Consider the following 57,671-nt stretch of genomic DNA (forward strand, 5'->3'; position numbering starts at 1 on the left):
CCGGCGGACGTACCCGCGGCCGTCGAGGCCGGGGCCGAGGGTGTCGGTCTGTTCCGTACCGAGTTCCTGTTCCTTGACGACAGCAAGAACGCTCCGTCGGAGGAGAAGCAGGTCGAGGCCTACCGGCAGGTCCTCGAGGCGTTTCCCGAGGGCCGTGTCGTGGTGCGGGTACTGGATGCCGGTGCCGACAAACCGCTCGACTTCCTCACTCCGGGCGATGAGCCCAACCCCGCTCTGGGCGTGCGTGGTCTGCGGACACTGCTCGACCATCCGGAGGTGCTGCGCACTCAGCTGACCGCGCTGGCCAAGGCCGCCGAAGGGCTGCCGGTCTACCTGGAAGTCATGGCGCCGATGGTGGCGGACCGCGCCGACGCCAAGGCGTTCGCCGACGCGTGCCGTGAGGCGGGGCTGCGGGCGAAGTTCGGCGCGATGGTGGAGATTCCGTCGGCCGCGTTGCGGGCGCGCTCGATACTGCAGGAGGTCGAGTTCCTGTCGCTGGGGACCAACGACCTCGCGCAGTACACCTTCGCCGCGGACCGTCAGGTGGGTGCGGTGTCCCGTCTGCAGGATCCGTGGCAACCCGCGCTGCTCGACCTGGTCGCGCTGTCCGCCGAGGCTGCCACGGCCGAGGGCAAGAGCTGTGGTGTCTGTGGCGAGGCCGCGTCCGACCCGCTGCTCGCGTGCGTGCTGACCGGCCTGGGTGTCACCTCGCTTTCCATGGGGGCGGCTTCGATTCCCTACGTCCGGGCGACCCTGGCGAAGTTCACCCTGGCACAGTGTGAGCGGGCCGCGGCTGCCGCGCGGGCCGCGGACAGTGCCGAGGAGGCGCGCGACGCCGCTCAGGCCGTACTGTCCGGCGAGTAGCCGGTTCGAAGCGGCTGTCCGCTGTCCCGGAGGGGGCGCCCCACTTGTGAGTGGGGCGCCCCCTCCGGCGTTCAGTGGTGGTGTCCCAATTGTGGTCCGGTGTCTCCGAGGTCGGGGGGTACGCAGTAGTCGACGTCCGATTCAGGTGAGATGAGGTCGCCGGATTCGATGTCGGTGCAGTAGGCGTCGAAGACCTCTCCGGCGGTGAGGGGTTCGAGGCCCTCGCCTCGCAGGCGCCAGCCGTAGATGCGGTCCGGGGTGCCGGGGACGCTTGTGCGCATGACGAGGCCGCCGGGGCTGTGGGTGGCGAGGCCCAGGGCCAGGACCGTGGTGAATTCGAGGGCTTCTGCCTCGTCGAGTTGGGTGTCGCCGTCGGTGTCCTCGTCGGCGTGGAGCACGGACAGGAGGGTCTCCGGGGTGCCCGTGACGCTGCAGACAAGGTGATGGTTGCCCGGGAGGGCGGTGTCCAGGACGCGGACGAGCAGGTGCGAGGCGCGCACGAAGGCCGCGCGGCCGACGTCCTCACCACAGGAGGCACACGCGCCGAGGCGGGCCAGCAGGGTACTCGCGTACTCCCAGGTGGCCTGCCGTACGGCTTCGTCCACGAGGGCCGGCACCAGGTCGGTCAGCGACTGTCCGTCGTACGGGATGGTCGGGCCTGTGGTGGCGAGTTCCGCGGTGAAGCGTGTGCGGCTCGACGGGAAGTCGGGGTCCAGGCCCGTGTCCGCGCAGAAGTCGGCGTACTCCTGCGGGTCGAAGAGTGCGACGGTGGTGTGGCTGCCTTGTGCGGCGCGGATCCGGAGGAGGTCTTCGACCTGTCGGAGATAGGTCGTGTGGTCGTCGAAGGTGAAGGTGCGGTAACGCCGCATCGCCCGGAAGTCGTGCTCGTCTGTGAGCAGGCCGATGGTGCCGGCGATTTCGCGGCGCAGGACTCGCCGCATGGTCTGGTGGTCGGTGTGCGCCATGTTTCCCCCTGTGCACGGTCGATCAATGCTCACTCACAGTAACGGGCGGCACTGACAACGGGGCTTGGGCAAGGCGGTCCCGGACGAGTCTGCGTTGGATCAGGCAGGTCACGGCGATGGTGGTACCGAAGGCCGTCCAGCCGATCGGGCCTGTGACGATGGCAGCGGTGACGGCGAGTGGCCCGATGCTGCGCTGGGCGGACTGGGCAAGGCCGTGGACGCCGAGGTAGGAGCCCAGGGAGGTGTCGGGCGCGAGGGCGACGGAGAGTTCCCAGGACACGGTGGCGTGCAGCATCTCAGCCATCGTGAAGGCGGCGGCCGCGGCGGTGAGGAGCAACGTGGCCGTGAGGGGGCCACCGGTGGCCGAGAGCGCCATGGTGACGCCGCCCAGAGCGACGGCGGCGGAGTGCGGGACGAGCAGGTTGCGTGCGGCTGCCGTGGTGGTGCCGAAGCGGGCGAGGGGGACCTGCAGGGCCACCACCATCACGTTGTTGAGGACGAGCAGCAGGGGTGCGAGACCGTGCGGTGCGTTGCTCGCGTGGGCGATCCACAGGGGCAGCCCGACCTTGAAGACGGCGTCGTCCAGGAAGAGGACGGTTTCGGTGGCGACGTAGGCGAGGTAGGTGCGGTCGCGCCAGGGGCTTGTCGGCGCGGCCGGGGGTTCGGGGTTCTTCGACCCGGCGACGGTGCGGGACGAGGACGTGGGTTCGCCGCAGCGGAGGGTGAGGAGCGCGGTGGCGACGAAGGACAGGGCGTCGCCGACCAGGAGCCATTGGTATGCGGCCGTGCTGTCGAGGGTGAGCGCGGCTGCGGCGGCGAGGCCGCCCAGGGCCCAGCCGGCGTTGGCGACGGTTCGTTGGAGGGCCTGGTAGCGGACGCGTTCGGGTCCGGCGGCCCGGGTTGCGTAGAGCTTGGTGAGGACGTTCGCGGCCCGGTCGCCGAGGCTGCCGACTGCCGAGTAGACGAGGAGCAGGACGTAGTTGTCCGTGGTGATCAGGGCGACGGAGGCCAGCGCGCGCAGGAGTTGGAGCGCGGGCAGGACACGGGTGAGCGGCAGACGGTCGGCGATGCTGCCTCCGATCGGTGCGCCGGCGATTCCGACGGCCCCGGCGACGGCGACGAGGGTGCCGACCTCGGCGAGGGAGAGGCCGGAGACGTAGGTGAAGTAGAGGACGGACACGGATGCCCACAGACCGCTGCCGACGCGGTCGACGAAGGCCACCCCGAGCATTTTGCGTCCGTCACGCCCACCGGGTAACCCTCTCGACCATGTGGTTGCGCGACGTATCGGATGCACTGCTCCCCCTTGCTTCCAGTTATGTACTGATACATACTTGGTAACGTGGCAATACAATATGGGATCAGTGGTACGACAGCCAAGGGGATTGCCGCCTCGGTGGAACGGGGCGTAGCAGAAGGGGCGTTGGGGCCGGGCGCCGCGCTGCCGTCGGTGCGGCGGCTCGCGGACGAACTCGCGGTGAGTCCGGGGACGGTCGCCACGGCCTACAAGGAACTGCGACAGCGCGGAATCGTCGTCACGCGCGGGCGCGGTGGAACAGTGGTGGCGCCCGCTCCGGCAGTGGCGTCGCGACGGCCGCCCAAAGTCCCGGACGGGCTGCGGGACTTGGCCGGCGGGCATCCCGATCCTCGGCTGCTGCCCAGCCTGGTGCCGCCCTCCCGCCTGTCCCCCGGGGCCCGGTCGCATCGTTCGACCCCACGACTGGCGCGGCTGGAGGACGCCGTGCGCGACTGGTTGCGGCCCGACGGCGTGCCTGTGGAACAAGTGACGTTCGCGCACGGAGCCCTGGATCTGATCGGACGGCTACTGTCCGTGGAGCTGCGGCCCGGCGACGGCGTGGCCATGGAGGATCCCGGATATCACCATCTGCTGGATCTGGTCACGGCTCTGGGGCTGCGTGTCGTTCCGGTGGCCGTCGATGACGAGGGCGTGCGCCCCGACGCGGTACGGAAAGCACTGCACGCGGGTGTGCGCGCCCTGGTGTGCAGTCCGCGGGCGCAGAACCCGTACGGCGGCCGCTTCTCCACCGCGCGCCGCGACGAACTCGTCGCCCTGCTGAGGGACCAGCCCGATGTGCTGGTCGTGGAGAACGACCACGCGTCCGCCGTGGCCCAGGCGCCCTTGCGGACCATGGCCGGCCACGGTCTGACGCGCTGGGTGCATGTGCGGACGGTCAGCAAGTTCCTGGGCACCGACCTGAGGTGGGCGGCGGCGGCCTGCGACGCGACCACGCTGGCCCGGCACGACGGACGGTTGCTGCTCACCTCTGGCTGGGTCAGTCATCTGCTCCAGGAGACCGTGCTCGGGCTGATGACGGACGAGGGCACGCGCGCGTTGTCGGCGCGCGCCGAGGAGCAGTACGGGGTACGACGCAGCGCTCTCCTTCGGGAGCTCCGAGAACGTGGCATCGAGGCGCACGGGGCGAGTGGGATCAACCTGTGGGTGCCCGTGCGGGACGAGTCCGCGGTGGTGAACGGGCTGCGGTCGCACGGCTGGTGGGTCGCGGCGGGCGCCCGGTTCCGGATGGCGGCCGGCCCGGGCGTGCGGATCTCCGTGGCGGATCTCGAACCGGTCGACGCGGCTCGGCTGGCCTCGCACTTCGCCGTGGTGCTCGGCGAGTCCGAGGCCACCTATGGCGGTTGACCGCCCCTGAAGTAGCGGTCAGGCGCGCTTGCGGGCCAGGTCCTCGTAGAAGTGCAGCAGGTCGAGGTTGTCGACGGAGCCCGGGTTGACCGCCTTCTCCAAGGAGGTGCCTTGAAGGAGGCGCTTCACCGGAACCTCGATGCGCTTCCCGGTGAGGGTGTGCGGAACCCCGGGCACCTCGATGACCTCGTCGGGGACGTGGCGGGGCGACAGTTGTTCGCGGATGGTCCGCTTGATGCGGTTCAGGAGTGCCTCGTCGAGGACGGCACCGGGGGCGAGGTGCACGAAGAGGGGCATCCAGTAGCCGCCGTCGGGCTGTTCGATGCCGATGACGAGGGATTCCCTGATCTCCGGGAGGCGTTCGACCGCCTCGTAGATGTCGGCTGAACCCATGCGCACGCCCTGGCGGTTGAGCGTCGAGTCGGAGCGGCCGTGGATGACGACCGAGCCGCGCGAGGTGACGGTGATCCAGTCGCCGTGGCGCCACACGCCGGGATAGGTGTCGAAGTAGCTCTCCTGGTAGCGGCTTCCGTCGGGGTCGTTCCAGAAGCGGACCGGCATCGACGGCATGGGGTTGGTGACCACGAGCTCGCCGACCTCGTCGACGAGGGGGTTGCCGCTCGGGTCCCAGGACTGGAGGTCCGTGCCCAGGCCGGGCGCCTGGAGTTCGCCGATGTGGACCGGGAGGGTCGGTACGGCTCCCGCGAAGCAGGAGCACACGTCGGTGCCGCCGCTGACGGACGCGATCCACAGATCGGCGCCGCTCTCTGCGAACTCGTCGTGCAGCCAGCGGAACCCGTCGGGCGGCAGGGGCGAGCCGGTGGTGGCGACGCACTTCACCCGGGAGAGGTCATGGTCGCGGCCGGGGTGCACGTCGGCCTTGCGGCACGCCATGACGTAGGCGGCGGAGGTGCCGAAGAGGGTGGTTTCGGTGCGTTCGGCGATCCGCCACTGGGCGCCGGTGTCAGGGTATCCGGGGCTGCCGTCGTAGAGGACGATCGTCGTGCCCGTCAGGAGGCCGGAGACGAGGAAGTTCCACATCATCCAGCCGGTGGACGTGTACCAGAAGAAGCGGTCCTTGGATCCGAGGTCACAGTGCAGGCCGAGTTGTTTGAGGTGCTCGACGAGGATGCCCCCCTGGGACTGGACGATGGCCTTGGGCAGGCCGGTCGTGCCCGAGGAGTAGAGCACCCACAGAGGGTGGTCGAAGGGCACCTGCTCGAAGACGGGCTCCGTGTCGGCGCTCGTCAGGGCCGACCACTCCAGGGCGCCCTCGGGGGCCTCGGTGCCCAGCAGGGGGATGTGGACGACCGCACGCAGGGTGGGCAGTTCGCGGCACAGTTCGGCGACCGTGTCGCGGCGGTCGTGCTCCTTGCCGCCGTAGCGATAACCGTCGACGGTGAACAGGACGACCGGTTCCACCTGCTGGAAGCGGTCCAGAACGCTTCGGGCGCCGAAGTCCGGGGCGCAGGACGTCCAGACGCCGCCCACGGCGGCGGTGGCGAGCAGGGCGACGACGGCCTGGGGAATGTTCGGCAGGTAGCCGCTGACGCGGTCTCCGGGACCTACGCCGAGGGCGCGCAGCTCGGCTGCCAGGGATCCGACCTGACGGCGCAGCTCGGACCAGCTCACGGGAGTGAGCTCGTGGGTCTCGTCGACATACAGGAGGGCGGGTTCGTCCGTGCGGGTGGCGCTCGCGCGCAAGGCGTGCTCGGCGTAGTTCAGAGTCGATCCGGGGAACCACTGGGCACCGGGCATCGAACGGTCACCGAGCACGCGCGCGTAGGGGGTCGAGAACCGCACGTCGAACCACTCCGCGACGGCTTTCCAGAACGTGTCCAGTGCGTCGACGGACCAGCGGTGCAGCGCGTGATAGCCGCCCTCGGCAGGGGCTCCGTGGTGGTGCGCGGCCCAGGACTGGAACCTGGTGATCTGTGCCTGGGCGATGCGTTCCGGATCAGGCTGCCAGAGCGGCTGGGGGTTCTCGGTCGGCATGGGGCGGCTCCCGGACTCTGCGCGTCGTGTGCGTCCTCCGCGCACGGCTGGGGTGTGCGCGCGACGCGGCTGATACGGACGATGCCATGTGATCGACTCGTACACCAGGGCGTGTCCCACATAGTCCGTGTCGTGAAGATGTGGTCCCGGCACGGGTGAACGGAAGTTGAACGACACCCACATGAGGACCGGTCAATGGCAGGCTGAGCAGCATGGACGGTCGTGACCTGGTGCGCTCGGTGAAGATCGGTTCGGCGGGGGCGGCCCAGAGGGTGCGTACCGTACGGGCCGCGTGGCGCAGGAGACGTGCCGATGCCGCCGGGTTGCCACGGCGGGGGGCCGAGCGGGCGCGGGTGCCCGGGCCCGTGCGGGAGGTGGAGCCGGGGCCCGGGGGCGGTGTCGTCCGGTTCAGCCGCTCCGAGCTGCGGATCACCGTGGCTGTGAACGGTGCCGTGTTCTGGGGCTGGGACGGGGCCGCTCCGGAGCCGTCGTACGCGCTCGCCGGTCGTAGCCCGGAGCCCGACCCCCGGGCGGTGCTCGAGCCGGACAAGGACGGCGGCTGGCGGGTGGTGGCCGAGCGGGTGACGGTCGTCGTCTCACGGCACGGCGCGATCGAGGTCCTCACGCCCGGCGGGGTGCTGCTGCGCAGGGATCTGCCGCCGCGCTGGTGGGAGCCGGTGGGGGGTGGCACAGCACGTTGGATGCAACGCTCCGAGGTGGCCGCCGACGCGCGGTTCTTCGGGCTCGGCGGACGGGCTTCGGGCCCTCGGCTGCGTGACGGGACGTACCGGCTGTGGAACACCGACCCCGGACGGCCCTTCGGCCCCGGCGACGATCCGCTGTACGTCACGATGCCGGTGCAGTTGGTGGTCGCGGACGCGGCCACCCATCTGGTGTTCCACGACACCTCCTGGGACGGCACGGTGACCCTGCGGGAGGGCGAGGAGGGCGCCGGGTCGGGCCACGACCGCGAGGGCACGTCCGAGCTGCGGATGGACGGCGGTCCGCTCCGCTGCTGGGTCATGGTGGGCACTCCCGCGCGCGTGCTGCTCGCCTGGGCCTCGCTCACCGGGGCGCCCGCCCTGCCGCCCGCCTGGGCGCTCGGCCACCATCACGCCCGGTGGGGCTTCGGCGGCGAGCAGGAAGTACGGCGGATCGTCTCGGGCTACCTGGAGCGCGATCTTCCGCTCGACGCGGTCCATCTGGACATCGACCACTACGACGCCCACCAGGTGTTCACGGTCGACACCGAGCGCTTCCCGAAGCTGCCTCAGCTCGCCGAGGACCTGCTGCGGGACGGGATCCGCCTGGTGTCGATCGTCGATCCCGCGGTAAAGGCCGAACCGGGCAACGACGTGTTCGACAGCGGGACGGCCGAGGACGTGTTCGTACGGGACGCGTCGGGACAGCTCGTGCGCGGAGTCGCCTGGCCCGGGGAGGTCGCTTACCCGGACTTCACCCACGCGCGGGTGCGGCAGTGGTGGGGCCGCCTCTACGAAGAGCGCGTCAGTCAGGGATTCTCGGGGTTCTGGCACGCCGTGAACGAACCGACCTCGTTCACGGCGTTCGGGGAGTCGACCCTGCCCCGTTCGGCCCGGCACGCGCTGGAGGGAAGGGGCGGGGACCATCGTGAGGCGCACAACGTGTACGCCCTCTGCATGGCCCAGGCCGCCTATGAGGCACTGTCCGGTCTGACTCCCCAGGAGCGCCCTTTCGTCTTCTCACGCTCCGGCTGGGCGGGCATGCAGCGCTACGGCGGTACGTGGTCCGGTGATGTCGCCACGGGTTGGCCCGGGCTGCGTGCCTCGCTGTCGCTGATCCTGGGCCTCGGGCTGTGCGGGGTGCCGTACTCGGGGCCGGACGTGGGCGGCTTCGACGGGAGCCCGTCGCCCGAGCTCTATCTGCGGTGGTTCCAGCTGGGCTCGTATCTGCCGCTGTTCCGTACGCACGCGAGTCTGCGAGCCGGACGCCGGGAGCCCTGGGAGTTCGGTGCCGAGGTGCTGGAGCACGCGCGCGTGGCGCTCGTCGAACGCCGGCGGCTGCTGCCGTACTTCGTGACCCTGGCCCATCTGGCCCGCCGTACGGGGGCGCCCTATGTGCGGCCGCTGTGGTGGGCGGCACCCGAGGACCGCGCGCTGCGCGACTGCGAGGACGCGTTCCTGCTGGGTGACTGCCTGCTGGTGGCGCCGGTGCTGGATCCAGGGACGGACCGGCGGGCGGTGCAGCTCCCCCGAGGCCGCTGGTACGACACGGCCACGGAGCAGGTTCACGAAGGACCAGGACAGGTCCTCGTGGACTCGCCCCTGGCACGCGTTCCGGTGCTCGCGCGCGCGGGCGCCGTCATTCCGGTGCGCGGGGAGGACGGCCGGCAGGAACTGGAGGTCTGGGCGCCCGCCCACGGACGGACCGGGGGCGGGCTGATCGTGCAGGACGTGGGCGACGGCCGGCCCGAGCCGGAGATCGAGCGCTACCTCGCCCGCTGGGAGGACGGCCGGGTGGTCGTCGAGCGGGAGGGCGAGGACGGCCCGAGCGAGTCGCCTCACCCGGTCCGGATACGAGGGCTCGGGGCGAGCTGACGTCAGACGTACCGGCCTTCGAACCATGCCCGTACGGCCAGGGTGTGCAGGGGGAAAGCGAGCTCCTCCGGCCTGCGCAGGAGCTGCCAGCCCTCCGTCTCGTCGGTGGCCGCGGAGGGCGGGAGACCTTCGACAGGGCGCTCCGGCAGGACCCCGAACAGCAGGAGGTGGCCGTCGGGTGAGCTCACCGCGTCGACGAGCCGTATGTCACGGCTCGCCGCCTCGATGCCGGTTTCTTCCTTGAGCTCACGGACCAGGGCCTGCCGCCAGTCCTCGCGGTGGTCGACGTAACCACCGGGCAACGCGACGCCTCCGCGCGCGGGGGCCACTGTTCGGGTGATGACCACGAGGGCGGCGCCCTGTGTGTCGTAGACGGGCTGGAGGGCCACCGCCACGGGGAGTGGATTGCGGTACGCCACGGTGTGGCAGGCCGGGCAGGTGCGGGGCCAGCCGGAGACGCCCTCGCCGTAGGGAGTTCCACAGCTCGAACAGTGGGATCCGGGCGCGGAGTTGGGGGTGAAGCGCTGAGTTTCGGACACGCGGCGGACTGTATCCGATCATCGGAAGGTCGTCTTCCGGGGGCGGCTCAGTCACCGCTGGTCAGCGACTTCTCGGACACCGGGAAGTCGAAGTAGGTGTCGGGATAGGACTCGGGCTTGAAGGTGTAGTGCCACCACTCCTCGGCGAGGTTGACGAAGCCGCGGTCCTCGAGGGCGCTCTTCAGGAGCAGCCGGTTGGCTCGCTGTTCACCCTCGACGCGAGGGTCGAGGGTGTGGGAGAGCGTGTCGAAGCAGTCGAATCCGGTGCCCATGTCGACGGAGTTGTCCGGGAAACGCTCACTCTTGGGCGCGTAGCAGGGGACCAGGGACTCTCCGGGCAGATACGGCCTGGTTGGTTCGGCAGGGAGCTTCACCAGCGTGAGGTCCATGGTCGAGCCGCGGCTGTGGCCGGATTTCTCGGCGATGTAACCGTCCTCGAACAGACGGGTCTTGTCGACGTCCGGGTAGAACTCGCCCTTCATCGACTGGTCGTCGAGGTCCTCGGCCCAGCGGACGAAGTGGTCCACGGCGCGCTGTGGGCGGTAGCAGTCGTAGACCTTGAGGGTGTAGCCCTTGCGCAGGAGCTCGCTCTGCGCCTTGTGGAGCGCTTCCGCGGCGGGCCGGGTGAGGATGCACAGAGGCTGCCGGTAGCCGTCGATGCGCTCGCCGACGAAGTTGTGCGGGGTGAGGTAGCGCATCTCCTGGATGATCGTCGGGTCCACCGTCCTCAGGGCCACGAAGTCCGCCGGCGCCTTCGGTTCGGTGCTCGCGTGAGCGTGAGCGTGAGCGTGAGCGGGGGCGGAGACGGCGGTGACGGTCAGCAAGGTGGCGAACGTGGTGACGAGACCGCGAAATGCGTTGGAGAGTCGTGTCATGTCTCCTGCATTTATCAGGAACGTGTTCCGTCGGGGAAGCGATCGGATGCAGTTCTCCTCGAAGATCCCCTCGAAGAGCCCTCAAAGGCGCCCGGTCGTCGGGGCTGCCCGTGGAGCGGTGCCCGTGGCACACTTCTGACGATCCGTCAGACTCTTTGCCGAGGAGGGGCCTTGCCGCGCACACCGACGCCCGTGGTCGCCGGGTGGTTCACCGGCGACGGAGATGACTTCCGGCTCCTCGGCACCCGCTGCCGCGCCTGTTCATCGGTGTTCTTCCCTCGCGAGGACGCCCATTGCCGTAATCCCGGGTGCCTCGGCGGCGACCTGGAGGAAGTGCCCCTGTCGCGGCGCGGGCGGGTCTGGTCGTACACGGACGCGCGCTACCGGCCTCCGTCACCCTATGTGACCGACCCGGAACTTCCGTGGGAGCCGTACGCGTTGATCGCTGTGGAGCTGGAGGCAGAGCGGATGGTGGTGCTGGGACAGGCGGTTCCCGGAGTCGCCGTCACCGATCTGGCGGTGGGCATGGAGGTGGAGGTCGTGCCCGGTGTGCTCCATGAGGACGCGGAGACGATCTGGACGACATGGCAGTGGCGGCCGACGGGGGTGACGGCATGACGCGGGAGGTGGCGGTGCTCGGCGCGGGCATGCATCCGTGGGGCAAGTGGGGGCGCGCATTCGTCGAGTACGGCGTCGTGGCCGCCCGCGCGGCGCTCGTCGACGCCGGACTGGACTGGCGGGAGGTCGGCTCGATCGTCGGCGCGGACACGGTGCGCGGCGGCTATCCGGGTTATGTCGCCGGGGCGACCTTCGCGAAGGCACTGGGCTGGCAGGGGGCTCGGGTCTCAAGCGTGTACGCGGCGTGCGCGTCGGGGGCCCAGGCCATCAACACCGCACGCGCGCAGATCCTTTCGGGTCTCACGGACGTGGTACTCGTGGTCGGGGCGGACGCCGCCCCCAAGGGCTTCTTCCGGCCGGCGGGCGGGGACCGACCCGACGACCCGGACTGGCTGCGCTTCCGGGCGCTGGGGGCCACCAATCCGACGTACTTCGGACTGTACGCGCGTCGTCGAATGGCCCTGCACGGGGACACCACGGAGGACTTCGCGCAGGTCAAGGTGAAGAACGCGGCCCTGGGCGCGCTGAATCCGTACGCCCGCTACCGCAAGCGGGTCAGCGCCGAGGAGGTCGCCGCCTCCGCCGTGGTCGCCGATCCGCTGCGGCTGCTCGACATCTGCGCGACCTCGGACGGAGGGGCGGCCGTGGTGCTGTCGAGCATGGAGTTCGCGCGTCGGCAGGGAGTGTCGGAGCCGGTGCGGATCCGGGCCGTCTCCACGGTGACGCCGCGCTACCCCACCACCGTGCTGGATCTGCCGGACATCGCGACGGACTCCGCGGTCGCGGTCGCGCCCACCACGGAGACGTTCCGGGCGTCCATCGCGCGGTCGGCCTACGAGGAGGCCGGCGTCGGGCCCGAGGATCTCTCTCTCGCGGAGGTGTACGACCTGTGCACCGCCCTGGAGTTGCAGTGGTACGAGGACCTGGGGCTGTGCGGGGAGGGCGAGGGCGTGAAGTTGCTGCGAGAAGGCGCGACGGCCCTCGGCGGGCGCATACCCGTCAACACGAGCGGGGGACTCGCCTCCTTCGGAGAGGCCGTCCCGGCTCAGGCCATCGCTCAGGTCTGCGAACTGACCTGGCAGTTGCGGGGAGTTGCGGGCGACCGGCAGGTCGAGGGCGCGCGCGTGGGGATCACGGCGAACCAGGGGCTGTTCGGGCACGGGTCGGCGGTGGTCGCGGTGCGCTGACGGGTGAGGGCCGACTGAGCGTCGGCTGGAGGGCGCCTTGTCGGGCCGCCTGGTAGGAGTACGGCCCGCGCCGACGTCACGTCGTGACGGTCTGGCGGTGCTGCGCCGTGTAGGCCATCGCGTGCCGGACGACACCGATGAGGACTTCCTTGACGGACTCCCGTTCACGGGCGTCGCACAGCAGCACCGGTACGTCCTCGTCGAGGTCGAGGGCCTGGCGGACGTCGTCCTGCGGGTAACGGACGGATCCGTCGAAGCAGTTGACGCCGACGACGAAGGGTATGGAACGCCGTTCGAAGTAGTCGACGGCGGCGAAGCAGTCCTCCAGGCGGCGGGTGTCGGCGAGCACGACAGCGCCGAGTGCGCCCTCCGACAACTCGTCCCACATGAACCAGAACCGCTCCTGCCCGGGAGTTCCGAACAGGTACAGCACCAGGTCCTCGCGGAGCGTGATGCGGCCGAAGTCCATCGCCACGGTGGTGGTGTGCTTGCTTTCCACCCCGCTGATGTCGTCGACCGGGCGTCCGGCCTCGGTGAGGTACTCCTCGGTGTGCAACGGCCTGATCTCGCTGACCGCTCCGACGAGAGTCGTCTTGCCCACGCCGAAGCCTCCGGCCACCAGGATCTTGAACGTGGCGGGCTCGACCGGGGGCTTGCCTCGCTCAGAACGCCCGAAGATCATCGGTCTCTTCTCCTGCTTGATGGGGGTGGGAGGACGGCGGGCCGCCGTCCGGCGCCGCCGCTGCCGTAGCGGACCGCGAACTCGCCGAACGGGAGGGGCAGTCGCCACTCCGACCTCTGGGACTGCGAGTCGCGAGTCGGTCATAGGGGGCTGGAGGACAGGCGCTGTGGGCCGACCTGCCGCGGATGGTCGTCGACGATCGGTCAGATCATATCGAAAGGGCCGGTTCGAGGGCCCACCCGGACCGGTGGATTCCGCTTGGCGGGCCCGTCCCGGACCGGTTCCGCCCCGCCCTGCACACGATCTCCCCGACCGCCGTCCGTGAGCGCCTCACGGCGCTCACCGAACCGGCCCTTTCGGGACGGGGAGCACGGTCACAACGCCCTGAGGCCGTTGATCACATCGCGCAGGATGCTCTCGTCCGGCAGTTCCGCCGGCGGCACGGGCCGGTTCACGTGGACGAACTCCGCGTCCACCAGGTCCCCTATGAGAACCCGTATCACTCCGATGGGCAGGTTGAGTTCGGCGGACAGTTCGGCGACCGACTGCGGGGCGTCACGGCACAGGTCGACGATGTCCACGTGCTCCGGGGAGAGCGTGTGGTCGCCTTCCGGGTCGTCCGCGTGGCTTTCCGTGACGACCACCGCGATGACGTCGAGGCGGTGCTGGGCCGCACTGGTGGTGCGGCCCCGCGTCATGGCGTACGGACGGACCACCGGTCCGGCCTCGTCGTCGAACCAGTGACTACTTCCCTGACCGTCTGTGCTCATGCAATCCCACTACCCGCCCTGAGGCAGATCGGTGCGCGGAGCGGCACTCAGATGCGCGCCGACCCGCTTCACCAGGAGCGTCATCTCGTATGCGACCAGACCCACGTCCGAGTCGGCGTCCGAGAGCACGGCCAGACAGCTGCCGTCGCCGGCGGCTGTGACGAACAGGAAGGCGTCGTCCAGTTCCACGACCGTCTGGCGGACGCTGCCCGCCTCGAAGTGGCGGCCCACGCCCTTGGCGAGGCTGTGGAATCCGGAAGCGACGGCGGCCAGATGCTCGCTGTCCTCTCGGGTCAGGTCGGCGGAGAGCCCGATCGGCAGCCCGTCGCCGGACAGCACGAGGGCCTTGCGGATGCTCGCGACGCGGTCCACCAGGTCGTCCAGGAGCCAGTTGAGCTCGCCGGACTTCTCGAATGCGGTGTGGCCGGTCGGCTTCGGTGCGGTCATCGACCGTCCCCCTTAGTCGTTCGTTGTGGTGCTGCGCCGCTCTGGGTGTCGTCACCCGCGGCGTTCTCCTCACGGCCGCGCTGCCAGCCACGCTGGAGCGAGGCCATGCGGCTGCGTACCTCGTCGGCGTCCCGTTCGTCGAGCCCGGGCCCGTTGTCGTTGCGCGGCTCGGGTCCCTTCTTCAGCTGCGGAGCCAGGTTGGCCTGCCGTACGCGGCGGGGCAGAGGGGCCGCGCCGGAGGGAGCGTCGGGCCCGGGCGCCGGGCCCTGCCTCGCGATACCCGAGCCGGAACCGGAGCCGACTCCCGCCGGGCCGGAGCCGGGCCCTTGCCTGGCGGGTCCGGAGCCGGGTTCCCGTGTCGTTGCGCGGCCGCCGGGGTCGCGGGAGGGATCGCTCGGTGCGCCCAGGCTGCTCGGGCCGCTCGACGCGATCTCGGCACGGCGGGTGCGCCTGGGAAGCGCGTGCGCCTCGGGTGACTCCCCGCGCTCTCGGCTCGGCGACGCCGGGGATGTGGAGGCCTCGGTGCGCTGTTCGTCGAGGCGGTCGGCGACACCGGTCGCGCGGCGTTGCTGGCCTGCTCCGCGACGGCGGGCAGGCAGCGGCGGCGCCTGCGAGCGCGACCTGCTCGGGTCCGGCGGGGCCACCTCGTCCACCTCATCGCGGCGCGACCGCTGCTCTGGAACCGGCCGTCCGTGCGAGCTGACCAGCTTGGGGGCCCCTCGGCGGGGCAGCGGGACCGGAGCGTTCGCGTCGTCCGTGTCGGCCGCTCGCGTACCGCCGATGCCGGGGGTCTCATGCGGTTTCTCGTGTTCCTCGCCCTGGCGGCCCATCGTGACGTCGTCCGTGCGGGTGGTGGAACGGCGTGGGCGGAACAGCCCGCCGCGTTCGCTGTCCTCGTCGTCGAGAGCACCCGGGAAGTCGTCCAGAGTGTCCAGGTCGACGGGGGCCTCCAGCTCGACCGGACCGTCCAGGACCGCGGGTGCCAACCCCGGCAACTGGGCCGGCGCCGCGGAGAGCGGGGTGCGACGGGCCACTTCCCGTTGGGCTTCCTTGGGCGGCTGGGGCCGGTCGAGGCGGAAGCCGATGCCGTTGGTGTCCGGAACGTCGTCCGTGAGCAGGGTGTCCGGGATGAAGACGACGGCTGTCGTACCGCCGTACGGCGACGGCTGCAGGGAGACCCGGACGTTCTGTCGCTGGGCGAGCCGGCTGACCACGAACAGGCCCAGCCGGTCGGTGTCGGACAGTTCGAACTCCGGTGTCTCGGCGAGCCGGAGGTTGGCGTCCAGAAGCGCGTCGGCCGCCATGCCGAGACCGCGGTCGTGAATTTCCAGGGTGAAGCCGTTGGCGACACGCTCGCCCACTACCTGAACGGCGGTGTGTGGCGGGGAGAACACCGTGGCGTTCTCCAGGAGTTCGGCGACGAGGTGCGTGAGGTCCGCCACCGCCGGGCCGGTGACGGCGACCCTGGGGAGCCGACGGACCTCGATGCGCTCGTAGTCCTCGACTTCGGCCACGGCGGCTCGGACGACGTCCATGAGCTGCACCGGCTTGCGCCACTGCCGGGAGGGGGCGGCGCCGGAGAGGATCACCAGACCCTCGGCGTGCCGGCGCATCCGGGTGGTCAGGTGGTCGAGGCGGAACAGGTCGGCGAGTTCGTCGGTGTCCTCGGTCCTGCGTTCCATGCTGTCGAGCAGGGTGAGCTGCTTGTGGAGCAGGACCTGGCTGCGGCGGGCGAGGTTCACGAAGACCTCGGCGACGCCGGCCCGGAGTTCGGCCTGTTTGACGGCCGCCTCGACAGCCGCACGCTGCAGGGTGTTGAGAGCCTGGCCGACCTCGCCTATCTCGTTCTTGTCGTATTCCAGCCGCGGGACCTCGGTCTCCACGTCCACCTCTTCGCCCGCGGAGAGACGGCGCATCACGCTGGGCAGCCGTACACCGGACGCCTCGTGGGCCTCCAGGCGCAGTTGCCGCAGGTCGCGGATGAGGGTGCGGCCGACGCGCACGGACAGCACGAGCGAGGCGAGCAGGGCGACCAGGCCGAGAGCGCCGGCGACGGACGCCTTGACGATGACGCCGATGGCGTCCGGGCGGACCCGGTCCTGATAGCGGTCGCCCGCCTCGTCGTCGAGGGTGGTCAGGTCGTCGAGCACACTGCCGGCGGCTACGTCCCAGTTCTTGGCGGTGACGGCACGAGCGGTTCCGGGGTCGGAGGAGATGACCGCCTGCTCGGCCGACCGCAAGGGGGCGGAGTTCGCGTTCTTCCAGAAGCTCTCGTAGCGCTCACGCTCCGCCGGGGGCAGCACCGGCAGGCTGATGTCGTACAACAGGGTGCGCTGGGCGACGAGGTCGGAGACGTCCCGGATCTCCTCGCGGGAGAGTTTCCCGACCACCAGGGAGGAACCGAGCAAAGCGTCCTCACGGGACAGCAGTTCGCGGGCGCGGGTGACGTTCACCAGGGCGCGGGCCTGCTTGTCCAGCTCCACGCTGTCAACGCCGTCGAGCGAGGCCAGAAGGGCGTAGCAGGGATCGACGAGTCGGTTGTACAGGTCGAGGGCCTGGGACCGGGTCACGGTGCCCTCCTCGACGCTGCGCCTCAGCGAGTCGATGCCGTCGAAGGCGTCCAGGACGGCGGTGATGCGTTCGTCGTCGTCCGCGTCCAGGCCGTCGCGGAGGTCGGGGTCCTTCGCGTCCGCACGGAGCTTGGTGACGGCGCCGTCGGTGGCGTCCCGGGTGGTACGGAGCGCGGACAACGCGTCCGAGGCCCGGGGATCCGCGAGGTAGACGAGCGTCTGTCGGCGTTCCTGTTGCAGGACACGGACGGTGTCCTCGGTGGGGTAGCCGACCTTCTCGACGACGGACGAGACATGGAACAGCTGGGCCACTTCCCGGCCCGTGAGTACCGTGGCGAAGCCCCAGATCGCCATCAGGGACACCAGCGGCACGAGAAGCAGCGCCACGATCTTCCGGCGGATCGATTTCCCGCGAAAGCGCATGGCCTCCCCCAGCTCGACCCCCCTTTCGACAGGGGGTACACATGTGCGTCAACAAACGGCGCGAGCCTACTACCGACGCGCACTCAACTCGAAGACCGGTCCGGAGGCTGAGCTTCCGCACCTGCGGCGAGACATGGGGAGTTGTCCGCTCATTGGGGGAGATCACCCCCTGCTCTTTCCTGACGAGCGCCGGGACGGACGGAGCGGACTGCCTGGCCAGTTGGCTGGATCTTTACGTTCGGCGGGAATCTTGGAGGTGCGTTGTTCGTCCTTCTCTACGGGAGTTGGGGGCGGAATCGGCCACAGGAGCCGTGTCCCGCCACTGGGCGGCGTAAGACAGCGCAAGCCGGGCAGTCACTGGGGAGCCGGGTCTTCGGACCCGGGGCGAGCGGTCTGCCGGCGGTGGGGAGTGACATGTTGATGGGCACGGCGGAGCGGCACGAGGCGCCGTCGGAGGGCGGGGCGGATGCGGATGACGTGGCGGCACATCTGACGGCACGACAGGCCCTCGATGCGCCGGATCACGACATTCCGAAGGCCGGCCCCGGGCCAAGAGACGGACGTGGGGCCAGAACGGCCTCGGAGGGCGGTCCGGCGACGCGGGAGAGCGCGGCCAGGACGAATGGCGACGCCGCATCCCGGCCGAGTGGTGTGGCCGAAGAGCAGCCGTACTACCGGCCCTTGTGGGTCGAGGAGCCGGCGCGGCGTCGCCGGTTGCCCGATCCCGTGCGGACGTCGGCGGTCCGGGCGGTACTGATCATCGCGGTGACGCTGGTACAGGCGATGGTGGCCTTCCTGTGCACCATGGCGGGTTCCTGGCTGGCCTTTCCGATGGTGCTGAGCGGTGTGGCCAGCACCGTGCTGGCCACCTGGGGCGCGCTCGACGTCTGGGTGACCCGGCAGGTGTGGAACCAGCGCAACGGAGTGGTGTCCACACCCAGCAGCACCGCGCGCGCCCTGCGACGCGAACGGCGCAAGGCCCGCCGCCAGGCGCGGGCCACCGAGCGGACCCAGGAGCGGATACGCCGGCGCGAGGGCACCGGGCAGGTGGCGCACCCGTAGGAGCCCTGCGGGCCCCATGGAACCCGCTGGCCCCACGCGAGGACGAGGCACCGCCTGCCGAGCCGTTCGCCGAACCGCCCGCCGCGGCGCCGATGGCACCTGCGCGGGACCACCTGGCCCGGCCGATCCACTGTCGGCCCGGTGGTTCTCAGGATGCGGCCGACCGCACCCGGCCCTCCTCCCGGGCGAGTTCGCGCCGCGCCCTCATGAAGGGGCGCGGTCGGTCCACGGAGAGCACCGCGGTCGTACGGCCGTCCCGCTCGTACAGGGCGACGAATCCGCCGTCGGCCGGTGCTCCGTCGGCCAGTTCACCCTCGGCGATGCGGACGGTGTCGCCGTCCTGTCGACGGCCGGCGAACTGGATGCGCGCGCCGTACTGGTCCGACCAGAAATAGGGCAGCGACCGCACGGTGTCCAGCGTGCGCCCGGCGAGCAGGTTGGCCACAGCGACGCGGGGCTGCTCGGTCGCGGAGGTCCAGTGTTCGGCCCGGGTACCGCCGACGCGGGCGACATCGCCGACGGCGACCACCTGCGGCAGTGCCGTCACGCAGCCGTCGTCGCAGAGCACGCCGTCGTGGAGGGCGAGTGTCGAGCCCGCCAGCCAGCCGGTGTTGGGGGTGGCTCCGATGCCGACGATCACCACGTCGGCGGGCAGAGTCCGACCGTCGGTGAGTTCGACGCCGGTGACCGAGACGGGCCCGCACAGGCCGGTCACCCCGGTGCCCGTGACCAGGTCCACCCCGCCGCGCTGGTGCAGCGCGGCGCACACGGAGGCCATCTCGGCGCCGAGTTGCGGCACGAGCGGGAGGGGTGCGGACTCGACCACGGTCACGGTGTGGCCGAGGGCCGCGCAGGAGGAGGCGGTTTCGGCACCGATGAAGCCACCGCCGATGACAACGACCTGGCGCGGGCCGTCAGCGAGTTCGTCGCGCAGTGCGCGGGCGTCGTCGAGGGTGCGCAGGGTGTGGACGCCGCCGAGGCTGTCGCCCGGGAGGCGGCGTGCCGAGGCTCCGGTGGCGATGACGACGCCGTCGGTGGACACGGTGCGGCCGTCGTCGAGCAGGAGGGTGCGACCGCGGACGTCGAGTCCTCGGGCTCGGGTACCGAGGAGCCACTCGGCGTCGAGTTCGGTGGTCTCCTCGTCGTCCGCGAGCAGGAGCCGGGCCTCGTCGGCGCGGCCGGTGAGGAAGTCCTTGGAGAGGGGAGGCCGGTCGTAGGGGCGATGGGGCTCGTCGCCGACGATCACCAGTCGCCCGTCGAAGCCCTGGGCGCGCAGTTCCCGGGCCGCGTACAGGCCGGCGAGGGAGGCGCCGACGACGGTCAGGGTCCTCATGCGGTACGGCTCCTGTCACTCGGCGGCGGGTGCGGGGCCGTGGTGCAGAAGGGGGTGGTTCCAGGGGGCGTACGCCACTGGGGCCCGGTGCTCATGCGGGTACTCATGCGGCGGTCCCCTCCTCCGCGGTGAGGTGGACGTGGACGACGTCGTCGTCGATGGTGACGCGGTGGGTGCGTACGGGCCGCCGGGCCGGCAGGCAGGTCGGTCGGCCCGTACGGAGATCGAATGAAGCCGCGTGCAGCGGGCATTCGACCAGACAGCCCTCCAGCCAGCCCTCGGAGAGTGAGGCGTCCTGGTGGGTGCAGGTGTCGTCGATGGCGTACAGCTCGCCGTCGTCGGTGCGGAACACGGCGATGGGCGGTGACGTCCCGATGCGGACGGACTCGCCCTCGGGGAGGTCTTCGAGGCGGCAGACGGGTATCACGGGCCCCCCTCTCGGTCCGGGACACTCGGTCCGGACTGTGTGGTCCAGGCGGGAACAGGGACTCGGACCGGCGTCGGTCCTGAGTTCTCGGCGTGCCGGGGCAGCACTGGTCCAGCACGCCGGAATCGGAAGGTGCCGGACCCGCGTCGGTCCGGACTGTCCGGCCCCTTCCGGGCGCCGGACGCTTCGGTAACATGATGTTCCACATGACGCACAAGAGAGCGCCATGCGCAACAGAATCCGGGCGGGGCGACCGTCCCGTCAAGGGTTTCCCGCAGATGCGGCCCGAACTGGGCCCACAGGTGGTGAGAGTTCAGCCATGACCCGCACGCAGAAGCAGTCCGACGGTAGCGAGGAGAAGGCCGCGAACCCGGAGAAGAACGGCAGAGGGTCGGCCAGCGCCGTCCAGTCCGTGGACCGCGCCGTGAGCGTGCTGGAGATCCTCGCCCGGCACGGCGAGGTGGGGGTCACCGAGATCGCCGACGAGCTGGACGTCCACAAGTCGACCGCGTTCCGGCTGCTCGGCGTCCTGGAGAACCGCGGCCTGGTGGCTCAGGCCAAGGACCGCGGCAAGTACTACCTGGGGGCCGGTGTACTGCGCCTGGCGGGGGCGGCGGCAGTGCGGCTGGACGTCTCCCAGGAGGGAGTCCCGGTGTGTCGGGAACTCGCCGACGAGCTGGGCGAGACCGTGAACATCGGGGTCCTCGACGACGACGCGGCGGTCAACATCATGCAGGCGCGCGGCACGGCATCCGTGACCGCGCAGAACTGGCTGGGCCGGCGCACCCCGCTGCACGCCACCTCCAGCGGCAAGGTGCTGCTGGCGCACCTGCCGCCCACCCTGCGCGAGGGCCTGCTCGCGCGCTCCCTGCCGCGCTTCACGGAACGGACCATCACCGGCGCTTCCGTGCTGCGGGGCGAACTGGAGGCGGTGGTGGAGCAGGGCTACGCGGTCACCATCGAGGAGTTGGAGCTGGGCCTCGCCGCCGCGGCGGCACCGATCCGCGCGCACGACGGCAAGGTGATCGCCGCCATCAGCGTGTCGGGGCCGGTCTACCGGATGAGCAGCGACCGGCTGCCGGAGCTGGCCAAGCGCACGGTGGCAGCCGGGGCGGAACTGTCGCGCCGGATGGGATACGGCTTCTGACGCGGACCCCGCGCGCCGCCGAGGGCGCTCTCCGCACACGGCGCGGGCCCGGAATCCTCCGGTCCCGCGCCGTCGTGTGTCCGGCAGGTTTCGCCCCACAGGTTCCTTTTGCCAAGGGTTAACTCGCACCCCTTGACGGCCGCTCGATAGCGTTCCCACTATGTTCCTCATCGCGCAACCCATCGTGCATTGCGCAACAGCAGAGGAGCTGGGTCGTGCCACATGAGGTCCGTGCCGTAGTCGCTGTGAAGAGGGGCTCACCCGTCGAGGTGCAGACGATCGTCGTGCCGGACCCCGGCCCCGGAGAGGTACTCGTCGCCGTGCAGGCCTGCGGGGTCTGCCACACGGACCTGCACTACCGCGAGGGCGCGATCACGGACGACTTCCCGTTCCTGCTCGGTCATGAGGCGGCCGGCACGATCGAGGCGGTCGGCGCGGGGGTCACCGACCTCGCACCCGGCGACTACGTGGTGCTGGCATGGCGCGCGCCCTGCGGCTCCTGCCGTTCCTGTCGCCGGGGCCGCCCCTGGTACTGCTTCGACTCCCGCAACGCCACGCAGCCGATGACGCTGCTGGACGGCACCCCGCTCAGCAACGCCCTGGGCATCGGCGCCTTCGCCGAGAAGACCCTGGTCGCGGCGGGCCAGGCCGTCAAGATCGACCCGGCCGCCCGTCCGGAGGCCGCGGGTCTCATCGGCTGTGGCGTGATGGCGGGTTACGGGGCGGCGGTCAACACCGGCCAGGTGGGCCGCGGCGACTCGGTCGCCGTCATCGGCTGCGGCGGCGTCGGCAACGCGGCCATCGCGGGCGCCTGCCTCAACGGTGCCATGAAGGTCATCGCCGTCGACATCGACGACAAGAAGCTCGACCAGGCGGAGAAGTTCGGCGCGACGCACACCGTCAACTCCCGTGGCACGGACCCGATCGAGGCGGTACGGGCGCTGACCGACGGCTTCGGCGTCGACATCGCGATCGACGCCGTGGGCCGCCCGGAGACCTTCACGCAGGCCTTCTACATGCGCGACCACGCGGGTCTCCTGGTCCAGGTCGGCGTGCCGTCCCCCGAGATGAAGGTCGAACTCCCGCTGATCGACGTGTTCTCGCGCGGCGGCGCCATCAAGTCGTCGTGGTACGGCGACTGTCTGCCGAGCCGCGACTTCCCGTTCCTCATCGACCAGTACCTCTACGGCCTCCTGGATCTGAACGCGTTCGTCACCGAGACCATCGCGCTCGACCAGGTGGAACAGGCCTTCGCCAAGATGCACCGCGGCGAGGTGCTGCGCTCGGTGGTGGTCCTTTGAATCCTCCCCCAGCTGAAGCAGGGGGATTCCTGGCTCACGCAGCCTGCGGGTCAGCGACCCAACAGGTCTTCCACGATCAACACCAGCCGGGTTGAAACCAGCCCGGTTTGATACGGCGAAGCTTGGAGGTGCATGTGCTGTCTTGGCTCTCGATCAACACGGCGTGCGCGCTTGGTTCTCGCAACACACGGCATGCAGTTTACCCGATCACGTGGACGGTATTTCGCCCTTGGGGCGAAATCCCACTTCCTGCCCTGCTCCGCCGGACCGATTCCTCCCCGGCCTGAAGGCCGAGGCATCTTCGGAGGAACCCGGTGAACAAGGTGGACAACGGCCAGCGCCCCGTCACCACACCCAGCGTCCCGGATCACACGGCGACGCCGATCGACCCACCGCACGCTTCCCGCAGGCAGTTGCCAACCCGGCAAGGAGGGGCATGTCCAGCACGCTCGAAAAGGGTTCCACGCCCGCAACGGGTTCCACGTCCGAAAACCGCCCGCACTCACCGCGCGTGGTCGTCGTCGGCGCCGGCATCGTCGGCTGCTCCCTCGCCGACGAGCTGACCGCCCGCGGCTGGACCGACGTCACCGTTCTCGAACAGGGCCCGCTGGCCACCCCGGGCGGCTCCACCTCGCACGCACCCGGCCTGGTCTTCCAGACCAGCCCGTCGAAGACGCTCGCCGAGTTCGCCAAGTACACGGTCGAGAAGTTCCTCTCGCTCGACGTGGACGGCGTGCCCTGCTTCCACCAGGTCGGCGGCCTGGAACTCGCCACCACCCCGGAGCGCCTCGCCGAACTGCACCGCAGGGCCGGTTACGCCGCGGCCTGGGGCATCGGGGGCGAGGTCGTCAGCACCGCCCGCTGCAAGGAACTCTGGCCGCTCCTGGACGAGTCGGTGGTGCTCGGCGGCCTCCACACCCCCGACGACGGGCTCGCCCGCGCGCTCCTCGCGTCCCACGCCCAGATGGAACGGGCCATCCGAAGGGGCGCCCGGTTCCTGGAGCGCCACACGGTCACCGGGATCGAGAAGGAGGACGGCCGGGTCACCGCCGTGGTCACCGACCAGGGCACCTTTCCCGCCGACCACGTCGTCTCCGCGGCCGGTTTCTGGGGCCCCGTCATCGGCCGCATGGCCGGGATCGACGTACCGCTGCAACCGCTCGCCCACCAGTACGCGAAGACCGAACCGCTGCCCGGGCAGGGCGGGGCGACGACGGAAGCCCCGAAGCCGATCCTCCGCTTCCAGGACCGCGACCTGTACTTCCGCGAGCACACCGAGGAGGAAGGCGGCGCGCTGCGCATCGGCATCGGCTCCTACGCCCACCGGCCGATGCCGGTCGACCCGTTCGCGATCCTGCCGTACGACGAGGCCCGCGCCCGGAACATGGACATGCCCTCCTCGTTCCCCTTCACGGAGGAGGACTGGGCCCCGAGTTGGGAGGACTGCCGCCGGCTGCTCCCCTCCCTTCGGGAAGCCGAGATCGAGGAGGGCTTCAACGGCGTCTTCTCCTTCACCCCGGACGGCATGCCGGTGCTCGGCGAGTCGCGTCAACTGCGCGGCTTCTGGCTGGCCGAGGCCGTGTGGGTCACCCACTCCGCCGGTGTGGCGAGGGCCGTCGCCGAGTGGATGGTCGACGGGCGGCCCTCCCTCGACCTGCACGAGTGCGACCTCACGCGATTCGAGGACGCGCAGCGTTCACCGTCGTACATCCGTGAACGCGGTTCACAGCAGTTCGTCGAGGTGTACGACGTCATCCACCCGCTCCAGCCCATGGAGCGGCCACGCCCGCTGCGCGTCAGCCCCTTCTACGCCCGTCAACAGCAACTCGGGGCCTACTTCCTGGAGGGCGGCGGCTGGGAGCGCCCGCACTGGTACGAGGCGAACGCGCCCCTCGTCGACACGCTCGACGCGCTGCCCGAACGCGACGCCTGGTCGGCGCGCCACTGGTCCCCCATCGCCGCCGCCGAGGCGAGGGCGACCCGCGAGAAGGTCGCCCTGTACGACATGACCCCCCTGCGGCGCCTGGAAGTCAGCGGCCCCGGAGCCCTCGACTTCCTGAACCGCATGACCACCAACAACCTCCGAAAGAAACCCGGCTCGGTCACCTACACCCTCCTTCTGGACGAGACCGGCGGCGTGCGCTCCGACCTCACCGTCGCCCGCCTCGCCCCCGACCGCTTCCAGGTCGGCGCGAACTCCCCCGCCGACCTGGACCGGCTCACCCGGTACGCCCCGGACGACGTCCACATCAGGGACATCACCTCCGGCACCTGCTGCGTCGGGGTCTGGGGTCCGCTGGCCCGGGACCTCGTCCAGCCGCTGACCCGCGACGACTTCTCGCACGAGGCCTTCGGCTACTTCCGCGCGAAGGAGACGTACCTGGGCCACGTCCCGGTCACGGCGATGCGCCTGTCGTACGTCGGCGAGCTCGGCTGGGAGCTGTACACCACCGCCGACCTGGGCCTGCGCCTGTGGGACACCCTGTGGGAGGCGGGTCAGGGCCTCGGCGTGGTCGCGGCCGGGCGCTCCGCCTTCAACTCCCTGCGTCTGGAGAAGGGTTACCGGGCCTGGGGCACCGACATGACCGACGAACACAACCCGTACGAGGCGGGTGTCGGTTTCGCCGTCCGCACGGACAAGGAGTTCGTGGGGCGCGAGGCACTCACCGACGCGCCCCCCACCAGGAGGCTCACCCCCCTGCTCCTGGACGACCCCGCCGCCGTGGTCCTCGGCAAGGAACCGGTGTACGCCCCCACTCTCGACTCCGCTCGAGCGGGAGGTGCCCCCATCGGCGCCCCGGCCGGCTACGTGACGAGCGCGTCGTACGGCTACACGCTCGGCCGGTGCATCGCCTACGCCTGGCTCCCGGCGGGTCTCACCACCGGCACCGGAGTGCACATCGCGTACTTCGGCGAGAAGGTTCCCGCGACGGTCGCCGAGGAGCCGCTGTTCGACCCGAAGATGACCCGCATCCGTCGCTGACGCACTTTCAGGAGGCATGCAATGTCCCCCACCTACGACGTGATCGTCATCGGTCTCGGCGGCATGGGCAGCGCCGCCGCCCATCACCTGTCCGGGCGCGGTGCCCGTGTGCTCGGTCTGGAGAAGTTCGGTCCGGTGCACAACCGCGGCTCCAGCCACGGCGGTTCGCGGATCACCCGGCAGTCGTACTTCGAGGACCCGGCGTACGTCCCGCTGCTGCTGCGCGCCTACGAGCTGTACGAGGACCTGGAGCGGGCCACCGGCCGCCAGGTAGCGATCCTTCCCGGTGGCGTGATGGTCGGACGCCCCGACTCCCGGACCGTCTCCGGCTCGCTGCTCTCCGCCCGGCAGTGGGACCTGCCGCACGAGATGCTGGACGCCAAGGAGATCCGCCGCCGCTTCCCGACCCTCACGCCCAAGGACGACGAGGTGGCCCTGTTCGAGCGGAAGGCCGGTCTGCTGCGCCCCGAGAACACGGTCGCCGCGCACCTCCAGCTCGCCACCCGGCAGGGCGCCGACCTGCACTTCGAAGAGCCGATGACCCGCTGGGAGCCGTACCGGGACGGGGTTCGTGTCCACACGGCCGAGAACACCTACACCGCCGGACAGCTGGTGATCTGCCCGGGCGCGTGGGCGCCGCGGCTGCTCACCGACCTGGGGGTGCCGTTCACGATCGAGCGGCAGGTCATGTACTGGTTCCAGCCGACCGGCGGGGTTGGGCCCTTCCTCCCCGAGAACCACCCGATCTACATCTGGGAGGACGCGGACGACGTCCAGGTCTACGGCTTCCCGTCCATCGACGGCCCTGATCTGGGCGCCAAGGTGGCCTTCTTCCGCAAGGGCAGTGAGACCACCCCGGAGACCATCGACCGGGTGGTCCACGCGGACGAGATCAAGGCGATGGCCGACCATATGGCCGGCTGCATCCCGGATCTTCCCGGCACCTTCCTCAAGGCCGCGACCTGCATGTACTCCACCACGCCCGACGAGCACTTCGTCATCGCCCGCCACCCGGCGCATCCGGAGTCGGTGACCGTGGCCTGCGGGTTCTCGGGGCACGGGTTCAAGTTCGTGCCCGTCGTCGGCGAGATCCTCGCCGACCTGGCCCTGACCGGCAGCACCGAGCATCCCATCGGCCTGTTCGACCCCGTCCGCCTCGCCGCCGCGCCCGCCTGAGGAGCACGCCCGTGACGACGACCCCCATCGCCCCCAGCCTGATCGCGACGCTGCCGGGCCACTACTACACCGAACCGGAACTCTTCCGGCAGGAGCAGGACCTCATCTTCGAGTCGATGTGGTTCTGCGCGGTCCGCAGCGCCGACCTGGCCAGACCCGGTGCCTTCCGCACCGTCCAGGTGGGCCGCGAGAACGTCATCATCACCCGCACCCGCACCGGCGACCTGCGCGCCTTCCTGAACGTCTGCCGACATCGTGGGGCCCGTCTGTGCACGGAGGAGTCGGGCGAGGCCCGCCGCAACCTTCAGTGCCCGTACCACGCGTGGACGTACGACCTCGACGGCAGGCTGATCGCGGCTCCCAACCTGACCAAGATGCCCGACGTCGACCGTGTCGCGTACGGATTGATCAAGGTGTCCCTGCGGGAATGGCTGGGCTACGCCTGGGTGTGCCTCGCCGACGAGCCGCCGTCCTTCGAGGACACGGTCGTGCACGCCGCCGTCGAACGGCTCGGCGACACCGCCGCCATCGAGCACTACGGCGCCGAGAACCTGGCGCTGGGCAAGCGCATCGTGTATGACGTGAAGGCGAACTGGAAGCTGATCGTCGAGAACTTCATGGAGTGCTACCACTGCGCGACGATCCATCCCGAGCTCACCGACGTCCTGCCAGAGTTCGCCGACGGTTACGCCGCCCAGTACTACGTGGGGCACGGCGCGGAGTTCGGCGAGGAGGTCAAGGGCTTCACGGTCGACGGGAGTGAGGGCTTCGCCAAGCTGCCGTCCGTGTCCCAGGACCAGGACCGCCGCTACTACGCGATCACGGTGAAGCCGACGGTGTTCATCAACCTCGTACCGGACCATGTGATCGTCCACCGTATGTTCCCCCTGGCCGAGGACCGCACGGTCGTCGAGTGTGACTGGCTGTACGCGCCGGAGGTGGTGGAGTCCGGGGCGGACGTGTCGAAGTCGGTGGAGCTGTTCCACCGGGTGAACGAGCAGGACTTCGAAGCCTGTGAACGGACGCAGCCGGCGATGGCGTCGCGCGCCTATCGCGGGGGTGGTGTGCTGGTCCCCACCGAGCACCACATCGGGATCTTCCACGAGTGGCTCGTGGAGAGGCTGGGAGGCGGCCATGGCGGACCTGTTCATTGACGGCGCGTGGCGAAGTGCGGTCGACGGGCGCACCCGTGAGATCCGCTGCCCCGCCGACGGCTCCCTGGTGGGAGTCGTGGACGAGGCGGGCGGCAAGGACACGGTGGCGGCGATCGACGCCGCCCGCCGGGCCTTCGACGACGGGCCGTGGCCGCGGACGTCCCCGAACGAGCGCGGTGACCTGCTGCTGCGGGTCGCCGAACTGCTCGTACGCGACAAGGCCGCGCTGGCCCGCGCGGAGTCCCTGGACACGGGGAAGCGGCTGGTCGAGAGCGAGTACGACATCGACGACATCGCGAACTGCTTCCGCTACTTCGGGCGGCTGGTGGCGAGCGAGACCGGGCGGGTCATCGACACCGGGACGGAGGGGGTCGACAGCCGGGTGGTGTACGAGCCGGTCGGCGTCTGTGCGCTGATCACGCCCTGGAACTACCCGCTCCTGCAGACGGCGTGGAAGGTCGCGCCGGCTCTCGCGGCCGGCAACACCTTCGTGCTCAAGCCGAGCGAGCTGACCCCGCACACCGCGATCCACCTCACCCGGCTGCTGGCGGAGGCCGGGCTCCCGCCGGGCGTCGCCAATCTCGTCCTGGGCGCCGGTCCTCAGGCGGGCGCCCCGCTGGCCGACCATCCTGGCGTGGACCTCGTCTCGTTCACGGGCGGGCTCCAGACCGGCCGTGGCCTGATGGCCGCCGCGGCCGGGACGGTGAAGAAGGTCGCGCTCGAACTCGGCGGCAAGAACCCCAACATCGTCTTCGCCGACGCCGACTTCGAGACGGCCGTGGACATGGCGCTTACCGCCGTCTTCCTGCACTCCGGGCAGGTCTGCTCGGCGGGGGCCCGGCTGCTGGTCGAGGACTCGCTGCACGACCGGTTCGTGGACGAGGTCGTACGCCGGGCCCGACTGATCCGCCTGGGCGGGCCGTTCGACGAACAGGCGCAGACGGGGCCGCTGATCTCGGCGGCGCACCGCTCGAAGGTCGAGGCGTATGTCGCCAAGGGCCTGGATGAGGGGGCGGTCCTGCGATGCGGTGGTGCGCGCCCGTCCGGGCCGGGCTTCGACGACGGCTTCTACTATCCGCCGACCGTGCTGGACCAGTGCACCGCAGGGATGTCGGTCGTCCAGGAGGAGTCCTTCGGGCCGGTGCTCACGGTCGAGCGCTTCACCGGCGAGGACGAGGTGGTGCGCGTCGCGAACGACACGGTCTACGGCCTCGCCGGCGCCGTCTGGACGAGCGACGAGGCCAAGGCGGCCCGGGTCGCGGGGCGGCTGCGGCTCGGCACGGTCTGGATCAACGACTACCACCCCTACGTGCCGCAGGCGGAATGGGGCGGCTTCAAGCAGTCCGGCTTCGGGCGCGAACTCGGACCGTCGGGCCTCGCCGAGTACCGGGAGACGAAGCACATCTGGCGCAACACGGCCCCCGTGCCGCAGGGCTGGTTCGCGTGACTCTCGTGTAACACCATGCACATGACCCGCGTGTACAACCCCCTCATTGATCCAGGCACCCGCAGCAGTCGCTCGTCCCCTCCCCCGGCCCACCAGGAGTCCGCGCATGACGACAACCGATCAACCATCGTCCGGGCAAAGAGACGACGCCGAACTCGCCGAGTTCGGATACAAACCCGAACTCAAGCGCACCCTCGGCAACTTCCACACCTTCGCCGCCGGGATCAGCTACATCTCGATCCTCACCGGCACCTTCCAGTTGTTCTACTTCGGCTACGGCAGCGGCGGCCCCGCCTACTGGTGGTCGTGGCCGATGGTCTTCGTCGGCCAGTTCATGGTCGCCCTGTGCTTCGCGGAACTGGCCGCCCGCTATCCCGTCGCGGGCTCCGTCTACAACTGGTCGAAGAAGATAGGCAATCCGCACCTGGGCTGGCTTGCCGGCTGGATGATGTTGATCGCGTCCATCGTGTCCATCTCGGCCGTCGCGCTGGCCTATCAGTTGACGCTTCCGCAGATCTCGTCGACCTTCCAGTTCGTGGGTGACGGCACCGGCAAGTACGACGTGGCGACCAACGCGGTCGTCCTCGCCACCGTGTTGATCCTGTTCACGACCCTGGTGAACGCCTTCGGCGTGAAGCTGATGGCCACCATCAACAGCGCCGGCGTGCTCATCGAGCTGATCGCCACCGTCGTCCTCATCGTGCTGTTCGCCGTCCACATCACGCGAGGACCGCAGGTGGTGACCGACACCGCGGGCACCGGGGCCGGGCACCAGGCGGGCTACATGAGCGCGTTCCTCGTGGCCTCGCTGGCGTCCGCGTACGTCATGTACGGCTTCGACACGGCCGCCTCGCTCGGCGAGGAGTCCCTGGACCCGTCCCGCAACGCGCCGCGCGCCATCATCCGCGCCATCGTCGCCTCGTTCGTCCTGGGCGGCCTGATCCTGCTGCTCGCGCTGATGAGCGTCTCGAGCCTGAAGGGCGACAAACTGTCCACGGACGGTCTGCAGTACATCGTCCTCGACGTGCTCGGCTCGACGGCCGGCAAGGCGATGCTGTGGTGCGTGCTGATCGCGGTCACCGTGTGCGCGCTGGCCGTCCACACGGCGGCGATCCGCCTCACGTTCGCGATGGCCCGTGACAACAACCTGCCCGGGTCCTCCAAGCTGGCCAAGGTCAGCCCGCGCTTCCAGACCCCGGTGCTCCCCGCGGTGATCATCGGCATCCTGGCCGTGGCGATCCTCGTCGTCAACATCCGCCAGCCGCAGATCTTCACCGTCGTCACCAGCATCGGCATCATCATGATCTACCTCGCCTACCTCGGTGTCACCGCGCCGATGCTGGTGGCCCGGCTGCGCGGCAAGTGGCAGCCCGCGGGCGACGGCAAGTTCTCGCTGGGCCGCTGGGGACTGCTCGTCAACATCGTCGCCGTGGTCTGGGGCACGGCCATGACGATCAACCTGATCTGGCCACGGGCCGAGGTCTACAACGCGGCCGCTCCGTTCCACTGGTACCTGCGCTGGGGTGCGGTGCTGTTCGTCGCGGTCATCATGGGCGGCGGCTTCGCCTACTACTGGTTCGTCCAGCGGCACCGCACCGGCGTGCTCGCCGAGCACCAGCTGCAAGCCACCGGCACCACGACTCCCCCCGCCGTCCCGGCCGCCGACTGAAGGAGGTCAACCACCCATGAGTACCGATGAGTTCGACTATGTGGTGGTGGGCGGCGGCACCGCGGGCAACGTGGTGGCGGCCCGCCTCTCCGAGGACCCCGCGGTCACCGTATGCGTCCTGGAAGCCGGTCCGAGCGACGTCGGCGACGACGACGTCCTCAAACTCGACCGCTGGATGGGCCTGCTGGAGTCCGGCTACGACTGGGACTACCCGGTCGAGCCACAGGCGAGCGGCAACAGCTTCATGCGGCACGCCCGGGCGAAGGTGCTGGGCGGCTGTTCGTCACACAACTCCTGCATCGCCTTCTGGGCGCCGGACGAGGACCTCGACGACTGGGCGGCCAAGGGCTGTACGGGCTGGAGCGCCGCCGACCTGTTCCCGCTGTACCGGAGGCTGGAGAACAACGACGCTCCCGGCGACCACCACGGCCGCACCGGCCCGGTGAAACTGCGCACCCTGAAGAGCGACGACCCCTGCGGCACGGCCCTCCTGGAGGCGTGCGCACAGGCCGGGATCCCGACGACCCCGTTCAACACGGGCTCGACGGTGGTCCGGGGCGCCCACTGGTTCCAGATCAACTCCGACGAGAACAACACCCGCCAGTCGTCCTCCGTGGCCTACCTCCACCCGATCCTGGGCAAGCGGCCGAACCTGGAGGTCCGGACCGGGGTGCGGGCCAGGAACCTCGTGCTCGACGGGCGGCGCTGCGTGGGCGCCGCGTACCTGGACCCGGACCTGATCCACACCCGGACGGTACGGGCCCGGCGCGAGGTGATCGTCTCGTGCGGGGCGATCGACACCCCGAAGCTGCTGATGCTGTCCGGCATCGGACCGGCCGAGCAGCTGCGGGAGGTCGGTGTGGAGGTCGTGGTCGACTCGGCCGGTGTGGGCGAGAACCTCCAGGACCACCCCGAGGGCGTGATCATGTGGGACGCCCGGCAGCCCATGACCACCACGTCGAGCCAGTGGTGGGAGGCGGGCATCTTCTACGACACCGAGGAGGGCCTGGACCGGCCCGACCTGATGTTCCACTACGGGTCGGTGCCGTTCGACATGAACACGGCACGCTGGGGCTACCCGACGTCCGAGAACGCGTTCTGCCTGACACCGAACGTGACGCGGGCGCGATCACGGGGCACCGTGCGGCTCCGTACCCGTGACTACCGGGACAAGCCCAAGGTCGACCCGCGCTACTTCACGCACGAACACGACGTGCGGGTCATGACCTACGGGCTGCGTCTCGCCCGGCGGATCGCGGAGCAGCCCGCCCTGAGCGGCTGGGCGGGCGCGGAACTGGCCCCCGGTCCGGACGTCCGGACCGACGAGGAACTGCTCGACTACATCCACAAGACCCACAACACCGTCTACCACCCGTCCTGCACGGTGAAGATGGGCGCGGACGACGACGCCTCGGCCCCGCTCGACGCTCGGTTGCGCGTCAAGGGGGTCGAGGGGCTGCGGGTGGCCGACGGGTCGGTGATGCCTGATCTCGTCAGCGTCAATCCGTGCATCACGACGATGATGATCGGCGAGAAGTGCGCCGATCTGCTGAAGGAGGACGCGTAGGCAAGCGCCCCAAGGGGCCCGGGGAACCGCGCGACCGGCGACGAACGGCCCGCGGTTCCCCACCGCCGTACCCCTACGAGGCGCTCACGCCGGGCGCTTGAACATCCGCGTCGCGGTGATCTCGCTGTGCGCGTCCTCCCCGGCGGGAGCCTCGGGCAGTCCCGGCCTGAGGTGTTCCTCCACGCTGATGTACTTCAGCCCGGCCCGCAGGTCGGCGTCGTTGCGCATCCGGATGACCAGCGGGAACTCGGCGAGCGCGGTCGTGTCGAAGAGGCCGGTGGTGTAGAGGAGCTGGACACCGAGCGCGTCCGACACGGCTCGCTGGAGCTCCAGCAGGTAGGTGGCGTTGGCGCGCCCGATCGGGTTGTCGAGAAACAGCGTGCCGGCGTGCCGGTGCTTGTCGCGCCCCCGGTCGTTCGAGCGCAGTGCGGCCATCGTGCAGTACAGGGCGATGGCGGCGGTCAGCAGCTGCCCGCCGGAGAACACGTCGCCCATCTGCCCGACGGGCACGCGCTCGGCGCGCAGGACGGCGTCCGGCTTGAGGATCTCCACCGCGACTCCCTTGGGCTGGAGCGCCGCGGCGACGCCGCGCAGCAGCAGGGACATGCCGTCGCGCCGCAGGTCGGAGTTCTTCTTGACGGCCGCGCGGGTCGCCTCGTCGATGACCTCGCCGAGCCGCTCGGTGAGGGTGGCCTGGTCGGGCTCGTCGAAGCGGATACGCAGGAACTCCTGCCCGGACCACTCGCCGAGCCCTTCCGGCAGCCGCGACAGCCGCTGAGCGGATCGGAGGGTGGCGAGTGCCGACTCCACCAGCCCCCGGAGCCGGTCCACGATCGAGTCCCGGTTCCGCTCCAGCTGAGCCAACTCGTCGGTGAGGACCCTCAGTCGGGGCGCGAAGGCGTCGGCCCACTTCTGGGCGTGCTCGGGCAGCGCGGACGCGGGCAGCTCACGGATCTGCTGTCGGGCGGGCGTGCGGACCTGCTCGTAACGGGTGGAGTTGGCATGTCGGACGAGGATGTCGCTCGCCTCGCGCACGGCGCCCTCGGCGGCGGACAGCTCGGCGGCGCAGCCGCGCAGGGACCGGCGGGCCTCGGCGGCGGACAGCCGTGCCTCCTCCAGGCTGCCCGGATACGGCTCGGGCTCCTCCTGCTCGTCCTCCGTGGTGTGTTCGCGCAACAGGTCGCGGAGCATCGCGGCGGTCTCGTCGAAGCCGCCGACGGCGTCCTCGGCGGCGCGGTGCGCGTCGAGGAGCTCGGCGTGCGCCTCCCGGGCCCGGCCCAACGCCTCGGTCCGCGAGGCCAGTTCGGCGGTGGCCGTGCGCAGCAGTGCCTGCGCGTGTTCGGCGTCGCGGGGCTGCTGTTCCCCGGGCAGTTCGGTGTGTGCGTCGCCGTCCTCGGGAGCGTGTCGTTCGGCCTCGCCTCGCAGTCGTCCGAGCTGCTCGCTCGCGCTGGACATCCGGGTCTCCAGGAGCTGCACCAGCTCGTCGGCGCGCGCCACGGCCGCCTGCCGGGAGGGTCCGTCGGAGCCGTCGGGCGACTGGAGCAGCTGTTCCGCGCGCGTGCGGACCTTGTTGCTCAGCCGGTCCAGGTCGGACCGCGCGGCGCTCTCGTCGCTCTCCGCCCGGGCCTGCTCGGTGCGCAGATCGGCACCGACGCCGACCTTCTCGTACACCTGGGAGGCGGCCCGATACGCCTCGCGGAGAGCGGGCAGGGACGCCCTGGGTTCGTCGGAGCCGCTCTCCGGTACGTCGTCGGGGGCGCCGGCGATCTCGGAGCGCTCGGCGCGCAGCGCACGGGCCGTGCGGCGGGAGTCGTCGGCGGCGCGCTGGGCACCACGCCGGTCCTCGTCGGCGGCCCGGGCACGGTCCAGACAGGTCTGGGCACGGGCTTCCGACTCGGCTGCCTCGTCGGCGAGTTCGCGCACCTTGACCTGCCAGCCGGCCCGTTCCCGCAGCCGGAAGGCGAGCCCGGCGAGCGCGTCGGCGGCCCGCCGGGCCTTCTGGGCGGTCTCCTGGCGTTCGTCGCGGACCTGCGCGGCCTCGGCGGCGGCTTCGTCGGCCTCGGTCCGCACGGTCCGCGCCTCGGCGAGTTCGGCCTCGGACTCCTGGGCGAAGACACGGGTGTCCCGGGCGGCCCGGGACAGCTCCACCAGCCGTCCCGCAGGGCAGCCGGTGCGCCAGGAGGAGAGCCGGGCCGCCAGCTCCCGGTCTTTGCCGAGCCGTGAAGCCAGGCCACGGATCTCCTCGTCCCGCTCGGTGGCCCGGGCCCGCAGCGCCTGGCGCTCCTCATCGGCGGCGTGCTCGTCGTGCATCGCCGGGTTCGGCGGTACGAGGAAGACGTCACCGGCGTCCGAGTCGGGCGCCGGGGTCGGTGCCAGCAGGGCGGCGGCCGTACCGACCGCCACGGCGGACCTCGGCAGCAGCGCGGCGTCGTTCAGCGCCCCGCGGGCACGCGCGTGCGTGGCCGGGTCGGTGATGATCACTCCGTCGACCAGCTCCGGCCGGGCGGCCAGGACGCGCGCGTGGTCGGCCGGGTCGACGGCCTGGGCCAGATAGCGCCAGCCGGGCAGGGCGGGGATGCCCTGCTCACCGAGGAATTCCACGGTCGCCAGTACGTCCGGCCCGGGCGGCAGCAGCCCGCCGTCACCGAGCGCGCCGAGGATCCGGGAGTCGTCGGCGGCTGAGGTGCGCAGCTCGAAGAGCTGCCGCTCGGCCGAGGAGACGGCGTCGTCGAGGAGTTCGCGCAGTTCGTCGGCGAACCGGTCCAGGTCCTCGGGGCTGAGACCGTCCCGGGGGCCGGTGTCCGTGTCGGTGTCGCTGTCCTGACGGGGCTGTGGAATCGCGGACGGGCGGGCGTCGCCGCCGGTCAGGCTCAGCAGTTCCGCCAGCCGCTCCTCGCGGGCCAGGGCCTCGGCGAGGCGACGTTCGGCCTCGTAGGACCGTTCCGCCGCCGTGGCCGCGTCCTCCGCGCGGGCCGCTGTCAGCTCCGCGCGGGACTCGACCGAGGCGGCCTCGCGGGCGTGCTCGGTGGCTCGGCGTGACGCCTCGCGCGCGGTGTCCCAGGCGGCGACCGCCGTCTTCTCGGCGTCGCTGGCGGCGAGGGCCGCGCGCGCCGGGTCGGCGTCGGGCGCGGTGTCGTCGAGCCAGCCCGCGCGCACCGCCTCGGCGGTCTCCTGCTCGACCTCGGTCAGGCGCTGCCGCAGATGCCCGACCTCGCTCCGGGCGCGCTGCGCCTCGGTGGCGGCGGAGGTGGCGTCCCGGTGCGCGGACTCGCCGACTTCCTGGAGGGCGGCGGACCGCTCCTCCTCCTCGTCGGCGAGGGTCTCGGCGCTCTCCGCCGCCGCGTGCAGGGCGCGCACGAGATCGACGGCGGCCTTGGTGCGGGCGGCGAGCGCGGGGGCCGCGTCCCGCTCGGCCTCCTGGATCGCGGTGGCCACCCGTGCCACCCGGTCGGCGGCGGCGCGGTGCCGCAGCACGGCTTCGGCGGCCTGCCAGGCGGAGTGCAGGGTGCGCGCGTCGGCGAGCTCACGTTTCTGTGCCGCGGCCGACTTCTCCGCGGCGGCGAGCGCCAACGAGGCGTGCCGGTAGGCGAGTTCGGCGGCGATCAGCGCACTGCGGTCCCGGGCCGCCTCGGTGTGGGTGACGGCGTACGCGGCGGCGGTGACCCGCTGGGCGAGGTCGCCCGCTCGTACCCGTTCCTGGGCGCCGCGCGCGGACAGCCGCCGCGCCAGGGTCCTCGTACGACGCTCGGCCCCGGTGTGGATGTCACGGGCGCGGGAGCGGGCCTCGGTGGCCTCGACGATCCGCCCGAGCAGGTCCACCGACCCGGCGGTGAAGTCGCGTTCGGCGATCAGTTCGGCGCGTCGCCCCAGCTTGTTGCCGAAGCCGCTGACCAGGTCGGCGAGGCCGTCGGTGTCACGGGTGTCCGTCACCGCGCGCAGCAGCAGGTCGGTGAAGTCGGAGTCCTTCTTCACCGCGAAGAGGCCGGCGGCCTCGCCCTCGTCGGCGTTCATCTCCCGCTGGTAGCGGAAGAGTTCGGGGTCGAGGCCGAGGTCCCCGAGGTGCTCGATCCAGCGGTCGTGGATCTCCTCCCAGTGCACCTCGAGATGCGGGTAGGCCTTGCCCGCCTCGGTGATGGCGTCCCGGAAGCCCTTCATGGTCCGCCGCCGCCCGTGTGCGCCCGACTGACCCTCGGCGGACGGCCGTACGGCGGTGGACTCCGCGACGGGCAGGCTGTCCAGACTGAGGCCGGGGCCGGGCCGGAAGGAGTACCAGGCCTCGGCGAACTTCCGCGGGTCGTTGGAGACCTGGCGCCCCCGCCACTCGCTGGCCTTGCCGACGACCACGCACTCCCCGGTGAGCACGTGCTGCCACTCCAGCGCGACGTGGCCGCAGTCGTCCGCGAGCAGGAACTTCCGCAGCACACCGGAGCTGGCGCCGCCGAGGGTGTTGCGGTGGCCCGGCAGCATCACGGAGAAGATCAGCTTGAGCAGGACGGACTTGCCGCCGCCGTTCTCCAGGAAGAGCACACCTGCGGGAGCGGGCCGACGCGGCGGGCCGACGGGCTCCTCCTCGAAGAACTCCGCCTGGGCGGGCGCGGGGTCGGGCACGGGCAGGCCCACGCCCCGCAGGTCAAGCACGGTGTCGGCGTAGCGCGCACCGGCGGGTCCGATGGAGTAGAGGCGGACCCGGGACAGCTCGTACATGGCGGACTCTCGTCAGTCTTCGGCAGGTCAGGGGGGTCAGGACGACGAAGGCGCGTGGAACGGCAGCCCGGCGTCGGCCACCAGGTCCAGTTCGTCGGTGTCCTCGGCGGGCAGCAGCGTCGGCGTGCCGTCGGTCACCGGCACGACGCCCAGTTCGAGCAGCTCCGCCATGGCGGCGGTCCCGGCCATGTCCCGCACCTGGAGCTGATAGCGGGCGGTGGTCCGGTACGTGCCGCCGTTGTCGTCACCGGTGCGCTGCAGGAACCCCGAGTCGGTGAGGAACGCGACGGCCTTGCCGACGATGCCGGTGGTGGAACCGGCGAGCCTGCGCGCGTCCTTGGTGGCACCGGTCGCGCTGCGTCTGACCCAGATCCGCCAGGCGGCCTCCAGCGCGGGCGCGTCGGTGGCCGGGTCGGTGTTCTCGCCCTGTTCCTCGGCCCGCTCCTCCAGGCGACGGCAAGCCTGTCGTACGAACGCGTCGACGCCGTTGACGGAGACGCGCCCGATGTACCCGTCGTCGGCGAGGTCCTCGGGCCGCGGGAACGCCATGGCGGCGACGGCGAGATGCGCCAGGCCGTGCAGGAACCGGTCCCCGCCGTCGGCGGACGTCCGGCGCGCGTAGTCACCCATCCGTACGGCGAACACCGAGTCCTCGGCGGCCGTCACCGCCATCCCCGCGCGTGGGGACACCTCCAGCACGACCAGCCCGAGCCCGGCGGCCACGGCGTCGGCGAGCCGCGCGAACGGCGGGTCCTCGCGATAGCGCCGCAGCAGCTCCGTGTACTCCTGGTCCCGCGCGGGCTGCAACTTGGGCTGCAACCCGAAGGCGACGAGGCGCGCCGCGTCGGCGGCGTCGGCGGGGGTGACGGCGGCGGTCGCCGGCGCGGGGCCGGCTTCCGGCTCACTCCACTCGGCGTGCTCGGTCACGGTTGGGGCTCCTTGTCGCGGTGGTTCGTGTAGCGGTGGTTCACGTAGCCGTGGTTCACGTAGCCGTGGTTCAGGTCGCGGTGGTTCATGAAGGCATACGTCACGCTCACGCCGCCTCCGTCCGGTCCGCCGCCATCCCCGCCGCGTCCAGGAGGGCGGTCCCCACGATCAGGTCGGCCCCGCCGAACTCCGGGTCGTCCAGCTCCGTCCCGTCGTCCACGGAGAACAACAGCTTCTCCTCGCCCTGCCGATAGGCCGTACCGACCGGCGGGCTGGCGGCGTGCACCGCCAACAGAGCGACCAGGTAAGGCAGATCGGCGTCCCTCGCACGCGCGTCGGCGAGCAGTCCGGAGAGCCTGCGGGGCGCGTCGGCCGGCAGGTCCAGCAGGTGCCTCGCCGCCGCCAACTGCTCCTCGCTGAACCGGCTGTCGTCCGGCGTGGCGATGAGATCCGGTTCCGGCATCTCCGCGCCCAGGTGTTCCCGCTCCATCGGCGGCGTCAGCAGGATGTCGACGAGGTCGCCGACGCGCACCGACACCGGTGTGCGCAGCCCGGTCCCGCGCGCGAAGAACGCGTCCGTGACGCGCACCGCCCGCTCCAGGGCCAACGGCAGGACCGGCGCGAGCAGATGCCCGTACAGGTCCGTACCGGACGTCGTCATCGGCGTGGCGAAGGCCTGCCGGTCCTGCTCGGCGCGGAACAGCGGGCCGGCCTCCAGCAGGCGGGACTGCAACTGCGTGTGTCGGCGGATGCAGTCCTTCACGATGTCCACCAGTTCGGCGGCGCGCCGCTTCTGTTCCGGGTCCTCGGACTCGTCCCGTGCCTTGCGGATGTTCGTGAGGATCGCGTTCTCGTGGCGGTACCGGTCCGCCACGTGGTCGAGGGCCTCGGCGATCATGTCGGGCACGGTGGTGAGCCAGTCCACCGCCCGGACGTTGCGCCGGGTGGCGTCCAGGGCCCGCCGCAGGGTCTCCGAGTACTGGACCGTGCGGTATCGGGCCTGCTCGGCGGCCAGTTGGGCGTCCGCGAGGCGACCCCGGCTGATCAGCACCTCCAGCTTGACCTCGGCGGCGATCTGCGCGCTGGTGACATCGGTGTCGAGGGCGCCCACCAGGACGTTGACGGCCTCGTCCGTCGTACGGAGGTACACCGAGCCGCCGGGGCCGGGGACCTCCTCGATCAGCTTGAAGTCGTAGTCACGGCGCACGTAGGTGCCGTCCTGCGCGAACGTGCCGTACACCGCCCGGAAGCCGCGGTCGACGCTGCCGACGTTGATCAGGTTCTCGAGGACCCAGCGGGCCACGCGCTCGTGTTCCGGGACCGGGCGCTGCGGGGCCTGGGCGGCGATGCGGGGGATGAGCCGGGCGACTATCTGGTCGTGGTCGGCGCCGGTGTCGAAGTCCATGTTCAGGGTGACCAGGTCGATGGCGGCCAGCGCCACCTCCGCCATGCCGTACACCGAGTACTCGCCGGCGAGGTTGGCCTTGCGGGCGTCCAGGTCGTGCAGCGGCGCGGTGCAGGCGAGCGCGCGCAGCCGCCGCGCCAGTCCCTCGTCGGCGGCCGGGCCCGGTGCGGGGCGCGGCCCCGCGCTGAGCTGGGGCGGAACGCTGTCCGTCGATGCAGGCGAAGTCACGGTGCACAGACTAGGTCCTCGGTCTGACAACGACCCAAACGACGCGGATCGCCTCCGGCGCTCGGGCGGGCGACCACCAGTGGTGTTTCGGCCGAGGGCCGTCGGGGGCTGGTCGCGCGGTTCCCCGCGCCCTCAGATGCTCTTGCCCACCCTTCGCCTGTACACCTCGACCACGCGTTCCAGCGAGTCGGCGAGATAGACCGCGAGCAGTTCCTCCGCGTACCGCTTGTCCCCCGCCTCCAGCGCCTCCAGGATCTTCTGGTTGCGGGCCAGGTACGGCTCGTGCAGCGCCTTCGGGTCGTCCACCACGTGGAAGGCGAGGCGCAGTTCGGCGAAGACGCTGCGCATCAGTTCGTCGGTGCGCTCGCTGCCGGCGAGTCCGACCAGCTCCCGGTGGAAGTGGATGTTGGCGGTACCCAGCCCTTTCCAGTCACCTTCACGCGCCGCCCGCAGGCCCTCGGCGACCGCCTCGGCGAGCAGGTCCAGTCCGTACGGTGGCTTGCCCAGGCCACGTACGACGGCGCGCTCCACGAGGCCGCGGGTGCGGTAGATGTCCTCGACGTCCTCGACGGTCAGGACCCGGACGAAGACGCCGCGGTTCAACTCGTGGACGAGCAGCCGTTCATGGGTGAGCAGCCGGAACGCCTCGCGCAGCGTGTTGCGGGAGACCCTGAGCGCATTGCCGATGCTGTCCTCCGACAGCCGGGTCCCGGGCGGGAAGTAGCCCTCGGCGATACGGCTCCTGAGGATGTCCGAGACGCGTTCCGCGGTGCTGGTACGGCCCAGGAGGGCGCGGTCGTCGACCAGTCCCGTCAGCTGCTCTGCCATGCCCGGAATTCAACCGCAGATACAAGAACGAAACAACATAGGTATTGAGGAATCGTTCAACGATCCCCTATCTTGCTGTGAACGGCGCCGTCCCGCTCGACGGCGCGACGGCTTCCGCACGGCCCGGCTCGCTCCGCACGCACCCTCCCTCCTCCCTCTGCGAGGTGCCCATGAGCACGACCCCTCCGCCCCAGGCCCCGACCGCCGACGCGTCACCTGTAGCGCACGAAGATCCCTCCGACGACGGGGCATTGGGCTGGCTGCGAGCACTCGGTCCGCGCGGCCGGAGCGCCTTCGCCGGCGCGTTCGGCGGCTATGCCCTGGACTCCTACGACTACTTCACGCTGCCGCTGAGCATGGTCGCGCTGGCCGCGTACTTCGGCCTGGACAGCGGTCAGACCGGCCTCTTCACGACCGTCACCCTGGTGGTCTCCGCGATCGGCGGCGCCCTGGCGGGTGTGGTGGCGGACCGGGTCGGCCGGGTCAAGGCACTGATGATCACGGTGATCACCTACGCGGTCTTCACCGTCGCCTGCGGTTTCGCACCCAACTACGAGACCCTGCTGGTCTTCCGTGCCCTCCAGGGCCTCGGTTTCGGGGGCGAGTGGGCGGTCGGCGCAATCCTGGTCGCCGAGTACGCGAGCGCCAAGCACCGGGGCCGCACCCTGGGCGCGATCCAGAGTTCCTGGGCCGTGGGCTGGGCGCTCGCCGCGATCATGTACACGCTGGTGTTCTCGTTCGTCGACGACGACCTGGCCTGGCGCGTGATGTTCTGGACCGGCGCGTTGCCCGCACTGCTCGTCATCTGGATGCGGCGCCGCGTCCAGGACGCCCCCGAGGCGGTCGCGGTGCGCGAACAGAGCTCCGAGAAGGGCTCGTTCGCGGCGATCTTCAAGCCCGGCCTGCTGCGCGTCACGATCTTCGCCGGTCTGCTCTCCACCGGCGTTCAGGGCGGCTACTACACCCTGGCCACCTGGGTGCCGACGTACCTCAAGACCGAGCGCGGTCTGTCGGTCGTCAACACTGGCGGCTATCTGACGTTCCTGATCTCCGGGGCCTTCCTCGGCTATCTGACCGGCGGTTACCTCACCGACCGGCTGGGCCGCCGGCGCAACATCTGGCTCTTCGCTCTCCTGTCGGCGATCTGCATCCTGGCGTACGCGAACATCCCCGACGGCGCCAACACCCTGCTCCTGGTGCTCGGTTTCCCGCTCGGGTTCTGCATGTCGGCGATCTTCAGCGGCTTCGGTTCCTACCTGAGCGAGCTGTACCCGACGGCGGTGCGCGGCACCGGACAGGGCTTCACCTACAACACCGGCCGCGCCGTCGGCGCCGTCTTCCCGACCACGGTCGGCTTCCTCGCCGACAGCTGGGGGGTGGGCGGCGCGCTGGTCTTCGGCGCGATCGGCTACGGCATCGCGGCCCTGGCACTGCTGGGACTGCCGGAGACGCGCGGAAAGGAACTCACATGAACCGCACGGAAGGCCGCCCGGCGGTCGTCACGGACGACCGCCCCCTGACCCTCGTCGACCCGCACGCGCGCGCGTGGAGCCCGCGTCAGGCCCGGACCCGCTTCCGGGCGGGCCTGACGGGCCCCACCGCCGGGGTGGCGGCGGGCCACACCCAGGCCAACCTGATCTCGGTGCCCGCCGACTGGGCGTACGACATGCTGCTGTTCTGCCAGCGCAACCCCAAGCCCTGTCCGGTGCTCGACGTCACCGACGCGGGCTCCTGGACCACCGTCCTCGCGGACGGCGCCGATCTGCGCACCGACCTGCCGCGCTACCGGGTGTGGCGGGACGGTGAACTGGTCGACGAGCCGACGGACGTGCGCGCGCACTGGCGAAGCGACCTGGTCTCGTTCCTGATCGGCTGCAGTTTCACCTTCGAGTGGGCGCTGTCCGAGTCGGGCGTCCCGATCCGGCACATCGAGCAGGGCCGCAACGTCCCGATGTACGTGACCGGTCGCGAGTGCCGTCCGGCGGGACGACTGCACGGCCCCCTGGTGGTGTCCATGCGGCCGGTGCCGCCGGAGCACCTGGCGGCCGCCATCCGGGAGAGCAGTCTGCTTCCGGCGGTGCACGGCAGCCCCGTACACTGCGGCGACCCCTCGGGACTCGGTATCGACGACCTCGGTCGCCCCGACTTCGGCGACCCGGTGCACGCCGAACGGGACGACATCCCGGTGTTCTGGGCCTGCGGTGTCACTCCGCAGGCCGCGGTGATGGCCTCGCGCCCGCCGTTCGCCATCACCCACGCGCCGGGCCAGATGTTCCTCACCGACGCCCGCGACGAGCAGTACCGCGTGGCGTGAGAAGGAGAGACGAAGGATCCATGACCTCGATCGATCTCAACGCCGACCTGGGCGAGGGTTTCGGCCGCTGGCGGCTGACCGACGACGAGCAGTTGCTCACCGTCGTCACCAGCGCCAACGTCGCCTGCGGCTTCCACGCCGGGGACGCACCCACCATGCGCCGGGTGTGCGAGCCGGCGGCCGAGCGCGGGGTGCGGATCGGCGCACACGTCTCCTACCGGGACCTGGCGGGATTCGGGCGGCGCGCGATGGACGTGCCGCCCGCCGAGCTGACCGCCGAAGTGGCGTACCAGATCGGCGCCCTGGAGGTCTTCGCGCGGGCGGCGGGCTCGCGGGTGTCGTACGTCAAGCCGCACGGCGCGCTCTACAACCGGGTCGTGCACGACGAGGAGCAGGCCCGCGCGGTCGTGGACGGCATACTCCTGGCCGACGCCACGCTGCCCGTGCTCGGGCTGCCCGGCTCCCGCTTCCTGGAATTGGCCCACGCGGCGGGCCTGCCGCCCGTCACGGAGGCGTTCGCGGACCGCGCGTACACCGACGAGGGCACCCTCGTGCCGCGCGGCCGGGACGGCGCGGTGGTGACCGATCCGGAGTCCGTCGTGGCACGGTCGGTGGATCTGGCCTCCGGTGCGGTCACCGCGCACTCCGGTGCCCGGATCGACGTACGCGCGCGTTCTCTGTGCCTGCACGGGGACACGCCCGGCGCGGTGGACCTGGCCCGCCGGGTCCGGGAGCGGCTGGAGACCTCGGGCGTGCGGGTGGAGGCCTTCGCATGAGGGCACTGCCCGTCGGCGACGGCGCCTTACTCGTCGAGGTGGCCTCCGGTGACGAGGCGCAGGCCCTGCACGCGGAACTGGTGCGGCGACGCGCGGCGGGCCTGCTCACCGTGCGCGAGATCGTCCCGGCGGCCCGGACGGTCCTCCTGGACGGTCTGGACGACCCGGGGCGCCTGGCCTCCGAACTGACCGCCTCCGAGGTCCCGGGCACTCCCCCGCGTGAACAGGACGTCCTGGACATCCCCGTCCGCTACGACGGCCCGGACCTGGCGGACGTCGCCGCCCACTGGGGCGTCCCGGAACAGGAGGTGGCCCGGATCCACGCGGGCACCGAATTCCGTGTCGCCTTCTGCGGGTTCGCCCCCGGCTTCGGCTACCTCACCGGCCTGCCGGCCCGCTACGACGTTCCGCGCCGGGCCACACCGCGCACCAGGGTCCCGGCGGGCTCGGTGGGTCTGGCGGGCCCGTACACGGGCGTTTACCCGCGCTCGTCGCCGGGCGGCTGGCAGCTGATCGGTACCACCGACACCGTGCTGTGGGACCACGCGCGCGTGCCGGTCGCGCTGCTGTCGCCGGGCACCCGCGTCCGTTTCGTCCGGGTGGGCCGCTCATGACGGACCGCGCCCTCGCCGTCGTGCGGGCCGGGGCACTCACCACCGTCCAGGACCGGGGCCGTCCCGGGCACGCGCATCTCGGAGTGCCCCGGTCCGGCGCCCTGGACGGGCCGACGGCTTCGCTCGTCAACCGGCTGGTCGGCAACCGTCCCGAGGCCGCCGTCCTGGAGACCACGCTCAACGGCTGTGCGCTGCGGCCCCGTTCGACCGTCACCGTTGCCGTCGCGGGTGCGCCCTGCCCGGTCACGCTGGACGGGCGCCCGGCAGCCTGGGGCGCCGCGGTGCGGGTGCCCGCGGGCTCGCTGCTCGACATCGGCGCGGCCGTGCGCGGAGTACGCAGTTACGTCGCCGTCTCCGGCGGCGTGGCCGTCGAGCCGGTCCTCGGCAGCCGTTCCACGGACCTGCTGTCGGGCCTCGGCCCGTTGCCGCTCGCGGACGGCATGGTGCTGCCCCTGGGTCCCCCCGGCGAGCTCCACGCGCGCGTGGACGTCGCTCCGCAGCCCGCGCCCCCTGCCGAACTCGTCCTGCGGGTGACGCTGGGTCCGCGCGACGACTGGTTCACGCCGGAAGCCGTACGCGCCTTCACCACACGCACCTACCGGGTGTCCTCCGCGAGCAACCGCATCGGGCTGCGCACCGAAGGACCCGCCCTGGAACGGGCCCTTGACGGGGAACTCCCGAGCGAGGGCATGGTCCTGGGCGCGGTCCAGGTCCCGCCCGACGGCCGGCCGGTGGTCTTCCTCGCCGACCACCCGACCACCGGGGGCTACCCGGTGATCGCGGTGGTCCGCGCGGCCGACCTGCCGGCCGTCGCCCAGGCGGTGCCCGGCACTCCGGTGCGCTTCGTGGCCGTACGCCGACGCTGACGCGGCATGGGGCGCGGGGAACCGCGTGCCCAGCCTCCCGCGAACCCGCGGATGACTCGCCGGCGTCACACGGCCCTCCCCACGGAGCGCCTACGCCGCGTCCGGCCGTTGTTCCGCCACCGCGAGCGCGGTGAGCGCCGCGGACACGGCGGCGGCGGCCCGCAGATCGAGCCGGGCGCTCGTCCCACGCGCGCGGTGCCGCATCTCGTCGACGGCGAGCGTCAGGAGCTGCGGCAGCAGGTCGGTACACCGCCGGGCCACCCAGCCGGTGCCCGCGGTGGCCAGCCACCACAGACTCGCCGACGTGGTGGGCACGGGGAACTCGGGCTCCGGCGAGGGCGCGGCCCCCGTCGCCAGACCCCGCTCCGTCAGCAACGCGTGGAAACGCACGGCCAGTTGCCGGTGTCCCCGCTCGCCGGGGTGCAGCCGGTCCGCGCTCCACAGCGCGCGGTCGGTGAGCCACGCGCCCTCGGCAGCGTGCAGATGCACGGCCCCGTGCCGCTCGGACAGCGCGTGGACCACGGCGTTGACCGCCCGCTGCCGCCGGGCCAGCGGACGCGCCAGAGCGCCTGGCAGCCCGAGCATCGCGCCGGGGTCGGGCAGACAGGCCGTGAGCAGGACGGCGCCCTGCTCGGTGAAGGCCGAGTAGACGGTGTCGAGGCGCGCGGCCACGGCCTGGATGTCGAAGGTGCAGCGCAGGGTGTCGTTGACCCCGATGACGACCGAGACGACATCGGGCCGCAGCGCGAGCCCCGCGGGCAACTGCCGTTCCAGCACGTCACGGGTCTGCGAACCACTGACCGCCAGGTTGGTGAACTCCACGGAACCCGAGGACTCCACAAGTTCTCCGGGCTCCACGGACCCGACGCGCTCACCGAGTTCACGGGTCTCCCCGGGCCCCTCCGCGATCCCGTCGGCGAGCAGTGCGGCCCAGCCGCGCCATCCGTCGCCGACGGGATCGCCCACGCCTTCGGTCAGCGAGTCACCGAGCGCCACGAACCGCAGCGGTCTCATGCCACGCCCCCGGGCACGAAGGGCCCGCCCGGGCCGCCCCCGGACACGTCGGGCCCGACGGACGTCACCGCGTCATGCGCTCGGAGGAAGGCCGCGACCGCCGTGCCCCAGCCGAAGCACTCCGCCCGCGCGCGAGCGGCCTCCCGGCGCTCCTCCACGGGCCGTGCCAGGAGCAGCTCGACGGCGTCCGCGAAGGCGCTCCCGTGGTCGGTCGCGACGGCTCCGGCGGAGCCGATCACCTCGGGCAGCGCGGACGAGGCACTGGCGACCACCGGGGTGCCGCAGGCCATCGCCTCCAGGGCGGCGAGCCCGAACGTCTCCGCGGGCCCCGGGGCCAGGCAGACGTCGGCGGACGCCTGGAGGGCGCCCAGCAGGCCAGGGTCGGAGACGTGACCGAGGAACGTCACCGGCAACCGACGTTCCCGCGCCCGCTGTTCGAGCCGGGACCGCAGCGGCCCGTCGCCGGCCACCACGAGCACCGCCCGCCGGCCTCGCCGCAGGAGCGCCTCCAGGGCGTCCAGCGCGGTCCCGGGCCGCTTCTCCACGGACAGCCGGGTGCATGTCACCAGCAGCACCTCGTCGCCGTGCGCGTGCCGGGCGCGCAGTCCCCGGTCGCGCAGCGCGGGGTGCCGCTGCACCAGGTCGACGCCGAGTGGCGCCCGTACGACGTTCCGCGCCCCGATCCGCACGAACTCCCGCTCGGCGAACTCCGTGGTGCACACCACGCGCGCGTAGGTGTGGGCCGTACGGACGTTGAGGGCGTCGGCGGTCCGCCGGGCCGCTTTCTCCGGCAGACCCCAGGTGCGCAGCACGCCGTCGGCGGTCTCGTGGGAGACCATCACGGCCGGGACCCGGGCGCGGCGCGCCCACCTGCCGGTCCAGCGGAGGGTCGTACGGTCGGAGACCTCCAGACGGTCGGGGGCCAGCTCCTCGAGGAGCCCGGCCACCCGCCGCCTGTCGGTGAGGACTCGGTAGCCGCCGGTGCCGGGCAGCAACGGACCAGGCAGGGTGATCACCCGCCCCTGCTCGGTCTCTCGGTCGTCCGCGCGCTCACCCGGCACGATCAGCACGGGCTCGTGCCCGGCGGCCTTGAAGCCTGCGCCGAGTTCACGCAGCGCGGTACGCAGACCACCGGACGACGGCGCGACGAAGTTGGCCAGCCGCACTATGCGCAAGGACGTCATGCCGCCACCACCGTCTTCCGGGCGGCGAGCACGTCCGCATAGTGCTCGATCAGCTGGTCGCCGACGGCCGCCCAGGTGCGTCCCTCGACACTCACGCGCGCGGCGGCGCCGAACGCGGTGCGCAGGCCGGGGTCGACGGCCAGGGACCGGACGGCGTCCCGTACGGCGACCGCGTCGCGCGGCGGGACCAGGAACCCGGTGCGTCCGTGGGCGACCAGGTCCAGTGGGCCGCCGGCGGCGGGGGCGACCACGGGCACGCCGCTCGCCATGGCCTCCTGCACGGTCTGGCAGAAGGTCTCGAAGGGACCGGTGTGCGCGAAGACGTCCAAGGAGGCGAAGATCCGCGCCAGTTCGTCGCCGGTGCGGCGGCCGAGGAAGACCGCGCCCGGCAGTGCCTGGTCCAGGCTCGGCCGGCTCGGCCCGTCGCCGACGACCACGACCCGGACGCCGTCCAGGCCGCACACGCCCGACAGCAGCTCGATCTGCTTCTCGGGGGCCAGCCGGCCGACGTAGCCGACGATCAGCTCGCCGTTCGGGGCGAGTTCCCGGCGTAGCGCCTCGTCCCGCAGCTGGGGACGGAAGCGGGCGGTGTCCACGCCCCGCGCCCACAACCGCACCCGGGGCACACCGTGTGCCTCCAGGTCGCGCAGGGCGGGACCGGACGGGGCGAGGGTGAGGTCGGCGGCGGAGTGGACGGAGCGGATGCGACGCCAGGCAGCGGCCTCGCCGGCATGGACGTAGGTGCGGGCGTATCCGGCGAGGTCGGTCTGGTAGACGGCCACGGCGGGGATGCCGAGCCGGGTGGCGGCGGCCATGCCGCGGACGCCGAGGACGAAGGGACTGGCCAGGTGGACGACGTCGGCACGGTGCTCGGCGATCGCCGCGGCCACGCGTCGGCTGGGGAGGGCGACACGGACCTGGGGATAGCCCGGGAGCGGCAGGGAGGGGACACGGACGACAGGGCAGGGCGCCAGGGCATCGACCCCGGGCCCGGTGCCGGCGGCGGTGGCCGGCGCGACGACGAGCGGAGAGTGACCGCGATCTACGAGGTGCCGGGCGGTTTGGAACGCGCAGTGGGCCACGCCGTTCACATCGGGGGGAAAGGATTCGGTCACGATGACGACACGCATACTCGTGTTGTCGCCGTACTGGACGTGCCCGCGTCAACGTGGATCTTTCCGGACGAGGAACGTCCCGTGAGCGTTGCGCTGCACACCCGAGCAGGTCAGACCGTGTCCATGCCCGCCTGACCCGCGAGTCACCCCGAGTTCACCCAGGGGGTGCGCCTGAGCCCGGAAAGCTCGTCGGCGGTCGCACCCGGTCCGGCTGCGATCACGAGCGGGCGCACCCGATGGTCCGTCGTTCACATGGCGGTCGCGTCCGGTCCGATCCGGCTGCGGACGGCGGTCTGGACCTCGGCCTCCTCGGCCGGATCGGCCGCGAGCCGGCGCAATCGCTCCACGACCCGGGCGTCACCGGTCTCGGCGTGCCGGGCGGCGATCTCGCGGGTGGACTCCTCGCAGTCCCACAGGCACTCGACGGCGAAGCCGGTGGCGAAGGAGGGATCGGTGGCGGCGAGGGCGCGGGCGGCCCGGCCGCGCAGGTGGGAGGAGGCGGTCTCGCGATAGATGTGGCGCAGGACGGGGGCAGCGCAGGAGATGCCCAGCCGCCCCGTGCCGTCGACGAGGGTCCACAGCGTCGGCGCGTCGGGGCCTTCGCCCCGTACGGCCTCCCTGAGTGCCGCGAGGACGTGTTCCTTGTCCTGGGCTCCGCCCAGGCAGGCGAGCATGCGGCCGGAGGCGGCGCCCAGGAGATCGGGGCGGCGCGCCCAGCGGCGCGCCCGATCGACGGCCGCGACACTGCGCATGCGCTCGAAGGCGTCGACCGCGGCGTCCACGACGGCCGTGGTGCCGGTGGCCACCGCGGCCTCGATCAGATCGAGGGCGTCCGGATCGTTGCTGTCGGCGAGATACCGCAGGGCGGTACAGCGGGCGCCGTCGGTGCCGTCCTGGGCGGCGCGGACGATCTCCGGCCGGTCCTCGGGTCCCGCGACGGCCACCAGACAGCGGGCGGCGGGGACATGGAGGGCGGCACCGCGTTCCATTCCCTGCTGGGCCCACTCGAAGACGGCCCGCACGCTCCACCCCGGGCGGGGTCCGCCTGGTCGCATCTGACGTTGCCAGCGGTCGAAATGGCCGGTCTCGTGAGCGGCACGCACGCGCGTGGCGATCGATTCGCGCGGGTCGTCCGCCCACAGTCGCCAGGGCCGGGGCTCGAAGGCGTCGCGCACGACGGCGGCCAGTTCGGCCTCACCCTCCGCGTCGGTCGCGAACCGCGCGAGGACGGGGGCGGCGAGGGCACGCAGTCCGGCGTCGTCGTCGCGCAGCGCCAGCTCGTCCAGGGCCCAGGCCCAGTTGGAGCCGGAGCCGGCGTACCTGCGCAGCAGTTCCAGCGCGTCCCGCCTGCCGTACGAGGCGAGATGGCCGAGGACCGCCAGGGCCAGGCCGGTGCGTGACTCCTCGGTGTCGAGTACGTCCTCGACGTCGAAGAGATGAGCCTCGATCTCGTCCAGCTCGCCGTTCAGGTCGAGGAAGAGGCGGGCGTAGTAGAGGGAGCGGTTCTCCACCTGCCAGTCGTGGCGGGGATCGCGCAGCACGCAGTGGTTCAGCGCCGCGAGCGCTTCGGCGCGCGGTGCGGTGAGCGCGTGCAGTGTGCCGTCGCCGCGGCCCCGCTGGAGCAGGCCGAGCAGCGTACCGCTGGGCGCTATGACCGGATCGAACATGGGAAACAGCCTCACATCAAGCGTCGACGCAACCGGGGACCTGCATTACCTGGCCGCGTGACAACACGTCGGGGCGCCCGCCGTTTCCTGCTTGCTGTAAGCCATCTTCCTCTGCCTCTCGTCGGTGGCCCATGCGGACCGTTTCACGGTCCGCGCGGTGCGGCGTCATCTGCGCAGCCATCGCGTCCGTGAATCACGACGTCATGATGACCCGGCAGTTCCATCCGCCGCGACCGAAATTTCGGCGGCCCGTTACCGCCTCCCCCGTTTTTAGTGTCTGCCCTGGTCAGAGCAGGCGTGTCAGTGTGTGCCGAACAGTTCGAGCAGGTGTGCCTTGCCGAACATCCGTGCCGTGTCGACGGCCGACGGTGTGCCGGACGCCGGGTCGGCGCCGCCCTCCAGAAGGGCCTTGATGACTTCTTCCTCACCCTTGAAGACGGCTCCGGCGAGCGGGGTCTGGCCCCGGTCGTTGATCCGGTCGGCCTCGGCCCCCCGGGCGAGCAGGGCGCGTACGGCGTCGGCGTGGCCGTGGTAGGCGGCGAGCATCACCAGGGAGTCCCCGCGGTCGTTGGTCAGGTTCGCCGGAACACCGGCGTCCACATACGCCACGAGCGCCTCGGTCGGCCCCTGCCGGGCCAGATCGAAGACCTTGGTCGCGAGCTCCACGACCTCGGGGTCGGGGGCTTCACTCATCGGCCGGACCGCCTCTCCATGCAACCGTTCAGGTGAATCGCCAGGGTACTGGCTCGCGCCGCACATGACCCGATGTGCCGGAGGTAAAGATCACCGCAGCCCCGGTCGACCGCGAGGGCTCGACTCCACCGGGCTCGCCCCACTCCGCCGCCTGGGCGAAATCAGCCGAAATTCACTCAGTTGCACCTTTTATCGTATGGATACATCCTGTGATCCTGGAAGTACTCATGGTGACTGTCCCCGCGAACCAGGAGATCCCAAATGATCCTGTCCATCTCAGGCGTGGTCCTGCTCGGCGTCGTCGTCTTCCTCTTCTTCCGCAAGGACGGCCTCAAGGGCTCGCACGCCCTGGTCGCGACCCTGTTCGGCTTCTATCTCTCGAGTACGGCCATCGCGCCGAGCATCAAGGCAGGCGGCGAGAGCCTCGCGAGCCTCCTGGGCGGAATCAAGTTCTGACGCTCCCCACGTCCGTACGCACCATCAGGAGACAGCAGTGGCCCGGCGCCCCCTCCCCCGCATCCTGAGCACAGGCAGCGCACAGATCGCCCGGAGCCGGGAGCTGGCCCGGACGGCGGCCGACAGTGCCACCGACGTTCTCCACCCGCTGATCACGATCACCCGCGGATTGCGCCGACTGGCATCGGCCGGGGGGCGCAGATGGGTCGACACCCCCAAGGACAGGCGCGGGTCGCTGCTCTTCCTGGTGGCGTCGGTGATCCTGGTCGTGGCGCTCGTTCCGTACGGCCCCCTGCTCGCCGTCATCACCCTGATGGCGGCGGCAGCCTGGCAGGGCCGGGACCGCGGACCGGCGGAACCCGAGGGCCCCGACGAGTCGCAGATCCAGCGACTCCAGTCCTTGTACGAGGCCCTGGTCCCGTACTTCTCGACCGCCGACGACCCCGCCCCGCTCTACGCGCACGGCGGCGACTGGGAGACGGTCTTCCCCGCCTACGAGTTCGACGAGACGGGCCGCACGACCCATCTCGTGATCCGTTACCCGGCGTACTTCACCGACGGCGAGGCCGAGCCCCGGGCCCGCATCGAGCAGTTGCTGTCCGCCAAGTCGGGCCGTGGCCGTGAGTACCACTTCGCCTGGGACGAGGAGGCCAACCAGCTGTCGGTCACGGTGCTGCCGCCGCTGCCCACCGACATCGCCGCCCAGCGATTCGTCACCTCCCCCGGCGAGACGGTGCTCGGCATCACCGACCCCTCCGAGGTCCGGCGCACGCTTCCTCTCACCCACGGAGAGCAGCAGCGTGACGTGCCCCCGGTGGTCTGGCGCACGGGCCCCCGTTCCACCGAGCCGCACCTGCTGATCATGGGCCAGCCGGGCAGCGGCACCTCCACCCTGCTCCGCTCGATCGCCCTGCAGGCCCTGCAGTACGGCGACGTGGTGATCGTCGAGGGCGGCGGCACCGGCGAGTACGCCTGCCTCACCGGCCGGGACGGCGTCCTCGCGGTCGAGTGCGGGCTGGCCGGAGCGCTGGCCAGCCTGGAGTGGGTGACGACCGAGACGGAGCGCCGCCTGATCTCCGCGAACCACGCGCGTCAGGCGGGCCGTCCGCTTCCGGACGACACCAGGCGCCCGCTGTGGATCCTGCTGGACCGCCCGAGCGCGTTCGCCCACATCGCAGCGACCGACGGCCGCGTGGACCCGCAGTCGCTCCTCCAGATCCCTCTGCGCCATGGCCGCGCGGCGAACGTCACCGTGGTGGTGGCCGACCAGTTCGACGGCGCGGACGCCCTCAGCGACGCCGTGCGACAGCACACCCGCGCGCGCGTGGTCCTCGGTCCGGCCACGGGAACCCAACTGGAAGCCGTCCTCGGCCTCCGCCCGGCGACCACCCCCGTCGCCCACGTCCCGCCCGGCCGCGGCTACGCCCGCCTGGGCGTCGGCCCCGTCCATCGCCTCCAGGTCCCGGCGACCCCGGACCCCTACGACGACGCGACGAGCGACGCGGACCGGCAGGCGGTGCTGGCGCTGCTGCCGCCGCGGACGACACCGGCGGACGGGGAGAACCTGCCTCAGACACCGCCGACGGAAGCGGCGGAGCCGCTGGGGGAAGCGACAGAGCCCCTGACGGCAGAGACCGCCCAGTTGCCGTAGCCGCCGGTACGGGAGCCGTGCCAGGGATGCGGCTCCCGGTCCACGGACGGCGGCGCCCCCGCCGCGTGGGCGAGCGAAACCCGCCCGCCGACGACCATCCCGCTCACGCGACGAACGTACGCGGCGTCTCCCCGCCCCCGGACCCCCCGCTCTCCACCAGCCGCGCCGCCGCGGCCAACCGCACCGCCGCCTCCTCGGCCACCGCACCCCCGACGGTGAACGGCAGCCGGACATACCCCTCGAAGGCACCGTCGACCCCGAAACGAGGCCCCGACGGCACCCGGACGCCCACCCGCTCCCCCACCTCGGCGAGCCGGGACCCGGACAGTCCCCCGGCTCGCACCCACAACGTCAGCCCGCCCTGCGGCACCTCGAACTCCCACGTCGGCAGCTCCCTGCGTACCGCCGCCACCAACGCGTCCCGGTTCTCCCGCGCCTGGTCGCGCCGCACCTCCACGGCCTTCGCCCAGCCGCCCGTGCTGAACAGCCAGTTCACGGCCAGCTGTTCGAGCACCGGAGTGCCCATATCGGCGTAGGCCCGCGCGGCGACCAGGCTGCGGATGACGTCGGGCGCCGCCCGCACCCAGCCGATCCGCATCCCCGCCCAGAACGCCTTGCTGGCCGATCCGACGGTGATCACCGTCGACCCGGCCGGGTCGAAGGAACAGACGGGCGGCGGCATGGCGCCCGCCACGTCCTCGTCCAGCCACAGCTCGCTCATCGTCTCGTCGGCGACCAGTACCGTGCCCGCGGACCGGGCCGCCTCCACCAATTGCCGCCGCTGGCCCTCGCCGGCCAGCGCCCCGGTCGGGTTGTGGAAGTCGGCGACGACGTACGCCATCCGGGGCGCGGCGTCCCGCAGGACCTGCCGCCAGCGGTCCACGTCCCACCCCGTCAGCCCCTCGGCCATGGCGACGGGCACCAGCCGGGCGCCCGCCTCCCGCATCAGCTGCAGGATGTTGGCGTACGACGGCGACTCGACGGCGATGCGCTCGCCGCGCCCCGCGAACAGATGACAGATCGCGTCGATGGCGCCCATCGCTCCGGTCGTGACCATGATCTGCTCGGGCATCGTCGGGATCCCGCGCGCGGTGTACCTCTCGGCGATCATCGAACGCAGCGCGGGCAGCCCGGCCGGATAGTCGCCGTGCGTGTGGGCGTACGGCGGCAACTCCTCCAGGGCTCCCTGGACGGCGCGGGTCAGCCACGGCTCGGGCGCGGGAAGCGCCGCGCAGCCCAGGTCGATGATCGAGCCGAGGGCCTCGGGCGGCAGTGGTTCGAGGCCACGGGCGGGCAGCGGGTTGCCCGCCGGGACCGCCGTCCAACTGCCCGCCCCGCGCCGGGACTCCAGGAACCCCTCGGCGCGCAGCGCCTCGTAGGCGGCGGCGACCGTCGTACGGCTGACGGACAGGGCCAGGGCCAGTTCTCGTTCGGCGGGCAGTCGGGCGGCCACCGGTACGCGTCCTTCGAGGACCAGCAGCCGGATCCCGTCGGCCAGCGCACGGTAAGCCGGCGGACGACGGGTGCCGGGGCCGGCCGGTCGGTCCTGCTGGGAGTTGAGCAACCGGGCAAGCTGCACCGCGCCCATCGCCGAGGTCCACTGCGCCATGGAAATCAGTCCACCTTCCCCGAATTGGCCATGGATGACGTTTCCACTCAAGCCACAGGGTGTCATGGGTCAGGCCACTGCCACCACAGGGGGACCTCTTGTCCACGAACAGCCCGAGCCGCTTCGGGCGACGACTGATCCAGCTCTACGCCGGTCTCGCGCTGTACGGGGCGAGTTCCGCCCTCCTGGTCGAGGCGGGGCTGGGCCTGGAACCCTGGGGCGTACTGCACCAGGGCCTGGCCGCGCTCACCGGCCTGTCGATCGGGGTCGTCTCGATCGTCGTCGGCGCGGTGGTGCTGCTGCTGTGGATCCCGCTGCGCCAGCGCCCCGGACTGGGCACGGTCTCGAACGTCTTCGTGGTCGGCCTCGCGATGGACGGCACCCTCGCCCTGACCCCCGAGGCGCGCACCCTCGCCGTCCGGATCCCCCTCCTCCTCGGCGGCATCCTGCTCAACGGCGCCGCCACCGGTCTCTACATCGCCGCCCGGTTCGGGCCGGGCCCCCGGGACGGCCTGATGACGGGCCTGCACCGGCGCACCGGCCGTTCGATCCGGCTGATGCGGACGGGCGTGGAGGTGGCGGTGGTGGTGACCGGGTTCCTCCTGGGCGGCACCATCGGCGTCGGCACGCTGCTGTACGCGGTGTCCATCGGCCCGCTCGCCCAGCTCTTCCTGCGGGTGTTCGCCGTCCCCTCGGAAACCGGCAGCACGGTCGTTGCCACCGGGCCACCGCGGGGAGCCATACTGCGACCGTGACCACCCGGATACGGCACCCCTACCTCGACCACCCCGGCCCCATAGCGTTCGCCCATCGCGGCGGCGCGGCCGACGGCCTGGAGAACACCGCCTCGCAGTTCCGGCGGGCGGTCGAGGCGGGCTACCGCTACCTGGAGACCGACGTCCACGCCACCGCGGACGGCAGGCTCGTCGCGTTCCACGACGCGACCCTCGACCGGATGACGGACGGGGCGGGCCGGATCGCCGACCTGCCGTGGAAGGACGTACGGCACGCGCGCGTGGCAGGCAAGGAGCCGGTGCCGCTCTTCGAGGAACTCCTGGAGACCTTCCCCGAGGTGCGCTGGAACGTGGACGTCAAGGCGGAGCCGGCTCTCCTCCCCTTCCTGGAGCTGATCGAGCGCACCCACTCCTGGGACCGGATCTGCCTCGGCTCCTTCGCGGAGGCGCGCGTGGTCCGGGCCCAGCGACTGGCGGGGCCGCGCCTGGCGACGTCGTACGGCACCCGTGGTGTGCTCAACCTGCGGCTGCGTTCCTGGGGTCTGCCGGCCGCGGTGCGCCGGTCCGCGGTGGCCGCGCAGGTGCCGGAGGCGCAGTCCGGCATCCAGGTGGTGGATCACCGCTTCCTGCGTACCGCCCACGCACTCGGACTCCAGGTGCACGTGTGGACGGTGAACGAACCCGAGCGCATGCACCGTCTCCTGGACCTGGGAGTCGATGGCATCATGACCGATCACATCGACACACTGCGCAAGGTCATGGAGGACCGCGGCGTCTGGGTCTGACACCCGGACCCGCCCCGCCCCCTCGCGCGGCACCTTCACGGGGAAGCGAGGGCGCGGGTGGGCACCGACACCGTGCGCACGGGAACGGTCGACGAGGCCGGCGAGCGACGGCGCGAACAGCGCGGCTGGTACTTCTACGACTGGGCGTGCTCCGTCTACTCGACGAGTGTGCTCACCGTGTTCCTGGGCCCCTATCTGACGTCGGTCGCCAAGTCGGCGGCGGACCCGGACGGATTCGTGCATCCCCTGGGGATCCCGGTGCGGGCCGGGTCCTTCTTCGCGTACACGGTGTCCCTGTCGGTGATCGTGGCGGTCCTGGTGATGCCCCTGGTGGGCGCCGCCGCCGACCGCACCGGACGCAAGAAGCCCCTCCTGGCGGCCGCCGCCTACACCGGGGCGGCGGCGACGACGGCCATGTTCTTCCTCGACGGCGACCGCTATCTGCTCGGCGGTCTGCTGCTGGTCGTGGCGAACGCGGCGCAGTCCGTGGCGATGATGCTCTACAACTCCTACCTGCCGCAGATCGCTCCGCCCGAGGAGCGTGACGCGGTCTCCTCGCGGGGCTGGGCCTTCGGGTACGCGGCCGGTTCGCTGGTCCTGGTCGTGAATCTCGTCCTGTACACGGGCCACGAGTCCTTCGGCCTGTCGGAGAGCGCCGCGGTCCGGATCTGTCTGGCCTCGGCCGGCCTGTGGTGGGGTGCCTTCACCCTCGTCCCACTGCGGCGCCTGCGGGACCGCCGCTCCACGACGCGGTCCGACGGGGAATCGACGGCTCCGGGCTTCCGGCAGCTCGCCGCGACCGTCCGCGACATGCGCCGCCATCCACTGACCGTCGCCTTCCTGCTGGCCTACCTCGTCTACAACGACGGCGTCCAGACCGTGATCTCCCAGGCGTCCGTCTACGGCTCCGAGGAACTCGGCCTCGGACAGTCGACCCTCATCGGCGCGGTCCTGCTGGTCCAGGTGCTCGCGGTGGTCGGCGCGCTGGGGATGGGCCGGCTGGCCCGGGTCTACGGGGCCAAGCGCACGATCCTGGGCTCGCTGGTCGCGTGGACGGTGACACTGGCGGCCGGGTACTTCCTGCCTGGCGGGGCTCCGGTGTGGTTCTTCGTGCTGGCCGCCGGGATCGGACTGGTGCTCGGCGGCAGCCAGGCGCTCTCGCGGTCACTGTTCTCGCATCTCGTCCCGCCCGGCAAGGAGGCCGAGTACTTCTCGGCGTACGAGATGAGCGACCGGGGTATGAGCTGGCTCGGCCCGCTGCTGTTCGGGATCACCTACCAGGTGACCGGGAGTTACCGGGACGCGATCGTCTCGCTGGTGGCCTTCTTCGTCATCGGGTTCGTGCTGCTCGCGAGGGTTCCGGTACGTCGGGCGGTCGGCGACGCGGGCAATCCGGTTCCGGAGAGGATTTAGCGTTCGGCACCAAAGCGCTGTAGTGTACGCGTTTGGCCTGCCAGGCGTACCGTTACTGCGCGTCAAAGATGCCGAACGCTGGGTCACATCTGCTAGCAGATGTGACAAACCGGGCACTGGTGGGTACAACAAGGGGCGGCTACGACGGCGACGCACGACCCGGAACGGGACCCGGAACGGGAATCTTTACCGCCGACCGGACGTTGACCGGATGACGACGACAGCGACACCTGTCCTGTGGGCGACAAG

45 protein-coding genes (1 of these 45 running past the window's edge) are annotated in these 57,671 nt (G+C 71.4%); 24 read left to right on the forward strand and 21 right to left on the reverse strand.

The features are described from left to right. On the forward strand, nucleotides 1–864 hold the 3' portion of the coding sequence (gene ptsP, locus OHA64_RS08400) for a phosphoenolpyruvate--protein phosphotransferase (RefSeq protein WP_405610220.1). The gene continues 807 nt to the left of window position 1, outside the view; the window shows 864 of its 1,671 coding nt (coding positions 808–1,671); its start codon lies off the left edge, out of view; the stop codon is at nucleotides 862–864. 71 nt (nucleotides 865–935) lie between these two features. Here ptsP and OHA64_RS08405 read toward each other — a convergent pair whose 3' ends face one another. Then, the gene (locus OHA64_RS08405; RefSeq protein ID WP_405610223.1) at nucleotides 936–1,829 is read right to left on the reverse strand and encodes a hypothetical protein; all 894 of its coding nucleotides are present in this window, start codon (nucleotides 1,827–1,829) and stop codon (nucleotides 936–938) included. 22 nt (nucleotides 1,830–1,851) lie between these two features. Next, a complete protein-coding gene (locus OHA64_RS08410) occupies nucleotides 1,852–3,060 on the reverse strand; it encodes an MFS transporter (protein WP_405610226.1) in 1,209 nt (402 codons plus the stop codon). A 111-nt stretch (nucleotides 3,061–3,171) separates the two neighbouring features. Here OHA64_RS08410 and OHA64_RS08415 point away from each other — a divergent pair, with 111 nt between their 5' ends. After that, complete coding sequence (locus tag OHA64_RS08415) at nucleotides 3,172–4,491, forward strand: aminotransferase class I/II-fold pyridoxal phosphate-dependent enzyme (protein ID WP_405610229.1); 1,320 nt, start codon at nucleotides 3,172–3,174, stop codon at nucleotides 4,489–4,491. Nucleotides 4,492–4,509: 18 nt separating this feature from the next. Here the strand turns inward: OHA64_RS08415 and OHA64_RS08420 are convergent, their stop codons facing one another. After that, complete coding sequence (locus tag OHA64_RS08420; protein ID WP_405610232.1) at nucleotides 4,510–6,486, reverse strand: acetoacetate--CoA ligase; 1,977 nt, start codon at nucleotides 6,484–6,486, stop codon at nucleotides 4,510–4,512. Between the two features lie 212 nt (nucleotides 6,487–6,698). Between OHA64_RS08420 and OHA64_RS08425 the strand changes: the two genes are divergently transcribed. Beyond that, a complete protein-coding gene (locus OHA64_RS08425) occupies nucleotides 6,699–9,062 on the forward strand; it encodes a glycoside hydrolase family 31 protein (protein WP_405610234.1) in 2,364 nt (787 codons plus the stop codon). Nucleotides 9,063–9,064: 2 nt separating this feature from the next. Here OHA64_RS08425 and OHA64_RS08430 read toward each other — a convergent pair whose 3' ends face one another. Together OHA64_RS08430 and OHA64_RS08435 are read right to left on the reverse strand one after the other, a co-directional pair. Continuing rightward, complete coding sequence (locus tag OHA64_RS08430) at nucleotides 9,065–9,601, reverse strand: NUDIX domain-containing protein (RefSeq protein ID WP_405610237.1); 537 nt, start codon at nucleotides 9,599–9,601, stop codon at nucleotides 9,065–9,067. A gap of 47 nt (nucleotides 9,602–9,648) precedes the next feature. After that, entirely contained in the window at nucleotides 9,649–10,476 is an 828-nt protein-coding gene (locus tag OHA64_RS08435; RefSeq protein WP_405610240.1) for a M15 family metallopeptidase, read from the reverse strand. Nucleotides 10,477–10,668: 192 nt separating this feature from the next. Here OHA64_RS08435 and OHA64_RS08440 point away from each other — a divergent pair, with 192 nt between their 5' ends. Next, nucleotides 10,669–11,094, forward strand: coding sequence for a Zn-ribbon domain-containing OB-fold protein (locus OHA64_RS08440; protein WP_405623904.1), 426 nt, complete (start codon nucleotides 10,669–10,671; stop codon nucleotides 11,092–11,094). Continuing rightward, nucleotides 11,091–12,281, forward strand: a complete 1,191-nt coding sequence (locus tag OHA64_RS08445; RefSeq protein ID WP_405610243.1) for a lipid-transfer protein — start codon at nucleotides 11,091–11,093, stop codon at nucleotides 12,279–12,281. Before OHA64_RS08440 ends, OHA64_RS08445 begins: the two co-directional genes overlap by 4 nt. A 76-nt stretch (nucleotides 12,282–12,357) precedes the next feature. On the opposite strand, the gene OHA64_RS08450 is transcribed toward OHA64_RS08445, so the two are convergent. The 4 genes from OHA64_RS08450 to OHA64_RS08465 form a co-directional block, all read right to left on the reverse strand. Continuing rightward, nucleotides 12,358–12,963 (reverse strand): GTP-binding protein, encoded by a 606-nt coding sequence (locus OHA64_RS08450; protein WP_405610246.1) that lies wholly within the window; start codon nucleotides 12,961–12,963, stop codon nucleotides 12,358–12,360. A 374-nt stretch (nucleotides 12,964–13,337) separates the two neighbouring features. Beyond that, nucleotides 13,338–13,733: a DUF742 domain-containing protein gene (locus OHA64_RS08455; protein WP_405610249.1), complete on the reverse strand. Its 396-nt coding sequence runs from the start codon at nucleotides 13,731–13,733 to the stop codon at nucleotides 13,338–13,340. Nucleotides 13,734–13,742: 9 nt separating this feature from the next. Next, on the reverse strand, nucleotides 13,743–14,180 hold the full coding sequence (locus OHA64_RS08460) for a roadblock/LC7 domain-containing protein (protein ID WP_405610252.1): 438 nt from the start codon (nucleotides 14,178–14,180) through the stop codon (nucleotides 13,743–13,745). Further along, the gene (locus OHA64_RS08465; protein WP_405610255.1) at nucleotides 14,177–17,173 is read right to left on the reverse strand and encodes a nitrate- and nitrite sensing domain-containing protein; all 2,997 of its coding nucleotides are present in this window, start codon (nucleotides 17,171–17,173) and stop codon (nucleotides 14,177–14,179) included. Before OHA64_RS08465 ends, OHA64_RS08460 begins: the two co-directional genes overlap by 4 nt. A gap of 420 nt (nucleotides 17,174–17,593) precedes the next feature. On the opposite strand from OHA64_RS08465, the gene OHA64_RS08470 reads away from it, so the two are divergent. Next, nucleotides 17,594–18,235 carry a hypothetical protein gene (locus tag OHA64_RS08470; RefSeq protein WP_405623905.1) on the forward strand — a complete coding sequence of 214 codons (642 nt, stop codon included), beginning with the start codon at nucleotides 17,594–17,596 and terminating at the stop codon, nucleotides 18,233–18,235. A 148-nt stretch (nucleotides 18,236–18,383) separates the two neighbouring features. Here OHA64_RS08470 and OHA64_RS08475 read toward each other — a convergent pair whose 3' ends face one another. Together OHA64_RS08475 and OHA64_RS08480 are read right to left on the reverse strand one after the other, a co-directional pair. Next, nucleotides 18,384–19,568, reverse strand: a complete 1,185-nt coding sequence (locus OHA64_RS08475) for an NAD(P)/FAD-dependent oxidoreductase (RefSeq protein ID WP_405610258.1) — start codon at nucleotides 19,566–19,568, stop codon at nucleotides 18,384–18,386. A 103-nt stretch (nucleotides 19,569–19,671) separates the two neighbouring features. Next, nucleotides 19,672–19,995 (reverse strand): bifunctional 3-phenylpropionate/cinnamic acid dioxygenase ferredoxin subunit, encoded by a 324-nt coding sequence (locus tag OHA64_RS08480; protein ID WP_405610261.1) that lies wholly within the window; start codon nucleotides 19,993–19,995, stop codon nucleotides 19,672–19,674. Between the two features lie 319 nt (nucleotides 19,996–20,314). On the opposite strand from OHA64_RS08480, the gene OHA64_RS08485 reads away from it, so the two are divergent. From OHA64_RS08485 to OHA64_RS08520, 8 genes are all read left to right on the forward strand, one after another. Then, nucleotides 20,315–21,142 carry an IclR family transcriptional regulator gene (locus OHA64_RS08485; RefSeq protein ID WP_405610264.1) on the forward strand — a complete coding sequence of 276 codons (828 nt, stop codon included), beginning with the start codon at nucleotides 20,315–20,317 and terminating at the stop codon, nucleotides 21,140–21,142. Between the two features lie 215 nt (nucleotides 21,143–21,357). Further along, nucleotides 21,358–22,443, forward strand: a complete 1,086-nt coding sequence (locus OHA64_RS08490) for an S-(hydroxymethyl)mycothiol dehydrogenase (protein ID WP_405610267.1) — start codon at nucleotides 21,358–21,360, stop codon at nucleotides 22,441–22,443. A 436-nt stretch (nucleotides 22,444–22,879) separates the two neighbouring features. Continuing rightward, nucleotides 22,880–25,426, forward strand: coding sequence for an FAD-dependent oxidoreductase (locus tag OHA64_RS08495; RefSeq protein WP_405610270.1), 2,547 nt, complete (start codon nucleotides 22,880–22,882; stop codon nucleotides 25,424–25,426). A gap of 21 nt (nucleotides 25,427–25,447) precedes the next feature. Next, nucleotides 25,448–26,602: an N-methyl-L-tryptophan oxidase gene (gene solA, locus OHA64_RS08500; protein WP_405610273.1), complete on the forward strand. Its 1,155-nt coding sequence runs from the start codon at nucleotides 25,448–25,450 to the stop codon at nucleotides 26,600–26,602. A gap of 11 nt (nucleotides 26,603–26,613) precedes the next feature. Further along, nucleotides 26,614–27,756, forward strand: a complete 1,143-nt coding sequence (locus OHA64_RS08505; RefSeq protein ID WP_405610276.1) for an aromatic ring-hydroxylating dioxygenase subunit alpha — start codon at nucleotides 26,614–26,616, stop codon at nucleotides 27,754–27,756. Further along, a complete protein-coding gene (locus OHA64_RS08510) occupies nucleotides 27,737–29,203 on the forward strand; it encodes an aldehyde dehydrogenase family protein (RefSeq protein ID WP_405610279.1) in 1,467 nt (488 codons plus the stop codon). Before OHA64_RS08505 ends, OHA64_RS08510 begins: the two co-directional genes overlap by 20 nt. A 106-nt stretch (nucleotides 29,204–29,309) precedes the next feature. Continuing rightward, complete coding sequence (locus tag OHA64_RS08515) at nucleotides 29,310–30,872, forward strand: APC family permease (RefSeq protein WP_405610282.1); 1,563 nt, start codon at nucleotides 29,310–29,312, stop codon at nucleotides 30,870–30,872. Between the two features lie 16 nt (nucleotides 30,873–30,888). Then, the gene (locus tag OHA64_RS08520) at nucleotides 30,889–32,439 is read left to right on the forward strand and encodes a GMC family oxidoreductase (protein WP_405610285.1); all 1,551 of its coding nucleotides are present in this window, start codon (nucleotides 30,889–30,891) and stop codon (nucleotides 32,437–32,439) included. Between the two features lie 84 nt (nucleotides 32,440–32,523). Here OHA64_RS08520 and OHA64_RS08525 read toward each other — a convergent pair whose 3' ends face one another. The 4 genes from OHA64_RS08525 to OHA64_RS08540 all read right to left on the reverse strand — a co-directional run bounded on the left by OHA64_RS08525 (nucleotide 32,524) and on the right by OHA64_RS08540 (nucleotide 40,531). Then, nucleotides 32,524–37,143, reverse strand: coding sequence for a hypothetical protein (locus OHA64_RS08525; protein WP_405610288.1), 4,620 nt, complete (start codon nucleotides 37,141–37,143; stop codon nucleotides 32,524–32,526). Nucleotides 37,144–37,179: 36 nt separating this feature from the next. Further along, nucleotides 37,180–38,070 (reverse strand): hypothetical protein, encoded by an 891-nt coding sequence (locus OHA64_RS08530; RefSeq protein WP_405610291.1) that lies wholly within the window; start codon nucleotides 38,068–38,070, stop codon nucleotides 37,180–37,182. A gap of 106 nt (nucleotides 38,071–38,176) precedes the next feature. Continuing rightward, entirely contained in the window at nucleotides 38,177–39,703 is a 1,527-nt protein-coding gene (locus tag OHA64_RS08535) for a hypothetical protein (protein WP_405610294.1), read from the reverse strand. 132 nt (nucleotides 39,704–39,835) lie between these two features. Continuing rightward, on the reverse strand, nucleotides 39,836–40,531 hold the full coding sequence (locus tag OHA64_RS08540; RefSeq protein ID WP_405610297.1) for a GntR family transcriptional regulator: 696 nt from the start codon (nucleotides 40,529–40,531) through the stop codon (nucleotides 39,836–39,838). Nucleotides 40,532–40,701: 170 nt separating this feature from the next. On the opposite strand from OHA64_RS08540, the gene OHA64_RS08545 reads away from it, so the two are divergent. Genes OHA64_RS08545 through OHA64_RS08565 form a run of 5 tightly spaced genes read left to right on the forward strand, consistent with a single transcriptional unit; the run spans nucleotide 40,702 to nucleotide 45,101 of the window. Next, nucleotides 40,702–42,003 (forward strand): MFS transporter, encoded by a 1,302-nt coding sequence (locus tag OHA64_RS08545; RefSeq protein ID WP_405610300.1) that lies wholly within the window; start codon nucleotides 40,702–40,704, stop codon nucleotides 42,001–42,003. Then, on the forward strand, nucleotides 42,000–42,845 hold the full coding sequence (locus tag OHA64_RS08550) for a putative hydro-lyase (RefSeq protein WP_405610303.1): 846 nt from the start codon (nucleotides 42,000–42,002) through the stop codon (nucleotides 42,843–42,845). Before OHA64_RS08545 ends, OHA64_RS08550 begins: the two co-directional genes overlap by 4 nt. Before the next feature lie 20 nt (nucleotides 42,846–42,865). Next, a complete protein-coding gene (locus OHA64_RS08555) occupies nucleotides 42,866–43,621 on the forward strand; it encodes a LamB/YcsF family protein (RefSeq protein WP_405610306.1) in 756 nt (251 codons plus the stop codon). Continuing rightward, a complete protein-coding gene (locus OHA64_RS08560) occupies nucleotides 43,618–44,235 on the forward strand; it encodes an allophanate hydrolase subunit 1 (RefSeq protein WP_405610309.1) in 618 nt (205 codons plus the stop codon). The genes OHA64_RS08555 and OHA64_RS08560 overlap by 4 nt, the downstream gene beginning before the upstream one ends. Next, complete coding sequence (locus OHA64_RS08565) at nucleotides 44,232–45,101, forward strand: biotin-dependent carboxyltransferase family protein (protein WP_405610312.1); 870 nt, start codon at nucleotides 44,232–44,234, stop codon at nucleotides 45,099–45,101. The genes OHA64_RS08560 and OHA64_RS08565 overlap by 4 nt, the downstream gene beginning before the upstream one ends. A gap of 90 nt (nucleotides 45,102–45,191) precedes the next feature. Here the strand turns inward: OHA64_RS08565 and OHA64_RS08570 are convergent, their stop codons facing one another. The 5 genes from OHA64_RS08570 to OHA64_RS08590 form a co-directional block, all read right to left on the reverse strand. After that, complete coding sequence (locus tag OHA64_RS08570; RefSeq protein ID WP_405610315.1) at nucleotides 45,192–46,115, reverse strand: SGNH/GDSL hydrolase family protein; 924 nt, start codon at nucleotides 46,113–46,115, stop codon at nucleotides 45,192–45,194. Further along, nucleotides 46,112–47,299: a glycosyltransferase gene (locus tag OHA64_RS08575; protein ID WP_405610318.1), complete on the reverse strand. Its 1,188-nt coding sequence runs from the start codon at nucleotides 47,297–47,299 to the stop codon at nucleotides 46,112–46,114. Before OHA64_RS08575 ends, OHA64_RS08570 begins: the two co-directional genes overlap by 4 nt. Continuing rightward, nucleotides 47,296–48,429, reverse strand: a complete 1,134-nt coding sequence (locus OHA64_RS08580) for a glycosyltransferase family 4 protein (RefSeq protein ID WP_405610321.1) — start codon at nucleotides 48,427–48,429, stop codon at nucleotides 47,296–47,298. Before OHA64_RS08580 ends, OHA64_RS08575 begins: the two co-directional genes overlap by 4 nt. A 233-nt stretch (nucleotides 48,430–48,662) precedes the next feature. Beyond that, nucleotides 48,663–50,081 carry a HEAT repeat domain-containing protein gene (locus tag OHA64_RS08585; RefSeq protein ID WP_405610324.1) on the reverse strand — a complete coding sequence of 473 codons (1,419 nt, stop codon included), beginning with the start codon at nucleotides 50,079–50,081 and terminating at the stop codon, nucleotides 48,663–48,665. A 300-nt stretch (nucleotides 50,082–50,381) separates the two neighbouring features. After that, complete coding sequence (locus tag OHA64_RS08590; protein ID WP_405610327.1) at nucleotides 50,382–50,774, reverse strand: ankyrin repeat domain-containing protein; 393 nt, start codon at nucleotides 50,772–50,774, stop codon at nucleotides 50,382–50,384. A gap of 261 nt (nucleotides 50,775–51,035) precedes the next feature. On the opposite strand from OHA64_RS08590, the gene OHA64_RS08595 reads away from it, so the two are divergent. Both OHA64_RS08595 and OHA64_RS08600 read left to right on the forward strand, forming a co-directional pair. Beyond that, nucleotides 51,036–51,230, forward strand: coding sequence for a hypothetical protein (locus tag OHA64_RS08595; protein WP_405610330.1), 195 nt, complete (start codon nucleotides 51,036–51,038; stop codon nucleotides 51,228–51,230). 37 nt (nucleotides 51,231–51,267) lie between these two features. Next, nucleotides 51,268–52,881, forward strand: coding sequence for a hypothetical protein (locus tag OHA64_RS08600; protein WP_405610333.1), 1,614 nt, complete (start codon nucleotides 51,268–51,270; stop codon nucleotides 52,879–52,881). A 103-nt stretch (nucleotides 52,882–52,984) separates the two neighbouring features. On the opposite strand, the gene OHA64_RS08605 is transcribed toward OHA64_RS08600, so the two are convergent. Continuing rightward, entirely contained in the window at nucleotides 52,985–54,490 is a 1,506-nt protein-coding gene (locus OHA64_RS08605) for a PLP-dependent aminotransferase family protein (RefSeq protein ID WP_405610336.1), read from the reverse strand. A 98-nt stretch (nucleotides 54,491–54,588) separates the two neighbouring features. Between OHA64_RS08605 and OHA64_RS08610 the strand changes: the two genes are divergently transcribed. The 3 genes from OHA64_RS08610 to OHA64_RS08620 are packed head-to-tail and all read left to right on the forward strand — an operon-like array spanning nucleotide 54,589 to nucleotide 57,422. Further along, nucleotides 54,589–55,245: a YitT family protein gene (locus tag OHA64_RS08610; protein WP_405610339.1), complete on the forward strand. Its 657-nt coding sequence runs from the start codon at nucleotides 54,589–54,591 to the stop codon at nucleotides 55,243–55,245. Continuing rightward, complete coding sequence (locus tag OHA64_RS08615; RefSeq protein ID WP_405610342.1) at nucleotides 55,242–56,009, forward strand: glycerophosphodiester phosphodiesterase; 768 nt, start codon at nucleotides 55,242–55,244, stop codon at nucleotides 56,007–56,009. Before OHA64_RS08610 ends, OHA64_RS08615 begins: the two co-directional genes overlap by 4 nt. 57 nt (nucleotides 56,010–56,066) lie before the next feature. After that, nucleotides 56,067–57,422, forward strand: a complete 1,356-nt coding sequence (locus tag OHA64_RS08620; protein ID WP_405610345.1) for an MFS transporter — start codon at nucleotides 56,067–56,069, stop codon at nucleotides 57,420–57,422. Nucleotides 57,423–57,671 lie beyond the last annotated feature (249 nt).

Source organism: Streptomyces sp. NBC_00076, assembly GCF_045041235.1.
Taxonomy (GTDB): Bacteria; Actinomycetota; Actinomycetes; order Streptomycetales; family Streptomycetaceae; genus Streptomyces.

What these genes read in the sequence shown, in the direction of transcription:
- OHA64_RS08405 (WP_405610223.1), bottom strand. Translation starts at nt 1,829, where the DNA reads ATGGCGCACACCGACCACCAGACCATGCGGCGAGTCCTGCGCCGCGAA.
- OHA64_RS08410 (WP_405610226.1), bottom strand. Translation starts at nt 3,060, where the DNA reads ATGCTCGGGGTGGCCTTCGTCGACCGCGTCGGCAGCGGTCTGTGGGCA.
- OHA64_RS08420 (WP_405610232.1), bottom strand. Translation starts at nt 6,486, where the DNA reads ATGCCGACCGAGAACCCCCAGCCGCTCTGGCAGCCTGATCCGGAACGC.
- OHA64_RS08425 (WP_405610234.1), top strand. Translation starts at nt 6,699, where the DNA reads ATGGACGGTCGTGACCTGGTGCGCTCGGTGAAGATCGGTTCGGCGGGG.
- OHA64_RS08435 (WP_405610240.1), bottom strand. Translation starts at nt 10,476, where the DNA reads ATGACACGACTCTCCAACGCATTTCGCGGTCTCGTCACCACGTTCGCC.
- OHA64_RS08445 (WP_405610243.1), top strand. Translation starts at nt 11,091, where the DNA reads ATGACGCGGGAGGTGGCGGTGCTCGGCGCGGGCATGCATCCGTGGGGC.
- OHA64_RS08450 (WP_405610246.1), bottom strand. Translation starts at nt 12,963, where the DNA reads ATGATCTTCGGGCGTTCTGAGCGAGGCAAGCCCCCGGTCGAGCCCGCC.
- OHA64_RS08455 (WP_405610249.1), bottom strand. Translation starts at nt 13,733, where the DNA reads ATGAGCACAGACGGTCAGGGAAGTAGTCACTGGTTCGACGACGAGGCC.
- OHA64_RS08460 (WP_405610252.1), bottom strand. Translation starts at nt 14,180, where the DNA reads ATGACCGCACCGAAGCCGACCGGCCACACCGCATTCGAGAAGTCCGGC.
- OHA64_RS08465 (WP_405610255.1), bottom strand. Translation starts at nt 17,173, where the DNA reads ATGCGCTTTCGCGGGAAATCGATCCGCCGGAAGATCGTGGCGCTGCTT.
- OHA64_RS08470 (WP_405623905.1), top strand. Translation starts at nt 17,594, where the DNA reads ATGGGCACGGCGGAGCGGCACGAGGCGCCGTCGGAGGGCGGGGCGGAT.
- OHA64_RS08475 (WP_405610258.1), bottom strand. Translation starts at nt 19,568, where the DNA reads ATGAGGACCCTGACCGTCGTCGGCGCCTCCCTCGCCGGCCTGTACGCG.
- OHA64_RS08485 (WP_405610264.1), top strand. Translation starts at nt 20,315, where the DNA reads ATGACCCGCACGCAGAAGCAGTCCGACGGTAGCGAGGAGAAGGCCGCG.
- OHA64_RS08495 (WP_405610270.1), top strand. Translation starts at nt 22,880, where the DNA reads ATGTCCAGCACGCTCGAAAAGGGTTCCACGCCCGCAACGGGTTCCACG.
- solA (WP_405610273.1), top strand. Translation starts at nt 25,448, where the DNA reads ATGTCCCCCACCTACGACGTGATCGTCATCGGTCTCGGCGGCATGGGC.
- OHA64_RS08510 (WP_405610279.1), top strand. Translation starts at nt 27,737, where the DNA reads ATGGCGGACCTGTTCATTGACGGCGCGTGGCGAAGTGCGGTCGACGGG.
- OHA64_RS08515 (WP_405610282.1), top strand. Translation starts at nt 29,310, where the DNA reads ATGACGACAACCGATCAACCATCGTCCGGGCAAAGAGACGACGCCGAA.
- OHA64_RS08520 (WP_405610285.1), top strand. Translation starts at nt 30,889, where the DNA reads ATGAGTACCGATGAGTTCGACTATGTGGTGGTGGGCGGCGGCACCGCG.
- OHA64_RS08525 (WP_405610288.1), bottom strand. Translation starts at nt 37,143, where the DNA reads ATGTACGAGCTGTCCCGGGTCCGCCTCTACTCCATCGGACCCGCCGGT.
- OHA64_RS08540 (WP_405610297.1), bottom strand. Translation starts at nt 40,531, where the DNA reads ATGGCAGAGCAGCTGACGGGACTGGTCGACGACCGCGCCCTCCTGGGC.
- OHA64_RS08545 (WP_405610300.1), top strand. Translation starts at nt 40,702, where the DNA reads ATGAGCACGACCCCTCCGCCCCAGGCCCCGACCGCCGACGCGTCACCT.
- OHA64_RS08550 (WP_405610303.1), top strand. Translation starts at nt 42,000, where the DNA reads ATGAACCGCACGGAAGGCCGCCCGGCGGTCGTCACGGACGACCGCCCC.
- OHA64_RS08555 (WP_405610306.1), top strand. Translation starts at nt 42,866, where the DNA reads ATGACCTCGATCGATCTCAACGCCGACCTGGGCGAGGGTTTCGGCCGC.
- OHA64_RS08560 (WP_405610309.1), top strand. Translation starts at nt 43,618, where the DNA reads ATGAGGGCACTGCCCGTCGGCGACGGCGCCTTACTCGTCGAGGTGGCC.
- OHA64_RS08565 (WP_405610312.1), top strand. Translation starts at nt 44,232, where the DNA reads ATGACGGACCGCGCCCTCGCCGTCGTGCGGGCCGGGGCACTCACCACC.
- OHA64_RS08570 (WP_405610315.1), bottom strand. Translation starts at nt 46,115, where the DNA reads ATGAGACCGCTGCGGTTCGTGGCGCTCGGTGACTCGCTGACCGAAGGC.
- OHA64_RS08575 (WP_405610318.1), bottom strand. Translation starts at nt 47,299, where the DNA reads ATGACGTCCTTGCGCATAGTGCGGCTGGCCAACTTCGTCGCGCCGTCG.
- OHA64_RS08580 (WP_405610321.1), bottom strand. Translation starts at nt 48,429, where the DNA reads ATGCGTGTCGTCATCGTGACCGAATCCTTTCCCCCCGATGTGAACGGC.
- OHA64_RS08585 (WP_405610324.1), bottom strand. Translation starts at nt 50,081, where the DNA reads ATGTTCGATCCGGTCATAGCGCCCAGCGGTACGCTGCTCGGCCTGCTC.
- OHA64_RS08590 (WP_405610327.1), bottom strand. Translation starts at nt 50,774, where the DNA reads ATGAGTGAAGCCCCCGACCCCGAGGTCGTGGAGCTCGCGACCAAGGTC.
- OHA64_RS08595 (WP_405610330.1), top strand. Translation starts at nt 51,036, where the DNA reads ATGATCCTGTCCATCTCAGGCGTGGTCCTGCTCGGCGTCGTCGTCTTC.
- OHA64_RS08605 (WP_405610336.1), bottom strand. Translation starts at nt 54,490, where the DNA reads ATGGCGCAGTGGACCTCGGCGATGGGCGCGGTGCAGCTTGCCCGGTTG.